Source organism: Komagataeibacter xylinus (assembly GCF_004302915.1).
Lineage (GTDB): Bacteria > Pseudomonadota > Alphaproteobacteria > Acetobacterales > Acetobacteraceae > Komagataeibacter > Komagataeibacter xylinus_C.
In genome coordinates this window covers 1-54157 of the sequence record NZ_QQBI01000020.1, presented here as the reverse complement: position 1 = coordinate 54157, position 54157 = coordinate 1, and the positions used below count along the sequence as shown (strand labels likewise).

Sequence of the window (54157 nt, the reverse complement as noted above, 5' to 3'; positions counted from 1 at the left end):
TTATGCGCATTCTCCCCTTTTCGTCCTGCGGATATGGCATTAAAGCGGCCCGGTTCCGCTGTGCCTGCGCGCAGGCGGCGTGCCGGGGGTAAATGCGTTTATGATGCGTATCATCATGCTCTCGATGGGGGCGTTTGTCTGGCTGGTGACCGAGGTGCTGCCAATAGGGCTGCTGACGGACATGGCGGCCGGCCTGCATGTCTCGCCCGGTCGCATCGGGCTGCTGGTCACGGGCTATGCCTGGCTGGTGGCGCTGACGGCCATCCCGCTCACGTTGCTAACCTCGGGGCTGGACCGGCGCATGCTCATGGCGGCACTGCTGGGGCTGGCGGGGGTGATGGATATCGCCTGCGCCTTTGTCACGAATTACGCGCTCATGGCGGCGATGCGGGTTGCACTTGCACTCGGTCATGGCATTTTCTGGTCGACCATAGCGGGCGTTGCCGTCCGCCTCGCGCCGCATATGCCGGTGGCGCGTGCCACGGCATGGGCCTTTACAGGGGTTGCGGTGGGGTTTGCGGGCGGCATTCCCATGGCTGCGGCCATCGGGCAGTGGCTGGGCTGGCGGGCGGCATTCATGGCGTGCGGCATTGCGGCGCTGGCCGTCATGGGGGGTGTTCTGGCATTGCTGCCGCCCCTGCCCTCGCAGCGCAGGCATCTTGATCTTCCAGCCCTGCTGCGCCAGCCGGTGCTGCGTTACATCGCCGTGCTGACCACGCTTGTGGTCAGTGCCCATTTCACGGCCTATACCTATATCATTCCGCTTCTGTCAGCCATACCACATGCGCCAGAGCGGCTTATACCACTATTGCTGCTGATCTATGGCGTGGTGGGGATCGGGGGCAACTGGCTGGGCGGCCACCTGCCCTGGTCGGCGGGGCGCACGATTGGCATGGCCATGGTCGCCCTGATGTCCAGCCATGTGCTGCTGGTCGCCTCAGGCTGGGCATCATGGCTGGCATGGGTGGACATGGCGGCATGGGGCATCATTGCCGCCCTGATCAATCTTGGCCCGCAAAGCTATGCCATTGAACTGGCGCCCCATCAGCGCGAGGCCGCCTGTTCGTTCTGTGTCACGGGCTTTAATAGCGGCATCGGCGCGGGCGCGCTGTGTGGCGGGGTGGTTCTGTCCGGTGCGGGCCCCTACGCGGTTCTGGCCTGGAGCGCGGGGCTGGCCGGGGTGGCCCTTCTCGCGTTGCGTGCGGGCAGGCATTATGGCGGCCAGCATGTTTCCACTGGCGGCGCGCTGCCCTATGCTTCGCCCTCCCCTGACCGGACCAGAATGTGATGACAGAGCATATCGTCTATAAAATCCTGACCGCCCCCGAGCATGAAGCATTCGCCCGCGCGGGCCTGTTCAAAGGCTCGCCTGCTGATGTGGCTGATGGTTTCATCCATTTCTCCACAGGACCGCAGGTGCATGGCACGCTTGAAAAGCATTTTGCAGGCCAGAGCGGCCTTGTGCTGCTTGCGATCGATCTGAGCCTGCTCGACCCGGCGGCAGTGCGCTGGGAGCCATCACGCGGGGGGCAGCTTTTTCCGCATCTCTATGCCACCCTGCCTGTTGGCGCTGTTGTAGCCACGACCGCCGTAACCCGTGATGCACAGGGGCGCGTGCAACTACCGGTCTGAGCAGCCTGGTCAGGCTGCCTATTCGGGATCATGATCGCCTTCATCGGTTTCCACGCTGATAATGCCGTCAATGTCCGATAATGCAGCAACAAGGTGCGAGACGGGCCGCCTGCCGCGCACCTTGATGAACAGCGTGACCGTGCCATGGCCCGGCCTTTCATTGGGCATCGGCATTTCCGCATCGTGCTGCCGGTCACGCAGGTCCTGCAGGGCATCGGGGTCCTGCAGGGATCTGTCCGGCTGTTCCAGCTTTACGCGGGTAATGGTGAAACGCAGCCTGGTGCAGCGGATCAGGATCACGCGCAGCAGTCCCCGCCCATCGGGGTAGGACACGAACAGCCCCACCGAACGGGCGGCATGATCGCGTGGAATAAAATGGCTGATGCGCGGAAAGCCGAGCATGATGATGAAATGACCGATGGTTGTCGCCACCGCCAGCGTAATCAGCCCCGCCCCGCAGGCCATGCCCAGTGCCGCAGTCAGCCAGACTGACGCCGCCGTGGTCAACCCCCGCACGATATCACGCCGCATGAAGATGACGCCACCGCCAATGAACCCGATGCCCGATACCACCTGTGCCGCGATGCGTGAGGGGTCCAGCACGACACGCCCCGCATCAAGAATGTTGTTGAACCCGTATTTTGACACCAGCATGAACAGCGCGGATGCCACCCCGACCAGCGTGTAAGTGCGCAGGCCAGCACTTTTCTGCCTGAACTCCCGCTCCATCCCCACCAGCGCCGACAGGACGAAAGCAAGCACGAGTTCACCAAGCTGGAGCCAGCCTTCCCCCGATGACATATTGGCAAAAAGTGACAAGACCGCCCTCCCCTGCTTCAAACCATGCGCATGGATGTTAAAACAGCACGGAAGAAGGCCGGGTTGCGTGCCTTCGCGCAGGGTAAGCTCTGCTTTATTTCTGGTTATCTGGAGGAAGAAGTGCGGATCGGAATGAAACAATGGCGGGCGTGTGCATGACGATCTTGAACCTTCCCTCACGGCAGGAACTGGCCCTGATGGCCGTAACACTGTTCTGGGGTGGCACGTTCCTGATCGTGCATGTCACGCTACGACATTGCGGCCCCCTGTTCTTCGTTGGGCTGCGCTTCATGACAGCAGGGCTGATCGGCTGCGCAGTTTTCCACCGCGCCCTGCGGCGGATCACCCTGGCCGAGATGGGCGCGGGCATGGCGATTGGTGTTGCAATATGGGGCTGTTACACCCTGCAGACCTATGGGCTGCAAACCATCAGCAGCAGCCGTTCCGCTTTTCTGACCGCGCTTTACGTGCCGATCGTGCCTCTTCTGCAATGGATCGTGCTGCGCAGGCCGCCACGCATCATGAACTGGGTAGGCATCGGGATGGCTTTTGGTGGCCTGGTACTGCTGGCAGGTACGGGTGCCACGCAGGGTGGGTTTGGCCGGGGTGAATGCGCCACCGTGCTGTGTGCCGTATCGGCGGCAGCCGAGATCATGCTGATCAGTCGTTGTGCACTGTTGGGAGACAGCAGGCGCATCACCGTGGTGCAGTTGCTGGTGGCCGGACTCCTTGCCCTGCTGGCCATGCCGGTCACGGGCGAGCGCCTGCCCGCATTTTCATGGATATGGGTTGCCGGAGGCGTGGGCCTTGGCGCAGGCAGCATGCTTGTGCAACTGGCCATGAACTGGGCGCAGAAAGCCGTCTCGCCCACACGGGCCACCATCATCTACGCGGGTGAGCCCGTATGGGGCGGGATTGTCGGACGCATGGCCGGTGACCCGCTGCCAGCCACATCGGTGCTGGGCGCCTGCTGTATTGTTGCGGGCGTGCTGGCAAGTGAAATCAGGTTGCCTGCACGCTCGTCACCCAAAAAGTGATCAAGAACAAAAGTTGGCGGATGTCGCCTTTTTGAACTAAGAGACTGTTTGAAAAGTTAGCCCAGCAAACATCCAGAAATCATAAGGAAGTTTTTGGTGAAGCTTTTTTCAAAAAGCTTCGAAGAACACCGCCTTTTTAAAAAAGGCGGCACCCAAAAATTTTTATCATTTTTTATCAATGAGTTGTTTTCAAACAGTCTCTAAAGCGACGTTTTGTGAAGTGTCCGACCGACTTTTATCAGGCCACCGGCGGCCCAAGGCGTTCGCGCATCATCCGCTGCCGCCGCCAGTGACGTTGCATAAAAATTCCCCCAGCCAGCAGGCTGACGGCATTGCCCACCACAATGCCACAAAGGAAAGGAAAGATTGTTGCGGCATTTTCCATATTGCTTCACCTGCTCATGACCATTCATGCACCATGCGTTGCCACGAAAACCGTAATCCGCCCGATTGCTGCCTGCGCAGACAGGGTCGTGCCGACCGCCAGGCGCCGTGTCGTCATGTCCACCATGGCCTTGAGCAGCGAAATGAGCGTTGACGCGGCATTCGCTGCTGTTTTCGCCTCCGAGACCACAGTGCTCGACAGGTCGGATGCCATGCCGGTAATGACTGCGATAACCAGCGTATTGATCTGCTCGATATCGGCTACAATACTGTCAAACGCCGTGCGGACGCTGGTATTGTCATAACTGACCGACGTACTCGACCCGGCGGCCGTCCTGAACGCATCGAGCGCTTCCTTCAGTGCTGCAATAACCGTATTGGCCAGCGCCACGTTTGCAGGGCCCATGGCTGCCGCGACACATGAAAGACTGATGGCGGTATTGGCGAAGGACACGAGGGCATTGCCGTAATCCGTTACTTCAGCCACGTTCAGGGTAATGGTGGTGACCTTGCCCGCGCGGGTGAGTGTGCAACCGGGGAGCATGCCGCCCATTAGCGTTGCGGCCCCCATGCGCAGCACGCATCGGCGGGAGAGCATAAGATTCATGCGCCTGTTCCTGTAAAAAAACCGCCCTGGCGGCGGGACATATGTGACTTATTTTTGCCGCAATGAAGGGCAGAATAGGGATTGCAGCTTCGGCTCACATCGGCCATCCACCTAGCGCCGGAGCTGCACCCCCTGTTTTTTCAGTGTTTCGGGCTGGCCTTTCCGATTCAGGACCGGAATACCAGCAGCCGTCACGGCCTGCTTCGCAGCAGGCTTGTCAGCCAGCGGCACCCGCACGCCAGACTGCCCCGGCTTGAAGTGGTTTTCCGCCCAGCCGATGTTCAGCCCGATGGTGGTCATGAGCTGGTAGGCCAAGGCCCAACGGCTGCCTGCGTGCGGCGGCGGGATGATGGCGGTGGCGGCACTGCATGCGAACACGAAGATCGCGGCATACAGCGCGTATTGCTCCGGCACTTCGGTCAGCAGGAGTGCGATGACGGCCCCGAGGCCGCCGAGTTTTGCGGTGGTGTTCATGTCATGCCTCGATGGCTTGCGCGAACAGGGCGACGTGTTGCGGGTCCACGTCCCCTGCCCCCAGCGCGGTGTTGTAATTGGTTTTCCAGAACCGGCATTGCCCCGCCGCGTCATCGGCGCCGGGCAGCGGATCGGGCGCGCGGTAGCATTTCAGCCGGGCCATGGCGCAGGCATAGGGCAGGTTGCCCACCAGTTGCGTGGCGCGGTCCGACCCCACGGGCCACCCGGCCTGCAGGGCGAGCAGCCGGGCGCGGATGGACGACAGGCGTGGTGCTGGCAGGAAGGTGGCCCAGATATCGTCATGCGTAAACGGCTCCATCTGCCACAGCCCCAGCGCCGGGCCGCCGCCTTCCTGCACCAGCACGCGGCAACCCGTTTCAGCCAGCGCGATGCCCGCCAGCAGGTTGACCGCCGCCTGTCCTCCGAGGCCGATGAAAGCGAGCGTGGGCGCAATGACACGGGCCTTGAGGTCGGCCAGCAGGCCGGGCGGCGCAGCCATCACGACCCATACCCGAACGCGCGCTTGCAGAACGACCATGCGGCATCGCCAATCTGCCCCCAGCCCAGCAGGCCGGTGGCCAGCACGATGAAGGTCATGGTCACCCACGAGGTCAGTTTCAGGCCGCCCTCGATGCGGGCCAGCCTGCCCGATATCTCGTTATTGCGCTCGGTGGCCGTGTCGGTCATGTCGTCCACGCGCTCCATGATCTCGCGCCGGGTCTGGGCGCCGGTATCGGCCATTGATTTTGTCAGGTCGCGCCGCAGGTCAGAGAACTGGACAGACAGGGTATTCAGCCCGTCGCGCAGGTTGTCGTGGCCGCCCTCGACCTTGGCCAGCCGCTCGCGCACGCGGGCCAGGTCCTCGATCGTGGCGCAGCGCATCGGTGCCACCGGGCCGCCTTGCGTCAGGGGTGCTGTTTCACTCATTCATTTTCTCATAAAAAAACCGCCCGGATGGGCGGCGTGGCAGGCGCGGGCTGTGCGGGCGGGTCAGGTCGTGGTGGTGGCCGTGCTGGCCGTCATCACATCCGTGGGCTGCGCAGGGAGTGCGGTGCTGGTGGTGTCGGTGCCGTTGGCGATGGCAGCGATGGCCAGTACGTAGGCCTTCATATCAGCCGTGAAGGTTTCACCCATCGCGGCGGCGAGACTGGCCTGCTGGCTGATCCACGATTGCGCCGCTGTCGCCTGCTGGGCAAGGGAAACCGTTGCCGCAACCGGGGCTGCAAACGACCACACGCCTGCCGCTGATTTCGTGGCGGTCCAGTGATCGGCAGGCTGCGGGGTGACTGCCGTAACATCCACGCAGGCCGCGACAAAATCAGGCGCGTAGAGGGTGGAGAGGTCCGCATCGGTCGTGATGACCTGGCCAACCGTTCCCCGCGCGTTGATCCATGCGTAGGTTTTCTGCGCCATCATGCATATTCCCTGATTATGACAATACCATCCACGCCCAGACCGCCCGGACCGCCCGTTGCGCTAGCCCCTGCGGGCAATCCAGAACCGCCCGCGCCGGGGCCATTGCCATTTTTGGCTGTGACATTGGCTACGCCATAGGCACCCCCAGCCGAAATGGGACCGCCGCCCGTTCCGAACAGGCTACTGCCGCCCTGTCCGCTCATGATGCCGCCGCCCAAGTCGAACTGCATGTCCGCAGGGCCGCCACGCACGGAAAATATAATTCCCGTCCCGGTCGGCGCATCGCCGGGCGTGCCCAGTGCGAACTGGAAATAGGCATTCTCATTCGCCACAACGCCATATTTCCCACCGTATCCGCCCGGAGCCGTTGCGAGGCTACCGAATGAGGATGCTCCCCCATTACCGCCCGACTCATTCAGGGGCGAGACGGCGCCCGCCGCGCCAACAGTAATGTTGATGCCTGCCGCGATAGCGTCCTGTATGTCGCTCAGGGCATATGCTGCGTGGCAGAAGCTCCCCGCCCCCCCAGCGGTTGAGCATGAAACGTATGCAGAGCCGGTGCCGTATGTGTAACCCCCGGATCCACCGCCACCCTGAATATCAACCTCGATACGGGTCGTGCCGGACGTGGGCGTGTAAGAGTAGGTGCCCGCAGTGTCGAACACCTGCGTGTTCAGAAGCCGCCCCGGTGTCAGCCCGGCAAGCTGGCCCAGAGCGACCGGGTTCTGCGCCGCCGCAGCATTGAGCACGGTCAGCGGCCCGGTCATGCCGTCGCCTGCCTTCGATATCTTCGAGGCCTGGAGTTCGGGAATGGTCTGGTAAAACGGCGCGCCATCTGCCTGCGCAATCATGTCCGCCGTCATGGCCGTGGCTGCGGCTGGCACCGTGATGGTCCAGAGCGGACAGGCCCCATCCGGCACGGTGGCCGCGATGCCAAGCTGCGCCACGTCCTGCCGCACGGTGGGTGCTGCCTTGCCGCTGTTATCAGCCCCGGCATAGGTCACGGACGGGTCGGCCGCGTTGTAGAAGGGCAGCACGGTGGCATCGGCATCGACCGTGGCGGGTGTGACATAGACCGTGTATGTGGCCCCTGCCCCCGGCACGGCAAGTGTGACCGGATCACGGCTGATATACTGGCGCACCAGCACGCTGCCATTGGCGGCCAGCGTGCCATAGGCTGTGCCGTCCACAACGCCCGCAGTCAGCAGCGAGCCGGGCGCAATGGTCACGGCAAGCCCGGTACCCGGCGTGCAGGCAAAGCCGCCAGCGGCCACGGTATTGTCGCCATAAGCCATGCCTGCCAGGTGGCCGAGGCCCACGAAGGCATTGCGCTGGGCGTTGAGCAGGTCGCTGTCGAGCGGTATCTGCGCGGGGTAGACGATCTGTCTGTCCATCAGTCAAGGGTCTCCACGTCCTGCACCCATGCAATCGTGCCTGCGGGCATGACATTGGCGATGCGGGTCAGGGTCTGGGTTGCAGGCGGGTTGGTGTCGCCGGTCGGCAACTGGGCAAAAAGCTGGAACGGCACGCCGCGCGAGCCATAGCGCAGGACGGCCACACCATAGCCGTAGCCACCGCCGGTGGCCGGGCTGGAAAGCGTGCCCAGCCCCTTGCAGTCGGTCGCATTGCGCGGCTCGATCACGCGGCCTGCGGTGCCGACTTCATCGGCAATCACGTTCACCACGTCAGGCCGGGTGCCGAGCGAAGGGAACAGGGCCTCCTTGATGCGGGTGCGGTAGGCGTCGTCGCTCTCGCCCGTGGCGCGGGTCAGCGTCGTGCCGAAGAAGTCGGCGGCGAACATGTCGAGGAACGCGCCAGTCATGGTGGCCAGACGGGTCTGGTCATTGGTGCTGTCCAGCAGGCCCCATATCCATGCAAACACGCTGCCAAAGCCCTGCAGCAGGGCGTTGAGCACCGGGGCCTGCTCTGTCTCGCCCGTGCCGGGTGCGGCCGGGAACCAGCCGGTCGGCAGCAGCGCGCGCACGCGCAGCGCGAAGCCGTTCTGTGTCACATCAGCCAAAGCTCACCGTCCCTGCCCGATAGGCTGTGCCGGTGGTTGCGGGCAGGTCCATCGTGCTGCCTGCAAGCGTCACGTCCGTCACGTTGGTGACAGACGTGCTGGCGGCATAGGCGATCTGGATCAGGCGCGAGTAGCTGGCCGAGGCCCCGATGGCGAGGCTGTTGAGATAGGTTGCGATATTGGTGCTGATCGTGGCCTGCACGGTGGTGAGGTCGCCGGTATTGCTCACGGCTACTGTCATGGTCACGGCTGGCCTGACCACGTTGGGCCGCACCACCTGAATGGACACGGCGGCAGGCCGCACGTCATCAACCGCCGCATAGACCGCATCGATCACGCTGTCAGACACATCGCCCGAGCCGTCATCGACAAACACCACCACGTTGCCGGGCAAGGTCGCGCCGGACGTGTCCACGTTCTCGAGCACCTGGTAGATCAGGTCGGCGGAAACATCGGTCACCGCGTTCTCGATGGCCGAGACCGTCGCCTTGGATCGGCTGTTGATGTAGGAGACGAACCGCGTGCGCAGGGCCGCATCCGTCTCGCCATCGCTGCCATTGGTCAGGGCTGCGGTATTGGTGACCGCATCGATGCCCGATATGGCCGTGCCCAGCAGGCAGATGGCACCCGCCGCGACATTGCCGGTAGCACCCGTCGAGGCGCATTGCACCGGCACCGTGATCGATGCCGTGCCCGCGGGCCTGACGTAAGCCCCGGCAGCGGTGGACCAGGCAGCGTTCGTCTCGTCCTGCACCACGGTGAACACGAGGCTGGACGCCGTGCGCACCGTTGAGCCGACCGCCACCGTGGCCGACTGGCTGGCGGGCGAGAACGAGGTCAGGGTGACGGTGCCGGTCGCCGCCGTGCCCGGCAGGCGGGTGAGGCCAAAATCCTGCACGAAGCTATCCGCGTCCGTGCCGATGGATGTGGCCAGCCGCGTGCGCGAGAGGATCTGGAGTGCAATGAACTGGAACCACAGCCCCAGCCCCGCCACGGCCTCGAGCATGGCGCGGCCGGGGGAGCCGACATTGAGGTCGAGCAGCGAGGGGCAGGCACCCTGCGCGCTCGCCACCATGTTGCCCAGCGTCGTCCTGAAAGACTGGAAGGTTAGGGCCAAGACGGACCTCCAATAAAAAAGGCGCCCCGCGGGGCGCCCGTCATGTGCTCAGTGTCAGTTCCTGCACCGTGCCGGTATCGGCATCGGTGTAGGCAATGGCCAGCAGATAGGCCCCTACCCTCGGGTTGCTGATCGTGACCGTGATTGGCTGGGTCTGGTCCACACCGCCTTCCGCCTGCATCTGCTCAAGCACCAGGGCGCGCACGGCTGCCTCATCCATCACGCTGCCCACGCTTACTGGCAGGCCAGCCCCGTAATCGGGCTGCCAGATATAGGCGCCTGCATTGGTGCATAGCCTGCGCAGGAGCGCCTGCCTTGTCTGGTCGGCACTGCTCACCACGGCCACGCTGCCGGTGCCTGACAGGTCGAGGTCGCCGCCCATGGTGTGGGAAAGCGCGCTCATTGCGGTGCCCCCGTCGACCCGCTGCCCGGCTGCACGCCGCTATGGGTATGGCCCTTGCCCGAGATGCCCGCCGCGAGCACGTCCGTCTTGCCGGTGACCGTGCCCTGCGCGGTCATGTCCTTGTCAGTCGTGATGGGGCCACCGGTTACGCTCAGGCCGTTGGCGTCGAGCGTCATGCCTACGATGCCCACCTTCCACGCCTTGCCGGTGGCGGTCAGTGTCTCGGTGGCCTGCCCTGCCCCGCTGTAGATCGTGTCCTTGGTAATGTGCCACCACGGCGCGTTCTGCGTGGCGTCGCCCTGCGCCGTCGCGCCATTGACGGGCGGTGTCGGGCAGCCTGCCACGATCAGCATCTCGCCGGGCTGGGCCGGTTTGCCCGTGGCGGGCGATGCGGGCGGCATGAGCACGGCGTCAAACACCGGGCAGGCCATGACCATGTGTTCGGCATCGCCCTCGACCGGCAGGGTCACGACATGCGTACCAATATCGGGCAGGCAGGCAATACGCAGGCTGCCTGCCTGTAGCGCGCCACAGGGCACCCAGCCACTCTCCACCCCGGCGGGCTGGAGCATGACCTTTACGGCGTGATTGACCGGGTCCACCGCGCTGACCAGCCCGAAGCCGGGCTGGGCCTGCGCGTGCGCCAGGCCTGCGGCGACCATGCGGGTATCAGTCATCGGTTTCATCTCCTGTCATGCTGCGGCTACGCAGCGTGACCTGCTGCGAAAAGCCGCCATTCCATGAAAAACGGCTGATCACGGCATCCACGTCCAGCGTACCGTCCCATGTCGTGCCGGTATCGCTCAGCTGCATGAAGTCACGCGGCTGGAGCGTGATACGCCCCGGCAGGGTGCCGGTAATGGTGCGGGCATGGGCCATGATCTGCCCATATTTGCATTGTGCCATCTGCCTGGCCGTATCCAGCCGCGCGCCTGGCAGGCTGAAGCTGTGCAACGTGCCCGCCTGCGCAGGTGGTGTGGTGGAGCCGCCTGCCGCTGACCAGTAGTAATCCACCTTTGTGCGCTGTCGGCTGTCCCATGCCATGACATGCACGATGATGCCCCGGCCGATCTGGTAATCGCGGCTGAAATTCAGGCCGTAAGCCCCCGCCATGATGGGTTGCTCCGGCCCGTTATCGGCATAATCGAGCTGATGGGTATTGGCCTGTGTGGGCGTTGGATAGGGCGCGCAGACAAGCGTGGTGTCCTGCGTGTACAGGTCACAGCCAGCCCCGGTGGCCAGCGTACTGGCCAGGTCAAATGCCGTCTGGAACCGGCTGTGGCTGGCAGCGCTGCCCCGTTTGTGCTCCACCTGCCAGAACTGGCCCGTCATGGCCTGTGGCATGCTGACCTGTGGCGTAAGCCCTGCTGCCCTGGCCATGGCCGCGACCACTTCCGCCCCGGTCATGTTCATCCAGCCGGCGCAGATGCGCATGTCCAGAAGCCTGGCCAGATAGTCGCGGCAGGCGATTGTAACCGCTGTCTGCGCCGGGCTGAGCGCAACATGGTCAATGATACCTGTAAATACGGTGGTCCATTGCGCACCCTCATCGCCCGCGTCACGCATCTGCAGCGTTATGCCCAGTTCGCTCATGGCGCTGCCATCGGAAGGCGCTGGGAGGTCAAACCACAACCCGGTGCCGGGCATGGCGGCGCGATCCAGCGCCAGTGTCATTTCAAGCGTGTCGGCCCGGCTGTAGCGGGTGCGGGTCAGGGTGAACTGTTCGATCCCGGTTTCCGTCCGTTCGGTGCCGTTGACCAGCAGCCGCGCGCGCGGCGCGCGCCAGATGGTCTGCCCGGCAGTGGTGAGCGAAAGACTGCCGCTCATGCCGCAACCCCCGGCACGCCACTATTGAGCGCGGTATCAATGGCAGGCAGCACAAGTGTGACGGGCGTGGTGAAAGTAGACAGGTCGGGGTCGGTCATGCCGTTGAGCTGCGCGATCCGCCACCACGCAGTGGCATCATTCAGCTGCCGGGCTGCAACATGGTACAGCGTGCCATCCGCCGCCGTAACCTTTATGGTGAGCGCCATGAGTCTGTTACCTCCTGCTCAGTTATTGGCAATCGGGCCATCCTGCACGCCGCCTGTGGCCAGCAGCGTGTTGGCATAGGCGCGGTTGACCAGACCCGCACTGTTGACGGTGGCGCTGTGCAACTGTGCGTTCTGGGTCAGGGCCGAGAGGCTGACGGCATTATCGGGCGCAATCCCTTCCATATTGGCCCCGGTCTGGCCAATGACACCGGTCAGCCCCGTGCCGGATGCAGCAAGCCCGGACACCACGCTGGCAGCGCTATCGGGCACCGAGGCCAGGTTGACCCCTGCGCCAGACAGGCCGCCCACCATGTCCAGATTGTCCTCCACCCCGGACAGGACGCCACCGGCCCCCGCCATGTCGGCAATGGGTGTAACCTGCCCGATGATGGTGCCAAGCTGGCCGGTCATGTTGCCTGCAATGGTCGAGACATCTGCCAGCGCATCCGTAAGGCCGGACAGGGCGGAACCCGTATCAGCCCCCACCAGCGCCGAAAGGCCGGACACCACATTCGTGGAAGCCGCAAGCTGGGGCGGCTGTTCAAGCACCAGCCGATAGGGAATGACCACGCCTTTCTGCGCGTAATCATAGGAATATTGTACGATGCGGACCATAAGCGACAGCCCCGCCCCGCTGAACGGCACCGGCACGCCCGCAATCCGCATCTGCTTGAGCACGCGCGCGCGTTCAATGGCGGTGGGGCCGACAAACGTGCCGGTCAGTTCCAGGCGGTCGGGGTCGTTGCCTACGGCATCGATCACCCTGCCACCACCGGGCAGGCGGTGCACGGCCACCTGCTGGGTGCCCCCATCACGGATGAGCCGGGGCACCTCCATGCCCGTCAGGGTCAGGCTGCCGATCGTGACAGAGGCCGAAGCCCATAGCCGCCCGATCGCGCCAATGGCGGTCTCGGTGTTCATAAGGGTCAGGGTCATGTCTTTTTCCACTCAGGACGGACACCGGGCGCACGGGAAGGCATGCGGCGCGGAGCGTTTGCGTTCCGTGTTCAGATACCCACGGAGCGACCGGGTAGCTGCACATGCTGCATGCCATCGGGCGCGGTGCCGGTGGCGCGATGTTCAAGAAGGGCGCGGCCGGTTTCCATGCGGGCGACAGCCTGCCCCACATTATGCTGGTCCAGTGTCACGGGAATGGTGACCTGTATGATGGGCGCGGCAGACATGGCCTGATCCGTCCTGCCGGGCGTGGGGGAACGGAGCATGGGCGCAGGACTGATGAAGGGCGGCCGCGCCTGCCTGCGGGGTTGCGCATGTGGCGGGAGGACATTCCTCGTGCCAGGCATGCTGGCAGGCAGTACCCCGCGCCGCACCCCATGACTGTTGTTCGGCCTGTCGTTCAGCAAGCGCGGCCTGTGTGGTACGGCCTGCCAGCCCGCCATGGGAGGGATGGACACGGTGTGGTCCCGCCCCGCAACAGCCATGGGGGCAGGCCCGGGCCGGGACGGTGCAGGCATGGCGCGGCTTAGGGGGCTGCCCCGCTGCGTAGCCCCGGTGGGGGCAGCAGCCGGTATCCGGCGGGCGTTGGATGCCAAGGGCATTGGCAGGTGCGCCAGGGGTGCAATCATGCGTGCGCCATAGGGCATGGGCGCAAGCCCTTTTCCATCCCGCCCGTTCCTGTCCGGGGTGGGCGCAGGGTTGTTCACGGCTGCTGGCCCTGCCCCGCGCCGGTATTCGTCACCATGGCCGGGCCAGCCCCTGGCACGGCGGCTGGCGGGTTGATGTGACGGTATTGCCCGTGCGTCACGCGCCCTGCCCGGCTCGGTTGGCAAATGCTGGGCGATGGTCTTATGGCTGCGTTCAGGCAGGCGAAAGCGGGCAGCCATGACAGGCCCTGTCATGGCCTGCCCCATGCGCCCCATCGCCGCAGCCAGCCTTGCGATGGCACCTGCCAAGTGCCCGCCCCGCCCCGGCAGGCGTGCCACCGCAGCAGACAGGCCTCCGGGCCGCGCGGCCTGAAGCCGCATGACCAGCCGTGTCGTGGCCTGACAGGATTCAGCCATCAGGATACTCCCATTGTTGCGTGCCCCAGTCATAGCGACCACCGGCAAGCTCCCCGAAGGCGACAAGAAAAGCCATGCGCCGCACGCGCGGCATGGACATGGCCACATCCCACGGCACCCCGTGCCCGACCAGCGCCGCCACTTCGATCAGCACGGGGTGCCGGCTCAGTTTTTTGCGGCTTGGGCCTCTGCATCAGGCGTGGCCTGCGCATCGGGGCCAAACAGGGCCATGCTGAGCGCCTCGATGCCGTTATTGCCGATCTGGTTGGCAAGCTGTTCAAGCTGCACGCGCGTTTGCGGGCGGATGACGGGCACGCCGTCGATCGCCTCGACCGAACTGACCATGAGCGCGTATTCCAGCCACGCGGTCGAGGGCGCATCCGGCCCGAACTCAAGCAGGGCGAGCACATCGCCCGGCCCGCGCTCGCGGTAGCTCAGGGCGCGGCCATCAGGGGTCTTTACGGTTTTTTCCGTCATGTCGGCGTTTTCCGGCTGGGGGTCAGGAAATGCGGTTACGGGCGCGGGCCGTGAACGTGATGGTCTGCGTGACCAGCGTTTCGGACTGGTAGCGCCCAGCATCCGACAGCTTGAGGGATGCGCCGATGAACTCGTATGTGCTCAGCGAGCCGTCGCATTCGGTCACATACTGGTAGATGCTGCCCAGAATGACCGTGCCGGCCGACCAGAACCCGCTCTCGATCGCGGCAAACAGGTCATCGGCCCCCGAACTGTCGCGCTGGAAGGAAAACTGGCCGCCCCAGCCACCTGGCACGTCATAGAACAGGGGCATGTCGTTCAGCGGGTTTGATTCCAGCTGATGGGTGCGCTGGGCCGCATTGAAGCCCGTAACCGTGGGCAGGTCGATGCGGCTGCCATTATAGACCAGCACCACGCGGCAGTCGCGGCCGATATTGAAAGGTTTGAGGGACATTCATGGCTCCATGAAAAAAGCCACCCGAAAGGTGGCTCGTGAAGTATTGCGCAGCGATGATGGCGGTTTCGAAAAATAACAGTTTCCGGGTCAGGCCGCCGCAGTCGCGGTGCTGACCGTAACACTTGCCCCACCCTGCAGGTTGACCACGAAAAAACGGTTGATCCCCTGATAGCGCACCTGCACGTCAGCGCGCACATAACCCAGCGCTATGCGCGACTGGGGGTTATTGCTCGTATCGCACAGCACGGCGTAATCCGTGCTTGCACCCAGTATGCCGCTGCCCACCATGTTTGACAGCGTGCCCAGCAGCACGGCACGGATATCGCCATACAGCGTGGCGCAGATGACAGCCCCCACGAATACGCCCATGCCCGTGTTGAGCGTTTCGGCAATGTAGTTGGTCAGGCGCGTATAGGTGTCATCATCCGTCACGTCATCGGACGCGGTATTGATGCCGCCGCGCACCGCCCAGTAGCTGCCACCGGGTGCGGGGTTGCAGATCACGTCGATGCCTGCCGCAAACAGGGCCGACAGTTCTGCGCCGGAATAGGTCGCGGCCTGCCCGCTGCTGGCCAGCCCTGCTTTCTGGCTGCCGATTACGCCATACAGTTCCTTGTTCAGGCTCGACTGCTCGGGCGAGAGGCCGCCAAAAATACCCGCGGCAAAGGCCTGCGGGGGCACCAGCATGTCGCCATTGGTGTCATCATCCCACCACAGCCAGTCACCAAACATCAGCTTGACGGCGTAGCTGTCCAGCCCTGCGGCGTTTTTCATGGCCACCGCATTGGCAATCGTGTCGCCTGCCGGGCCGCAGGCAATCATGTACATCCCTTCCCCCAGGCCAAAAGCGGCCTGCGTGGTCCATGACGTATTATCCACCACGCCATGCAGCAGCCCGACCGCACAGCCCTGCCCGCGCAGGGCATACATGCCGGTGCGGCTCGTGCCATCCGTGCCCAGGAACTGCGCAGTGGTGGGCATGCCACCATCGCTGCCACCCGCAAGCGTTGTCGAACCGGCTTCGGGCGCGGGCGCTGTCGTCGGCACGGTTACGCGCACAAGTGCCGCGCCATCGGCTGCGACGGCGGCGGCAAGGACCGGCCATGTCGCGCCGCGATAGGTGCGGCTGCCCAGCACTGCATGACTGACCGTAAGCGCGTAATTCGTGGTAATGATGGGATCCTGCGCCAGTGTCGCCACAAGGACGTTGCCCGCGCTGCCCGTATGGATGGCACTCAGGCTTACCCCTGCCAGCGTGCCCGTGGCCGCGACATCGGTGCCATCACTCACCCGCACGCAGCGGAAATCGGATGCACCCTGCATGATGGCGATGTTCACCGCCGTGCCGATATCGTTTGCCTGCGCCTGCTTGGGGCCAAATGCGCCCAGGCAGTCTCCCATGCTGCCGATGATGACCGGTGCCCCCACCGGCCCCCACGCCGCCGTGCCCACCAGGCCGATCTGCCCGGTTGCCACGCCGTTAAGTGCCAGGGTCTGCGGTTTGAGGATCTGCACATACAGATCCGGCACGTTCAGGCTGTTGGTGTTGAGCTGCCCGGACTGATAGAGGGTCATTTTATGCGTCTTCTCTGTTGCGCGGCATGCCGCGTGAAGAAACGGTTCAAGAATGGGGCGGGGTTATCGGGCCGTGCGCTATGCACCCACGCGGGCGGTTCAGGAAACCGCCGGTGCGCCCAGCAGCACATCGCCTGCAATCAGGCCACTTTCTGCCCCGATGCCACCGGCCAGCATGAGCGGCACTGACCGGGTCAGGTCGGTATCGAATGTCACGAGATATCGGGCGGGGCGGGCAAAGATGCCCCGGTTCATGGCGGTATCATCATTGCTGGCCACCCGTGCCTCGATGCGGAAGGCGGAGCCATCCGCATCCACCAGCCAGTCGGTCAGGGCCAGCGCATCGGCCATGGCCTGCCCCAGCGCATCCCGCGCGGCCGGACTGGCCGACCATACCGTGAGCACGAACATCTGCTGCTGCCTGCGCGCCACGCATCGCGCGGTGGCCGTGCCCGCATTGATAGCCTGTGCCGTGACACTGGCGGGCAGCGTGATTGCCCCCGCCTGCACCACGGCGCCCGGCACCATCGCGGCAAGGCTTGCTGCGATACTGGCCGCCGTGTCATCCGGTTGCGCGCTGTACAGGCAACACGCGCTGCCTGTAATGCCCAAAAGCCCCTGTAGCCGTAGCCCGACAACGCCACCGGGCACCGTGCCGGGCACAAGGCTGAGTGTGACCGTGCCATTTGCAATGCCTATGCTGACGGTGGCGGCCTGCGTGCCATCCATCCGCCAGGGGCGGCCGAGCGGTTCATCAAGGCGGGTCCAGCTTTCTGGCGTGTCGGCAATGCTGATGAAGTCGCAGCCTGCCTGCAAGGTATGCAGGGCATTGCCCAGATCCGCTTGTGTCAGGCCACCACGGCGGATGATGACAGGGCGGCCCGTGCAACTGCTGGCGCTGCTCCCGTCAGGGCAGAGTGCTGCGGCAAGGGCCTCCGCAATGGCGGTGGAAATGGTGGCGATATCAGCCATGTCATGGCGCTTCCTGTTATGGCTTGTAAAAAAGAACCTCAGACCTGCTGCTGGGCCATCTGGCAGCGCACGCCCCACGGGCTGCTGCGCGCGGCCCCGATGGTGTAGCGCGGGCCATTCCTGTCCTGGGCCCACATGGCTGGTTGAAGGCTCACGCCCGCAATAACGGGCAGGAACATCTCGAACCCGCCCGCGCGGATGGCACCGGGCTGGGTGGCTCCCGGCACGCCTGCCCCGCTGCCCGGCCGGATCATGGCAGGCCAGCCGGTGGCAAGCGTGACCTGTGTGGCTGCATCGCCCGATGTGGCATAGCCGCCCGGATCAGCCGCATCCGTTTGCACGGCCAGGGTGGTGGTCAGCGTGACCACCGCATTGCACAGCACGCATAAAGGCGGCCGGAAAGGTTCAACGCGGGCGATGAAGTAGGTCTCAGCCCCGCAGGCCAGGATATCACCCGCCCGCAGGTCGGGCATGTCCGTCAGGGCATAGACAAAAGGCACATCCCACAAGGCGGGCCCGGCAAAGCCGAAGGCCCGGTCATTGCTGAAAGCAGCGCGGCCCTGGCCATAAGGGCTGGCACAGGGCGCAAGCGCGCTGGCGGGCCGATACTGCACGGTTGCAGCACCTATACGGGCCGCTGCGCGCGCGAAGCCGCGCGCGGTCAGGCGGCACAGGGCGTTGAGGTCCATCAGATGATGATCTCCCCCACGGCGCGCAGTCCCGGCCCCGGCGGCACGCCCATGAAGTTGCACAGCTGCACGCGCCAGCGCGTGTACAGCGTAAAGCGGTCGGTCACTTCCGTGCGGTTGCGTGTCCAGACCGCCGCGCGGTCTGTATCAAGGTTGCCGGCCGCCGCCATCACCGCGCTTTCCAGCATCTGGCACTGCACCACAAAGGCGCGGGCCTGGGCGCATTCGGCGGGAGAAAGATGACCTAGCCGCCATTCATTGAAGCCATAAACCCGAAAGAACCGCCACGACTGCATGCCGCTATCGGCACTGCCCATGGCGGGATAGCCCATGTAGCGCCGCGCCTGTGCCAGTTCGGTGTCGGTCAGGGGGGTATCGGGCATGGTGGCTGCGGTGATGATGGCGGCTGCCGGAGGCTGTTCCGCGCAGGCAACGGCATTCTGGCTGCTGGTGGCGGTACCAGCCGCCGCCGTATCTGCCCCGGTTGCGTCTGTATCGGGCGTTGTCGTGGTATCCGTGGTAGTGGCTGTTCCCGTCATGTCTGTCATGCCTGCCTTTCGTGCATGGTGTGGCTGGCGGTTATGGCCCACGCGGCTGCACGTATATTGCGCCGCGCGGGCCAAAGGGTCAGGCGCCTGCGCCGAGGCTCTCGATCACCACGCCGCGCTTGAGGTAGCTGTTGGTGGCGGTGGGAATGACCGAGGTATCGGCGGTCAGGTCGGTGGGCAGCGCGAAACCGCCAATCCACGACCACGACTGCGCAATGATCTGCGCCAGGCGGTCGAGTGCGGGGCGGGTGATCATGCACACGCCCTCCACATCCGTCAGTTCCCCGCCATCGAGCAGCGGCGCGTAATGGGTGCCGATATTGGCGTAATCCCCCTCGATCAGCGCGCCCTGCCCGCAGATGATGGCGCGATGGATGGCGCCCGCGCCCAGCGATGCCTGCTGCGGGGCCTCGGTGGTGGGGATGAAGCGCACGCCGAGCAGGTCAAAGATCTGGCCGCTCTGGTAGGTGTCGGAGCCATACTGCCCGCGATAGAGCAGCTTGAAGTCCTCGTCGCGGAACAGGCCCAGAAGCTGCGCATTGTCCAGATAGCAGTGATACACCCCGCCATCGGGCGTGGGCACGTTGTTGTCGCGCAGGGTGGCAAGTGCGCCCAGAATGGACTGGACCGTCAGCAGATCACCTGCCGCAAGGGCCGCCGTGGTGGCCCGCGCATTGGGGCGCAGCACCAGCGGTGCGGTTGCCGCCATGACCGGATTGCCCGCCGTGCCATCGGCCACCTTGACCGGTGCCGAGAGCGTCAGCGTGCCCGAGACGCCATCCGGCGCGGTGGAGGTATTGGCGGCATCCGCGGTCGTCCCCACCAGCGTGTAGGACCCCGCTCCGATGGTGACAGTCATGCCGGCGGATGCACCCACCGAAACCACCTGCCCTTCATCCGAGAGGATATTCTGGAACCCGCGGATGTCATCCACCGCAACCGTGCTGCCAGCAGCCCCCAGCGTTACGCTCACGCGCGTATTGCCGCCAAGGTAGCCCCCAACGCCGTTCTGCGCCCCGCCAAAGAGCGTGTTGCGCGCCAGGCGGTCAAGCGTCTGGCGGGCGTTGATGCCAAGGCGCGAGGCATTGGCGAGGAACTGGTTGGCAATGCCCACGCCTTCGGTCACCTGGTTGAGGTCCATGGTGTTGCCATACTGGTTGATGGTGAGCGTGTACTGCTCGACCGACCATTCGGCGGGCGTCATGCCATTGTCAAAGCTGGTATTGGCGGCAGGGTTGAGCGGCGTGGTGGCGGGCGGCAGCAGGCCCGCGCGGGTATCGGTAATGGTCTGGCCGATGCGGGCGGGAAACTCCATCTGGTCGGCAATGGAACGGAAACCCAGGCGCGACTGCAGCGCATCCTGGAATGCACGCGACAGGAACCCCTGCTGGATGACGGGCTGGAGGGCAGCGGGGAAATTGGCGATGGCCATGAATTTCATTTCCTTGAAAAAACGAAAAAAGCCGCCATGCGCAATGCAGTGGCGGCGGGTAACGGGCTATGGCAGCGAGGTGCCATCTATGGCCGGGGTGGGTGGTCAAGGGGGCGCGGCGCATGGCGCGCCATCATGATGTGTGAGCGATCATGCGCCCCTTGCCTGTTCCGCAGGCGGCCTTGACCGTGGGCTGAACAGGTAACGGGCGGGTATAATCATTGATTATTTAAAGAATTTTTGGTGAATATTTTAAAGTGAATTAAAAAAAGCCGCCTTTTGAAAAAAGGCGGCAACCAAAAAACTTTTATTATTTTATATGAATAATTCTATGGCAGGCGATAAATGCCCCGCACTTCAGGCCGGGCGGAAAATGGCATAGACTTTCTTGACATATTCCCGGCTATCCCATGCACAGTCAGCCCCCTGCTCGACAAAGAAGATATCACCTTTAACGAACGTCTTTTCCCGGCCTGCGCCATCCACGAACGTCACGCTGCCTTCAATCAGGTACATCAGCTCGGCATGGCCATAATGCATGGCACGGCGGGCATAAGGCGTGGAGTCCCATGTGCCGCACACCAGCTCGCCATTGGCGGATTTATAGTCATTGAAGCTATGGCATGTCGGTGCGGGACCAAGCAGCAGATCGGCCGAAGGCGACTTGGAAGGCGCAAGCGCAGGCGCGGGATTGATCGCCACCGGCGTCTGTGCACCCGGCGTGCTGGTTTTGCTGCCCATGATGATGGCGCGCGTGCCCGGTGCCGCAGCCCAGCTGAAACTGCTCCCCTTGGGCAGCACGATACTGGCATCGGGACCAAGCACATTCGCGCCGATGTTGAGTTCGCCCGCCAGCACGATCACGAATTCATCTTCCGCCATGGCGGTGATGATGCCCGCGCCTTCAGGTGCACAGGCGGCAATGGAAAGACCGCCTTCCTGCCCGGCAAGCAGCGTGCGGGCGTGCAGGAAGTCACCGGGCTGGGGTGCCGATGCGGCGGCAAAGGCGCGCAGGTCGATAAAGCTGCGTGTGGTGACGTTGGTCTGGCTCATGAACAGGTCCTTGCGGCAGGCGGGGCCGGTACGTGTGCTGGGGTTGCGCGCGACCGGTATCCACCCTGCTCCAGATAGTGGATGATCGCCTATTTTAACCGCAATGGATGGGCAGGGTGTACGTTTTGCCTTCCTGCCACGGAACATCCCTGCAAGCTGGGTGCGGCTATTGGCATATTATGCCATCTTCCTTGTCATGTCCCTGACAGACAGGCGTATTTTCTACCTGAACGCTATTTGAAAAATCTATCCAGGCCATATCCTGTCATCATGAAAATGACATTGCGAATACAGTGCATTTTTCATTTAAGATGATTTTCCTGGCGAGATCCCGAATCTGTTCCAAACCCTCTTCTCCCGTCAGCCTCAGTCAGGGCGTTTTATCAGGGAATTATTTTCAGACAGTCTTCTGGTCATCACGTTCAGGCAATGAACCGCCCTGCGGTCTGTCGGGTCACGCCCTAATTCGCCACCGGCCAGCGCAGCCCTGCCGCCATGGCTGCGGCTTTTACATCGCGCGTTCCCGCCGTGCGGGCGTCAAACGGGGCCGGATCGCCTGCGCGGGGTGCGGGGCCTGCGGCAGTGGTGCCACACGTAGCGCCAGATGCCCCCTGCGGCGCCCCGAACAGATAGGCCCGGCTTTCACGCGCGGTGCCCATGATCGCCTCAAGCCCCTGGGGGGTACCATCCTCGCCCAGTGTTACAGCACTCAGGTCAACAAGGCGGACAACATCGGCAGGCTCCACGGCCCCCATGCGCGCGGCAAGGGCACGGGCCTCGGCGCGTATGATGGCCCGGTCCGCGCGGGTGCGGGCCGTGCTGACCTGCTCGGCGGCACGGGCAAGGTCGCCCTCCAGCGTCGTGCGGGCATTGACTGCCGCGTCACGCTCGGCGCGCAGGGTTTCCATCTCGCGGTGCAGGGTTTCGAGGTCGGGGGTCTGGGGCACGCTGGCACGGGTCATCATATCTCTCCATCAACGAAAAAAATCAGGTCGGGTCGGCTGCATTCAGCCGCGCCCACTCGGCATGCGGGGCCGGGCCACCCGCGCGGGTGGCAAATATGGCGCAGGCAGTCTGCCGCGACAGGAAGCCCCCCTGCACGGCAAGCCCCAGCCCCTGGGCCAGTTGCGCCAGTTCGGCTTCCGTATCGGCAAAATAGGGCGGCCATTGCAGCGCAAGCCCGGTTGCATCCAGCCTGGCGTAATCCTGCCCGCCAATATGCACGCCGCCTTCAAGCACATGCGAAAACGCGCACACCATGCGGTACAGCGCCAGCAGCCCATATTCGCCGTAAGAAAGACGCATGCGGTCCACAAGCCACAAAAGCGGCTGATAGAGCATTTCCATCGCCCGGCCCGATGTCGGGGCCGCAAGGCGATCGGCCTGCGCGCGGTTGCCATGGATCTGCTCCATCACGCTGGCGCGGAGTTCACGGTAATGGTCGCGCATGGCGCCTGCGGCATCACCGTTGATTTCGAGCAGCTTGGCATCGCCATCAAGCGGCAGGGTCAGGGCGGCTGATGCGCCCCCGGTACTGGTGGGCGTGCCATCGGCATAGGGGTCCGGCCCCGCGCGGATGACAAGCCTGGGGTCAGCACTGTATTTGAGCCCCCGCCCGGATTGCGAGAGCAGGTAATCGCATTCGATGACCGTATCGATGGCCGGGGCAAAGGTGCATGGGCCATCCACCGTGCCCGGTGCCGCCAGATTGGCCATCCAGACCCACGGCACGAAGCCAAGGCCATGATGGGTGCTGCGCGTTGCATCAAGGCGGGTGGGCAGGCCGGCATCGACACGCTGGGGCACGTAAACGTGGCAGTCCGCCCGGTCCCACACGCGCAGCCACCAGAAGGTAGTGGTGGCGTCGTCTGCGGCGATGGGCCAGCCCTGGGCTGCCAGCGTGGCGCCCGTCACCTTGAAGCACTCGGTTACCGCGGCAAGCAGGCCCGCGCCATCCCATTGCGGGGTGAGGTAACGGGTATCATGCACCTGCACGCGCAGGCGGCGGGCCACGGCCTCGACCAGCACCGCAACCGATCCGGTCGCCCCGCGCGTGGCGGCATCGAGCATGAGTGCTGGCAGGGCGGTCTCCGCCCCGAACTGCGCCACAATACCGGGCAGCGCAGGATCGGTGGCAACCGTGGCGGGCCAGTGGCTGGCGCCAAACAGGAGGGATACCGCATCATCCACCACCGCGCGGCACATATTGGTGCGTACCGACGGGCGGCGCTGGCTTAGCGGTATGTATTCCCCTGCCCCATTATATTCGGTGCCAAAGGGGTTGGGTATGGCATCATATTGCGTGCCCTCGAGCACGCGCGCGAGTGCTGAAAGCACGTGGGCGCGCGCGGGCAGGTCCGGGTCACGGGGATATGTTCGCTTGAGTTCCTGCCAGTCCATGATCTGGTTCTCTCCGGCATGGGGTGAAGCTGCGCTGTCATGCCTGCCCATGAATGGAGCAGAAACATCATTCAGGCAGTAAAGAGAAATATATCAGGATGCATAAAGGCCACTCCTGACAGTATTAAGGAACGCCCGCCTGCTTTTACCGCCCGAGGTTGAAACGCGTGGGAGCCCAGCGCGCGGGGGCTGCAGGCGGCGCGCACAGCATGAGGTCGGTCAGTGCCCAGACCAGCGCATCCGCCCGGTCGGGGGAATGCGGGCCGTGATAGCCACTGGCTGAAAACTGACAGAGCTGTTCCTCCAGTTCGGGGTAAGTACCATGGTGGGTTACGCGGCCCTGCTCGTACAACGCCGCCACGGGCTCGGCCCGTGCAGCCTTCCCCCGGCTGGCGGTGACCATGCGCAGGGCTGCGTTCGGGTTCAGCCCGCGCAGGGTGGCCTCGACCAGTGCGCCGCCAAAATTATGTTCGGCCACGATGCGCTCGGCGGCCCAGTCCACCTGGGCCTGCAGGGCGGCCCGCGCCCAGCCTGCCGGCGTATCGCGGCGCGACAGGTCGGCCAGCACGTGGCCATGCCCTGCACCATCGACGCCACACACGATGATGCCGATTTCATCAGAGCGGCTGTCTTCCGGCCCGGCGCAGCCAGAAGGGTCAACCGCCACCACGATGCGCCGCATCCGCGCGCCCACGTGGCGGCGGGTTGCAGGTGTTATTGCGGCGTCACGACGAAAGTCCTCCAGGCGCCACAGGGCACCGTCGACAGCCTGCTGGTATTCCCCCTGCACGAAGCGCCTGCGTTCGCGTTCCGGCAGGGCGGCAAGTTGCGCCAGATACTCCGCCGAGAGATTGGCCCGGTTGCCCTCGGGGTTGAGCTGCATGGTGGCGTAGCACGCAGGGTCTGGCAGGGGCTGCCCCGATGAAGGCTCGATACCGGATTCAAACACGCGGTAAAGCCAGTGCGCGGAGGTGGGGGGATTGGCATCGATATATTCCTTCAGCGCCAGCGGTGATTTCTGCGCCAGCCTTGTCAGCAGCATGTTGCGCGCGCCATAAGCAACCTGACTGGCTTCGTTAAGGTAGACGGTGGCAAATTCCAGCCCCAGTATCTTTTCAGTCCGTTCCTCGTCATCCAGCCCGCCAAACATGATGAGCGAGCCATTGGGCAGCGTTACGCTCCAGTCGGTGCGCGAGAGCTGCCACGGCACGGCGGGAAAGCACCGGCGCATGACAGTGGGAAACGTGTCGACCACGATGGTGGCCCGCAAGGCATTGAACCTGTGACGGAATATGCCATGCCGCGTACCCGCCGCCCGGAGTGCCCGAATGACCAGCGCGCGCACCAGCACGAATGTCTTGCCCGAACGCGCCCCGCCCCGCAGCAGGATATGGGTGGCCCCACCGCCGAGCAGCCGGTTGGCGGCACGCTGGTCGGGCGTGAGGCTAAAGGGCTGCATCATCAGTGGTGATGGTAATGGCAATGCCGCCCGCCCCCTCGCCCCGCGTGGCGGAGGCAGGGCGCAGGCGCGTTGCAACCCACATGCGCGCCTCCATGCGCAGTTTTATGGCTGGTACATCCTCACGGCCCGTGGCGCGGTCGGCAATGGTTATGATTTCTTCGGCCAGCGTGTCGGCCGCGGCCTCCCGCGCGGTATCATAGAGCGCACGAAAGGGCGGGTTGTCGCGCAGCCAGCGCAAGATGGTGGCGCGGTGCGGCAGGGCCGGATCAGCACAGATGGCGCGCAGGCTCTGCCCATCAGCCAGGCGTAGGCAGATTTCATCGGCCAGCCTGCGGCTATAGGTGCTGCGCCGCGTGCCCGTGGCGGCCTGTTCGGGCATGCTGTTTCTCCATAAAATGCATGACGCCCGGAAACCGCTGGAGCGGCACCGGGCGTAGGTCGGTCATGATAGGATCTTTATGCTGAAAAACCGCGCAGGCAGCAAATACAGTTTTATACAATCCCTGCCAGAACAGGTGACATGTATTATACTATGCTGGATGGTTTTCGCTAATGTATTTCTACCATGTCCGGACTGATGTCGTGCAAGCGGGGTGGATACAGAACTATCAGGATATGTTTCTTGTATCCAAAAACCGTGCAGGCAACAATTTTCCTGTGCGGTTCAAACCGACATAAGGTGACGTAAAGCGGGCAGGCTCGCACCTTAACAATGCAACCACTGCCCCACAAGCATAGATTCTATCACACACCGTAAACGGATGCAGGGGTCAACCTTCCGGTACAGTCGGAAGGAGCGTGTTAAAAATCACATGCCCGCTATCATACTCCCGCTGGCAGTACCGAAACCCGGCAAGCGCATAAATGAGTTCCACCGGTATATCGAAGTAGAAATCGATCATATCCGGCAGGTAGCCGCTATCCGCCTCTTCCTTCTGCATGGCCGTGACAATGTCGGCCAGTTGCGCAGGCGGCGTGCCGGTTACGTGCAGGTCATGCGGGCCGCCTGGCAGGGCGCGGGCGCGCGATGTACCAACATGGCGCACAGCCCATTGCTGTGATCCATTGGCATAGCCGGTGGCTTCCGTTGCGTAGTCCGGTTCATCGACGGATAGGGAAAGCACTGTGCACCCCGCCGCATAGGTCTGCATATGCGTGGCATGATGAAGGAAGGCGGCAAAATCATTGAACCATACAACCGTCCATCCATCAGGCAGGCTGGCAATGGCGGCGGGTGCCGGGCGGTCTGCCTCCGGCCTGCCGGTATCGGCCAGGTGCATGCGGTGCAGCACGGCCTCCCGGTCAATGCCGTGGAACAGGAACAGGCCCACCTTGTAGCCAACCGGGCGTGGCGGGCAGCTTTCGCGTATCCACGGGCGCAGGCGAATGGGCGGGAAGATGTCCTGCATGCCTTCCGCCATTTCAAGCGGCGCGAAAGTGACCCGGCCGTTGGCTATGGTGTAGGGATAGACGAAATTCGCCGCCGTGCCATCGCGATGCGTGCACATGAGCACGGCAGCCTCGGCCTGCTTGCCGCTACCGGGCAGCAGCACGGTGCAGTTGGCCGCCACGACCGCCGCGCGCGGGTGGGTGCTGGCAACCCTGTCGCGCAAAACCTGTTTGAGATGCTCCAGCTGGGCGTTGCCATCCTTCTTGTCCGGCATGGATTCATCATGCAGTTCCATGGTGCCGCAATAAGGTTCGCGCGCCATCAACGCGCCCAGCGGGGCGAAAACACCATCCCGCTCCAGCCTGAATTTTACTTCCGGCATGATGAAATCGACAAGCGCCGTAAAGTCCTGCGGGGGCGTGCTGAGCCAGTAGGGCTGATCCGCATCCTCCCGGCCTTCGTGCTGATTCATGGCGCCGTCCTTGCTGGCTGTGGCGGCGTTCAGGTTACGTTCAGCATGCAAAACCTGTCAATCCGGCCCCATGCATGGGCAGGGCACAGGCGGGGCATCCCGGTGTTCAGGCGGCGTGGCTGTGCCCGTCCTCATGGTCATGATCGTGGCGGTGATGCAGGTCGGGATAATGGGGATGGCTGTGCTCAAGCCGCGTGTGCACATGGAAATGGGTATGCGGCTCGCCCGGTGGGTCATCGGGTCCATGGTCGTGCTGGTGGTGCTCGTCATGCACATGGCGATGGGTATGGGCCATTTCCTCATGCACATGCGGGTGGTCGTGGCGTTCGGTCAGGTGCAGCCATAGCCCGATACCCATGAGCACCGCCGCCACAAGCAGCCGCGCCACGCCCTGCGCCGGGAACAGGGCAAGCGACATCACCGCGCCCACGAAAGGGGCCAGCGCGAAATACGCCCCCGTACGCGCCGCCCCCAGATGGCGCAGCCCCAGCATGAAGGCGACAAGGCTGAGCCCGTAACCCAGAAACCCCACGGCCGCCGCCCCTGCCACCAGCGCCGGACCCGGCAGGTGCGCGTGTTGCAGTCCAAGGGCTGCGAGCAGGTTGACGCTGCCCGCCACAATACCCTTGAGCATGGCGATCCGCACCGGGTCTACGGCCGAGAGACGATTGCTGAGGTTGTTATCGATGCCCCAGCACACGCAGGCGGCAATGATGTAAACCGCGCCCGGCGCCAGCACCGCATGGCCCTGCCATGAAAGCACGCCCGCCCCCAGCACGATGCACGCAGCACCGAACAGCAGCCTGCGATCAACATTTTCACGAAACACCACCCATGCAATCAGCAGCGTTGCAATGCTCTCGACATTGAGCAGCAGCGAGGCACTTGCCGCATCCGTGCGCGCGAGGCCAAGCATGAGCAGCAGTGGGCCAGCCACGCCGCCGGTGGCGATCACGCCGAGCAGCCATGGCAGGTCGCGGCGCGCAAGGGGAGCTTCATCATGAGTGGGCAGCCGCAGGGCCGCACGCATGCCCAGCACCAGTGCCAGCCCCAGGCCGGAGCCCAGATAAAGCAGCCCCGCCGCCATCTGGGCCGACATATCGCCAAGCAGCAGCTTGGCAAATGGCGTGCTCGCGCCAAACAGCACGGCAGAAAGCAGGGCAAGGCAGAGGCCGGTGGTCTTCATGTTCTTGTCATATCATGTCATGCTCGCGCCTGCCATGCAGGGGAAAGGCAACGGATGCCCGAAAATACCGGGAGCGCTTTGTAGTGAAAGTGATGCAAGACCCCAGGCGCACTCCGGCCGCCCGTACCATCATGGCCCGGCCTTTCAGGGGCAATGACGGCGCGACACTGGGGCTGGGCAGCCATGCCGCAGCATGGTCGCGTTTACGTTCATGCCTGCCACCAGCGCCCTGCCCGCGCCAAGGATGATCCGTGGTTCCCATGCCGTTTGAAGAGCGCCTGCTGGCGCATTATACCCGCTATCTTGGCCCGGTGGCGCAGGACTGGCATGACCGCACGCCCGGATGGCCCATGCGGCTTGTCGCGTTTGACGGAACGTCCGCGCACAACGAGCGCTTTTTTGCCACCTGCGGGCTGGGGCAACACAGCGCCCGGGCGCCTGATGGCTGCACGCTGCACTGCGAACTCGTTTTTGCTGCCCATCAGGATGGCCCGACGGATGATATCGTGCGGATGATGCTGGGCGTGTCCGAGCTTGTCGGCCGATCAAAGGATGCCCTGTTGCGGGGCGACGTGATCAGGTTCACGGCCCCTATCCTGCCCGGCACCCGGCTGACCGGGCTGTATTGCACGATGCCTGTTTTCTGCCCGTCTGGCTTTGCCCGCCTTGAACCATCCGCTGGCGGTGCGCCGATTGCCGTGATCTGGCTGATCCCGGTTTATGAATGCGAGAAAACCTATATCGAGACCCATGGCTGGCGCCAGTTCGAGGAGGAACTTGATCGCCTTGACCCTGACCTGCTTGACCTGCACCGGCCGACGATCCGGTAAGGCCGCCGCCTTTTTACAAAAAGGCGGCGGCCAAAAACTTTTAAATGCCTATCAATACTTTACCGCCACTGTTCATGCAGCATGTCCAGAGCCCTGTGCAGGGTGCGGATGCGGGTGCCGGGATGTTCATCCAGGCCACATACAGCGCACACCACGCGCGCCCGTGCCGGTGTGAGCACGGCCAGCGCGCGGTCAATGGCATGCCGGGCGTTTACGCTGGCTTCGGTTTCCTCCAGCGTGCCCGTGCCCTGGCCAACCTGCGGGCTGTAACGCTGCACCAGCCGCCCTGTGCGCGTGCAGCGCCGCCAGCAGGCCCTGAAGCGTAGCCCGACGGCATGCTGCTCGGCGCTCAGGGCGGCATTGGCGCGATAAAACAGCCGGTCGAGCTCGCATGTATCTGTCAGGCGCCGCACGGTGTGTGGGCGCGCGCCGGGCGCGAGTTGCACACGGGCCTGTTCCACCGGGCGCATGCGGGCTGCGGGGCCATCGGCGCCCATGTCCGGTTTCAGCCCTGCTGCAATGTCACGCGCGCGCAACCGGGCACGGCGTTCGGCCCGGAGCACGGCGGCAGCATGAACAGGCGTGGGTGAAAAGGGGGCGCGCGGAGCGGGCATGGCAATTCCTGTACGACTTTGTGCAACAAAGCCATATTATCGCCATAATGTGCAGGCAGGCAGGTGCGCCTGCCTGTCAGGTCGTCCAGGCCGCCGCACCCCTGTCTCAATGCGTGGCGCGGGCACTCATGACATCAAACGAGCACGAAGCCCCATGATAGGCCATGCAGCCCGGTCCTTCGTTACTGGCGCTGATGTTGCCATGCCCATCAAGCGTAATGTCGAGCCTGCAGTCCGTATTCCCGTCATATGCTACAATGGCGAAGCCTGTGGCCGTAGGCACCGCCTTGCCCTCAAGGCTTGCAACACACACCTGCCCCATGGCCTGCACTGTTGCGGTGCCTGCGATCGTGTCATACTTGATTATAGCAGAAGTCGTGCCCTCGGTCGTGCCCTGCCATACCCGCTGCGCGGCGTGCGCCGAAAAGGGGCGGGCCAGTAGCAGCGTACCTATGAACATGGCTTTACGCATGAGGGTATACTTTGTAAAGTAGATTAAAAAACATGTAATTATAATTTAATTTGTAGTGAATATTTTCTGAATGACCAAATTTTCCAAATATATTTTTATCAGTAAATTAATAGAGTATCATATGTGGAATTTCCTTTCCTGCATGAAAGCGCCCCCTCCCTTTTGTCCGCTCCTGCCTGGAAGAAAGTTTTTATGGGACAAGTCCCATGAAATTGATGATAATGGGATATATCCCCTCTACCCCTTGTGCCAATGATGTGGGATATTTCCCATTATGGATGAGACACGCTCCCCCGCCGCCGCCGAGATTGAACGCCGCATGGAGCGGCTGAACCTCAATAAAAAACGTCTGGCCGATCTGGCCGGGCTGAACGAGACCTACGTGCATGATATCCTGCGCGGCAAATCCCGCAATCCGGGTGGCGACCGGCTGGAAAAAGTAGCCGCCGTGCTGGGCTGCACCGCAAGCGACCTGCTGCGCGGCGGCAGTGGTGGCGGGGCAAGTGTTGCGGCCTCGCGGCTCAAGGCCCTGCGGGAGCGGGCGGGTTACACCGTGCGGGCGCTGGCGCGCGACGTGGGCATGGGGGAAAAGTTTTCCAGCTATGCCTTTTATGAAAACAAGCTGAAAAAAGACTTCATTCCCGTTGAACTGGTGCGTAAACTGGTGCCGCTCCTGACCGATCGGGGTGACCCACCCATTGCCGCATCCGAAGTCTGGGCCCTGTGTGGCATCGTGCCCGGTGCCACGGACCTCAACGAGAGCATAAGCCGTGCCGAACGCGCGAGCATGCCCGTGCATAACGAGGATGGCGCGGTGACCGTGCATGAATACGACATTTCGCCCCAGGCCGGTGCCGGTGCGATCGTGGACCACACGGCCGCAGGCGATGGTGAAGGCCATCCAACGCTGGATTCATGGCGCATCCCGCGTGATTTCATCCGCAATTACCTGCCCGATACCGGGGGGCTTGCCATCATCCGTGTCGCGGGCAATTCCATGGAGCCGGAATTCGTGGCGGGTGATCGCGTACTGGTCGATACGGGCCACCGCATCCCCTCGCCCGATGGCGTGTATGTGCTGTGGAACGGCATGGGCGTGGTCATCAAGCAGTTGATGCTGGTGCCCAATTCCCGCCCGCCGCGCATCCGCATCATCAGTGTCAACCCGACCTATCCGGTTGATGAGGTCGATGCCTCCGACCTCGTGATCAATGGGCGCGTAGTGGGCAAGTGGGTATGGAAGTAATGGCGTGGCCACCCGCCTGCCCTACTGGTGCCGCATTCGGGGGGCACTGAAGGGGTATTCCATACCTGCCATGCCCGTTGCCGGGGTGGCGGCCCATCCGAACCCGGACACCCGATGCCTGCACAACCCCGCGCTGTCCTGCGCGTTACCATGCCATGACACGATACGGAAAACCCTGCCCGCCTTCCCTGTGCCGCCAGACCGCGTCCCTCGTGATGATGGGAGCGCTCTCGCTGGGCGTAACGACCACTGCCGCCCATGCCGAAATCCAGCACCTGGCCCTCACCCCGGCCAATACGACCGTATTGCTGCATGCCACAAGCGTGATAGGCGCGATGGATGGGCAGTTCGGCAAGGTTTCCGGCACGCTGGATTATGACCTGTCGCGCCAGACCTGCCATGTAGAGCTGAACATGGACGCCACCACCGTGCACATGGACACCATACTGGAGCGCAAGGCCGCAAAATCAGGTGGCATGCTGGGCACGGATCGCTGGCCCACCGCGCGCTACGTGGGCGATTGCCGGCCGCATATCGTCAATGGGGGCGTGGCCTCGCGCATGGTGGGGCAGTTGACCCTGCGCGGCCAGACCCACCCCATGACCTTTGATACCCGGATGGACTTTACCGGCAACACGCTCAGCGTGCTTGACAGCACCGCCACGTTTGATGGCCGCAAATGGGGCATGTCCACCATGCTTCACACCGTAAGGCAGCCCATGCGCACCGAAACGCGCATTACCCTGCCTGCTCCACGCAATTAACCCGCCGCGCAGGAAGTGCACGACATATGAACGATGAGACGACCGCCCCCCGCACCCTGGCCGAGATTGCAAGCTATCATGTGCATGTCTATTTTGATGACGCCACGACACGGCAGGCCGCAGGCCAACTGCGAGACCGCATTGCCGAGCGCTTTGCCGTAAGGCTGGGGCGCTGGCATGACGTGGCGGTCGGCCCCCATGTGGCCCCCATGTACCAGATTGCGTTCGAGACAGGATTATTCGCAACCTTCGTGCCCTGGCTCATGCTCAACCATGGTGGGCTGAGCCTTCTCGTGCATCCGAACACGAGCAACCCGCGCCGCGACCATCTGCGCGACGGCATGTGGATCGGCCGCCCCCGCGCCCTCCTTGCCGATCGCCTGCCCGAACTGATCGATGCCCCCGATCGCGCGGGCGAGGTCAACACACGGCCTGATGACAGCGTGACGATCTGAAAACGGATTTCAAGACGATCCATTGATCCAGGTTTTCCAATGCCGCCTTCTGCAAAAGGGCGGCATTTCTTCATGCTTTTTTTAAAAAGCGGCACCGAACTGTTATTATGGGTGCAGGGTCCGCGCGCCTGTCTGCATCGGCTGCCGGCAGCGGCAGCTTCGGGCGTTGTTTTACAAAATCGTGCAGCCGTGGCGCAGGAATTGTTGCAATCGGTTTACCTTGGTAATGCACCGTAACATTACCCTGCAGGATAATGAGTGCATCCTTACCTTGAGCCTCGGGCCTGATCGGACCAGTTTCATATGCAAACGCTGTTGCAGCCCGTGCTTCGTGTCAAAATGTCCAGCGATGTGCATGAGCGGCTGAGTGAACTTCATGTTCCCTACCCCCCAGGCCCAAAGCGGCAACGGCGCGCGGCGATGGTGCGCGAACGCGGCCTCCTGTTCATCCATGTGCCCAAAAATGCCGGAACATCCATAACCCGTGCCCTGTACGGCATGGATGTAGGGCATGAAACCATACGGTATTTCCAGCGCCGCCTGCCCGATCTGGTGCGCTTTCCGTCATTCGCCATCCTGCGCGATCCGGTCCAGCGCTTCCTGTCGGCTTATCGCTATGCCCGCGCGGGCGGTAGCGGGGCACGGCAGGTGGCGCAGGGGTTCCGCGCATCTTACATGGCGCTGCGTGATCTTGATGATGCGCTCGATCTGGTGGCGCAGGCACGCAGTCCCTACCATGTCGACCATATTTTCCGGCCACAGACATGGTACCTGACCGGGCGCGATGGCGCCATTGCAGTCAACCGGCTGTTCATGCTTGATGAAATGGCCCGCATCGAGCGCTTTATCGCACCATTTGGCAGTGGGCCGATTGCGCATGTCAATGCCACGGCAGCCGGTGAAAAAGGCGAATTGCCAAGCCCCGCGCAGGTTGAGCGGATCAGGCAGATCTACCGCGCCGATTATGACCTGATCGCCCGGACCCGGCAGGGCCAGTAAGGCCGGTTTCAGCCTCCCCCACAATCAGGCAGGCCAACCCACGCCCCCCTCCCCCCGCATTGATGGGAGGAGCCGGCCAGATCGGGTTCAGTCGCCCGCCGCGCCAAGCGTGGGGTAATCGATATAGCCTTCCGGCCCATGGGTATAGAAAGTGGATGGATCAGGTGGCGTCAGTTCCGCTCCCGTGCGCAGACGTTCAGGCAGGTCAGGGTTGGCAATAAAGGCCTGGCCAAAGGCAATGGCATCGGCCCGGCCTGCCTCAACGGCTTTTTCCGCGCTGGCGGGCGTGAATTTTTCGTTGGCAATATAAACACCACCGAACTGTTTCCTGAGTTGGGGGCCAAGGCTGTCCGGTCCTTCCGCCTCACGCGCGCAGATGAACGCAATGCCACGTCGGCCAAGTTCACGCGCGACATAGCCAAAGGTGGCGGCGGGGTCGGAATCCCCCATGTCGTGCAGGTCGCAGCGCGGCGAGAGATGCATGCCCACCCGGTCTGCCCCCCAGACCTCGATCGCCGCATCGGTCACTTCAAGCATGAGCCGCGCGCGGTTTTCAATCGGGCCGCCATACTGGTCGGTACGATGATTGGTCGAATCCTGCAGGAACTGGTCGAGCAGGTAGCCATTGGCGCCATGGATTTCCACGCCATCAAATCCTGCAACCCTAGCCAGTTCCGCCCCACGGCGGAAGGCTGCGACAATGCCCGGTATTTCATCTGTGCGCAGCGCGCGGGGCGTTACATAATCACGCTTGGGGCGCAGCAGGCTGACATGGCCCTTTGCTGCAATGGCACTCGGCGCAACCGGGGCCTCGCCATTGAGAAAATACGGGTCTGAAATGCGGCCCACATGCCATAGCTGCATGAAGATGCGCCCACCCACCGCATGCACGGCAGCGGTCACCTTTTTCCACCCTTCCGCCTGTTCTTCCGACCAGATGCCCGGCACATCCTCATAGCCGATACCCTGGGGCGTGACAGGCGTGGCCTCCGACAGGATCAGCCCCGCGAGCGCGCGCTGGGCATAATAATCAGCCATCAGATCGTTGGGGATATGGTCAGGCCCAGCGCGCAGGCGCGTCAGCGGCGCCATGATAATGCGATTGGGCAGCGTAAGGGCACCGACCTCAAGCGGGGTGAACAGGGTTGGCATATCACGTCTCCACGGTTCAGTGGGCGCGATAATGGGCGCATCATCAGCCTGCGGCAAGAGCACGCGCCCGCATGCGGTAGGGCATGCAGCTTCAGCCCTGCTGGCCAGATCCTGCCAGCTACCACATCAATGCCTGTGGCACGGCCCTCAGAAGAAAGCCGTGCCATCAGTCAGGTCGTCATATTCTACGTGTAAGGAAGTCGTAATCTCACTTCCATTACAGATATTTTATATGCCCGAATGTGCCTTGATGTTGGAAGACGACATGGTGTGATGCCAGACGACATTCCCGTTGAAGATGATGGTCAGGCTTTTTTCCTGGCCATGCGACCCGTTGGAGAATGCGCCGTAATAGGGAATGAAATTCGTGCCGTTTGCCTTGCTGGTGACGAAAGAGTACTTCCACTCTTCATGCCCGCTATCCGTAAAGTGGGTGTCCATCGGGTCACCAAACATGTCCCGCACCTGCTGCTTGGTGGTCACGTTATCATGAATCTTCTGGTCGATGGTGGCGCCCGTCTCGTTCTTGATGGAAGTATTACCGGCGGAAGCGCAGCCAGAAACGAGAAGAACAGCGGTAAGGCAGCCCGCAATAGCAGATTTTTTCATTAATAGTTTTCCATTAACTTAACAAAAAAGATTATATCTTTTTATATTGCATCGATATTTTCTATTTTTTGAAATAAAGGCCCTACTGGTAAAAATCCAGACCAAAAAGACATGCTGCTGTGGAATTTTCAGGAAAAATGGCAGGGCAGACGTTAAAAACGGTATATATTTTACATTTTATGGAGAAACATTCAGTAATAATAAAAAAGGTTTCAAATCATTATGAAATGTTGCAATCAGCCGTGCCACATTTTTGCCACAGTCGAGACAATTGTATCGAGGCTGATATGATCTAGGGCCCCTCGGGCGGCGGCAGCGTGGCACGGATGGCGGTGGAATAATCCGGCCCGATAACGGCACCAGCCGGGCGTTGTATGCGGCTTGCTCCGTGCAGGGCGGCAAAATCGGGGTAGCGCTTCGGGTCATAGGGGCCAAGCAGGTTCATGTCATAGGCCATGCTGGCGGTGTGGCCGCTCAGTATGATGCGCCAGTCAAAACGGTAGCGCAGTTGGGCGCCCGCGCGGGCCAGGATGCCGGTGGTGCAGTTGTCACCCAGCGTGTTGTACCATAGCGGGTGGCGAATGATGTCATGGATCGCATGCACATAGCTCAGGAACAGCCGTTCGCGCACGGCGGGCGAGAGATCAAGCCGGTACAGATAGACCCGCTCCCGGCGCACATCCGTGCGCACGCCAATCAGGTCGCGCTCATCGGCCGTGACATAGAACAGTTCATAATGATGGAAAAAACCCGCAATGGTGGAATAGGGAAAACGCGCCTGTCTGCGGGTTTCGATGGACATGGCAAGATGCTGCCCGTCGCTAAAGCCAAAGCTCAGGAAGACATGGGCAATGTTTTCACCCGCCCAATAGGATGTAACCAGATCGACCCGATCGAGTTTGCCTAGGTCATATGTCGCGTCATACCATGCAGGCAGGTAATCGGTGACCGAACGGTAGCGGAAATTGCGCACGTTACGCACATGCACCATATTGCCCTCACGCCATGCATCGGCCGGTATGGCGTATTCCTCCGCCCAGACCCGGTCATTGCGCGGCGGGTCGGTCACGTACCAGCCCGTGAGTGCCACGACCGCAACGCCCCGCGCCGCATGCCCGCGCCGGGCCGGGCGCAGCCACCCTGCCCCCACCATCACGGCGGCGAATGCCGCGCTCAGGCCCAGCCGCAACGCATCGGGCATGAGGGTGGAATAATACAGCGCCCCCGTGCCCATCACTGTCACCACGCCCAGAACGGACCGCAGGCCGATCATACGCCATCGGTGCAGCACGGGCCTGCTCATGGCCGCGTGGCAGTGTGCGTGGCCTGCGCCTGCGGGCCGGGTGAATACTGTGCAAGCTGTTCAAGCAGGATGCGCTGCACTTCGGCTATGGTGAAGGGGTTGGACTGGGTGGAATGCTCCGAATGGCGCACGACCAGTTCTGATTCCACATCCGGGATATGCGCGCTGGCATAGGAGACCACGCCATCATCGGCATGGGCCAGGTCCCGCCCTGCCCCGCATACGGGAATGATGGAGTGTACATGCACATCGGGCATGATGGGAATGGTGGGTAGCGTGCGCATGAACGCGCTGTGCGGCGACATGGCATAGACGCTGCCAAGGCGGGGAATGCGGTTGTCGACATGCGTGCTGTCACCTGCTCCGGTCACGATCTCACGCGCGGTTTCGGTCACCCGCAGCGGCAGGCTGGCCATGCCGCCCACGAACTGGGCGATCGACTTGCCCGCAAGGTAGCTGCCATGCTGCGGGGTGGAGATGAACACCACCCGGTCGATCTCGGGCATGGGGGTGGGAAACATGGTCTGCCTGATCAGCGCCATGGTGTCGGCATTGAGGTGAAAGCTGGAAAGAGGCCGGCCCGCCGTGCCATCCCACAGCCTGTCACCGGGGTTGATGACCAGCATGCGCGCCAGAAGCCCGCCCTGGCTGTGGCCAATCAGCGTGATGTGCCCCAGCGCGGGGTCGGCCTGCACGCCGCCCAGACTGGCCACGGCCTCGCTAATGGCATGGCGCAGCTGCCACGCCGAATACGGGATGGGATTGGCCGTGGCATAGGAGAAGAACCAGAAATCGAAATGATCGCGGATGCGCCTGTCTTCCAGCAGGTCATTGACCATGCTGGCCCAGCGGTAAGGGCTGGAGGCGGTGCCATGTATGAACACCACGGGCATGCTGCCATGGTGGTGCGGGTTCATGGCGATCAGGCGCGGGCGGGTGCCGTCATAGGTCGTGCCATCAAAGAACCCCCGGTATTCCTTGGTGCCCAGCGCGGTATCCACCAGGCTCAGGGCGCGCGCGGTGGTCTGGTCATAGGCGGCGGGCACGCGGGCATGGGCAATGGGGGTGTCGGGGCTTTCATCCATTATGCGCAGCACCAGCCGCCCGCTGGGGTGCTCGCCCAGCACCTGCGTGCGCGGGTTATCCATTTCTAGCACCAAACTTGCAGGCAGGCGCAGCTTTTCCGCTATGACGAAGCTGCCATCGGGCGTACCTTCAGGGGGCGCCTGATCTTGTGGCGTGGCGCGGTTGCGCGTCGCGTCATCCTGCGCTGGTGCCGCAATGTCGGCCACGGCGGATGGCGCATGATCGCCTGCGTGCTGCAGCGTCTGGCCGCTGCTGGCCGGACGGGCGGGCGCTGCCGGCGTGGCGCGGGCCAGCACGGTCAGGGCCTCGCCAAGGCCGGGGGTGTGATAGACGTTATTGATGCCGCCCACTCCAAGGGTCGCGGTAGGGCGGATATTGTCCAGCACGCGCCCATGCCAGCGCAACTGGGCGGGATCAGCGCTCAGCTCCAGCGTGCCAAACGGCAGGGCGCGGCTCTGGCTGACAATATTGACCGGGGCCGGAAAGGCTGCCGCGAGGCCAAGATTGTACAGGTCACAGGCCTGCCGGAAACGTAAGTCATACGGGCTGGGACCATCCGCCTGCCCCGGCTGCAGATAGGCATAGGCATAGAGGCTGGCTGCCAGAAAATCCTGTGCACGGTGGTGGCGCAGGCCCTGCCTGTAACTCAGCTCGGCCAGTGCAAACAGCACATCGGCTTCATCATCGCGCCCCGCCGCCTGGGTGCGCAGGGTGGCAATGGCGCTGTCAGGCCTGCTGCGCCACAGCGGCAGCAGCCCGTGGCGGCGCAGCACGATCAGCGTGCTATCGCTGGCCTCGCGCCCCGCCAGCGTCGTGCGCGTGGCGGCACGGTAGCTGTGCACCAGCGAGACCTGCCGCACGCTTACCGGCCCGGCACACCCTGCAAGCAGGGCCGCGACCAGCACGCTGGCGCAACGCAGGCGGCGGTTGATACGGGTGGGGGCAGCAGGCAGCGTACCGGGCATGATCGATTTCATGCCCGCAGGTTAAGCACCCCTTCGGCCTGCAGGGAACAGGCAATCGGCACGCATGGCCTTCGAGCCGCCTCTTTCGGCCCGACATACGCGACAGGATCAATCCTGTAGGAGAATACAGTCGGCCTGCGCGTAAAATCGAGGCAGGATCCGCCTTTTGCCATCCGGTCATCAGGAATTGGTGGAATCAAGGGAATGCCAGGGCCCACGAGCCGAACCCCTTGAAGGGGTCCTGACATAACCCGCCCCGCAGGTCTCTATGCTCACCTGATATTGCGTGCCCAGTTCGCGTTGCAGCCGCGCGGCCAGTTCAATCCCCTGCTGGTCAAAGGCATCACGGGCGTCTGGCGTTTCGAACCCGGTATCGGGGCCACCGGGGTCGTCCCAGTCCAGGATGGCATCGAATGCACGCTGCCATGCATCGAGAGCCTTCTTCAGGTCATCGGAAATCGGCAGGGTAGCGGGATCAAAATCGCCGTCCCCCGCGCGGGGGCCAGCATGCCATAGCGGGTAGCATGCATAATCCGCCATGACCTTGATGTGCTTCACGCTGCCCCCTGCGATGTCACTGGTATCAGGGTGTCATCACCCGTTCATTAGCGCCAGCCCTTCCGCCACGGATACGAACTCACCGCCCATGTCTACCCTGTCTGCGCCAAAGCGGCGGGTGAACAGCGTGCGCACGGCGGGCACGAAGGACGTGCCGCCGGTCAGGAACACGCGGTCAATGGCGCTTGCGGGCAGGCTGGCGCGTTCCAGTGCGGCTTGCACCGCCTCATCAAACCGCGCGAGGTCAGGCGCGATCCAGCCCTCGAATTCCGCACGGGTTATGGTGCGGTGAATGCGCACGTCGCCATATTCGTAATCCAGCGTGGCGCTCTGCGCGCTGGACAGGTCCCGCTTGGCCTGGCCTACCGCGCGATACAGCGCCTGGCCCTGCTGGGCCTCGATGATGTCGATCAGCGCCTGTATCTTTTCCGGCTCGGCGGCCGTTCGGGCCACATCGGCCATGTCGCGCAGTGTCTGGGGCGTGCGCATCAGGGCCAGACGGTGCCACCGGCCAAGGGCTGCATACCATTCGGCGGGCACCGGCAGCGGCTGGCCGCCCATTACGCGGTAGGTTGTGTTGCGGCCCAGTTCGGGCGCGATCACGTTATCTATGATGCGGTAGTCAAGCTGGTCGCCTGCAATGCCAACACCCGCATAGCCCAGCGGGGTTGCGCCCTGCCCGCTGGCGGGGTCAAACCGCAGGATGGAAAAATCGCTCGTGCCGCCGCCAAAATCACCGACCAGAACGGTGGCGGGCCCTGTCAGGCGCTGGGCAAAATGCCAGCCAGCAGCCTCAGGCTCAAGCGCCACGTCAACATGATGGAAGCCCGCCTGCGCAAAGCCTGCCCGCAGGCGGTCCTCGCCAAAGGCGTCATCGGCGCGGATACCTGCAAAATGCACCGGCCGCCCTACGGTTGCGCTGACCCGGGCGGGGTCGATATCGAGCGTGCGCATCAGGCATGACAGGAAACGCGCAACCAGTGATTCCAGCGTCATGACCTGGCCCAGAAGCCGTGTCTGGCGAAAGGATGACTGCGCCAGATACGACTTCATGGACATGATGAGGCGGCTTTCCGCCGGGTCTTCAAGGTAGGCATCCACCGCGGCAGCGCCTATGGCTTCCTGCAATGCCCGGCCACGGGGCTGCATCTCGTCATGCCACAGGCATAGCAGCGTGCGGCATGTCTCGGTGGGCGGGTGATGGGGAAAATGGAAGCGCGCGGGCTGCGGCTGGCCCTTGGCGTCCAGCACCACCACAACGGTATTGGTCGTGCCGAAATCTATGCCAAGCCGCACGCCATGGGGGGGCTTTATGAAAGACATGCGGCCTCCCATACGCGCCGATGCGGGCCGTGTCCATCGGGGTCATTCACATTTTGCGTGGGGTGGCGTAGGGGTTGGTATCATGACTGAGCCCTTTACCTGCGCCAATGCCCGCTATCGTACCGATACCCGCCACGGCCACCCGCACGGCAGGGGGCAGGCGCGCGGCAGCGTGCTGCCCGCGCCCCTGGCAACACAGGCCGACACGGGCGATACGCTGTGGCTGGAATATGTGCGCGCGCCGGAAGGGGCGCGGTTCTGGCTCATGTGGTATGATGCCCATGGCCTGCCGCGCCTGACCAACAGCGCGGTCATGGACCATGCCAACCTGGCCATCATGCTGCGCGCGCTCGGCCATGGCGCGGCACTTGGCGCGGTGCAGGCCTCCCTGCCGCCCATCCGTCACGCGCCTTGATCCGCCTGCCCGGTCTTGTCGATGGCCGCCAGCCTGTTATCAAGCCCCCCACACCCTTTTGCTGCCTGTGGCACGAGAAATGACATGATGAACCCATTCCCCATCCCCGGCCGCAATATCCTGACACGGCTTGCAGCCCTTGGCGCAATCGTTGCGCTGGGTGCCTGTACTGGCCACCATGGTCCGGCGCAGGCCGCGCGGATCGGCATGCCCAACCCGGCTTCCGCCTACTGCCTGCATCTGGGCGGCAGGCTTGAAGCACGCACGTCCCCGCAGGGCACAACAGGCTGGTGCCACCTGCCTGATGGCACCGTGATGGAGGAATGGGCGCTGTTCCGCAGCCATCATTCCGCCCGGCCGCAGTGAAATCACGCTGTCCTGCCCGGCTCGCCCTGCTGGGCCTGCTCGGGCTTGCGGGCTGTGGCGATGCGCTGATGGCGCGCAACCTGCCCCCGGCCCAGGACTGCAAACAGCGTGGCGGAACATGGCGCGTAACACCTGATGGCCACACCGGGCTGTGCACCCTGCCGCCGGACGCAAGCGTGGCAGGCGCGCGCATCGTGCCACGCCATCGCGGCACTCCTTAGCCGCTGCTGGCACGGCGCATGCAACTGTGGCGCAGGTTAGCCGTTGGGAACAAGGCAGGCTGTTTCACAAGGTCCCCTGCCGGTCGGCCATGGCCTGTGGCAGGCCTGACCCGTCCTTTACCCGGCATGGTGTTTTCTGAAACAGCCTCCTGAAGCAACAAGGAGGAGCCCGTGCCCGTAGCCGCGACCACCACACCATCCCGCTTCATGCCCCTGAAGGTCATGGCCCGGTCATGCGCCCTTGCGGTGGGCATGGGGCTTGTCCTGCCCCTCATGGCCTGTAGCGGCCGGATCGGGGAGGACGCGTGCATTTCCTGCTCGGCGGAAAAAAAAGCGGATGCGCCTCCCCGGAACGATCCCGCAGCCCCCTCAGGCAATGCCGTGGGCGAAGGCGCGGGCGGCCCCACCGGCTCACCCCAGCAGGCGGCACAGGACCAGAGCCCGGGTGCCGCCAGCGCACCGGGCATGTAAAGCCGTGGCAGGGGCCGCGCAATTGTCACGGCAACGTGTTTCTTACGCCTTCCAGGCGGCCTGAACCCCCTGGAGCCGGGCGCGTTTGCCCCTTGCCACCCTATTGAAAAAAAACAAGGAGGATACAGGATGCGGTTCACCGTTCTCCCCGCCCTCCCCATCGCATTAGGGTTGGGGATCGGGGCAGCAGCAGATGCATATGCCGATGACCCGGCAACACCGCAGCAGGTCGCGGCCTGCAAGGCCGATGCCCTGCGGCTGTGCCCGCTGGACATACCGGATACAAGACAGGTTGAAGCCTGCATGCATCGCAAGGTCACCCGTCTGTCGCCTGCATGCCGGGACACCGTGCAGGGCAAATAATACCGTCCCGTGACCGGGGTGCGCCATGGCTTGGCCAGTCTGTGCCCCGCTACCGTTTTTTCGGAGGTTCACATGACGATTTCGCGTAACGTAACCGACATGACCACCCGCATCGGTGATTTCCTGACAGGCGCGCAAGGTGACCGTTCCGGCGCGCTGTCGGTTCTCAACGACATTCTTGGCCCCCTGCCCGCGCCAGACGAACCCAGCATGCTCGAACACCGCGCGGAGGAAGCAGGCATGCTGCCGCTGATCCGTACATGGCAGGAGCACGACAAGGCCCCGCATGCCGATGAAAGCACGATCCGCGCCCTGTTCCGCCCGACGGAACTCGAGCGTTTCTCCACCCAGACAGGACTTTCCCCACAGGCCGCGATGAACATCCTGCGCGAGATGCTGCCCTCGGCCATCCGTCATCGGGCGCTGAACGCGCGTGCGGGCTGGCAGCCTGCACACACGGCTGACCCCGACCTGCACTGACACGCAACAATCAGGCCCCTCCTTTTGCCAGCCACACCGGAACGCTTTCCCGGTGTGGCTGGCTTTTTTTGGACTGGAATTGGAAAGACAGAAGTTTTTGGGGAAGCTTTTTTCAAAAAGCTTCAAAAGACAGCGCCCAAAAACTTTTATCGGTTTTAATAGTTTACCTGCGTCCCGGCTGCCCGATTTCACGCAAGGGGTATCCTGCCTTGACCCGCTGCTCGATATCTTCAAGCGAGCAGCCCCGCGTTTCAGGCACAAGGAAGTACCCGATCAGGAAGAAAACCGCATTGAAGGCGGCCAGAAGCCAGAAGATGCCGTAATCTCCAATAAGGCTCATGACGGACAGGAACACATTGCTGATCAGCCAGTTGGTCATCCAGTTGGCGAAGGTGGAGCACGCTATGGCCAGCCCGCGCCCCTGCAGGGGCTGGATCTCGGTGCACATGGTCCACGGGACCGGTCCTTCACCCAGGGCATAGCCCAGCGTGAACAGAACCAGCAGCCCGATGATGGCAATGCTGCCCAGGGTGCCCCCCACATGCGCAAACAGCACAAACCCGAACGCGCACAGGCTCAAGGAGGCCATGAGCGTGCTGACCAGCAGCAGCGGCCTGCGCCCCCAGCGGTCGATCAGCACAATGGCCACGCCGGTCGCCACCATGTTGGCCAGGCCAAGCAATGTTGTGCACCACACTGCCGCCTGGGCCGAAAAACCAAGATGTTCAAGCAGGTGCGGGGCGTAATACAGCAGGATATTGATGCCTGCGAGCTGCTGGAACATCTGAAGCGCCATGCCCAGGGCCAGTGTCTTGCGAAAACCGACGGAGGTTTTGAGGAGTTCGAAGCCGTTGCCCTCGGTTTTGCGAAGGTTCTGCTCGATCCGGTCGAGTTCGTTATTGGCGCGTTCGCGGGATCCGCGCACTTTTTGCAATACGCCCCGGGCTTCACGCCTGCGTCCATGCATGGCCAGCCAGCGTGGGGAATACGGCACCCGCATCGTGGCCAGGATGAAGAACACCGTTGGCACCGCAAGAATACCCAGCATCCACCGCCAGTGCCCGCCATAGGAAAGCAGGCTGTCTGACAGAAGAGCCAGCAGCATGCCTGCGGTAATGACAAGCTGGTAGAGCGAAATCATCGTGCCGCGCTGGCTCTTTTCGGTAATTTCGGCAATGTAGAGCGGTGCTGAAAAAGACGCGAAACCAACCCCGATGCCAAGACAGACACGGCCTGCAATCATGACGGGGATGGACGGGGCAAGCGAACACAGGGTGGTGCCAAGCAGGAACAGCAGCCCCGCATAGAACATCGCCCCCCGCCGCCCCCGGTAATGCGAAACCGGGATGGCCAGAAGCGAGCCGCCTGCCGCACCCAGCATGAGCGAGGAGACAATCCATTCCTGCGCGCGCTCATTGGCGCCGAGGTCAACGCCCATGAACTTGAGCGCACCGGCAATGACACCAGTATCGAGGCCAAACATAAGCCCGGCAAGCCCGGCGGCCCCGGCGAAAAGAAAGGCGTTCCGGCGTCCTTGTTGCAGGCTGTCGCGATAGGACAGGTCATCATGCTTTAAAGTATCGCCATTCACGATGAAAAAACCTTTTTGTTGTTATGGTTTCAATGTAAAACGCGCCTTTTTAAAAATAGTTCTATGCAACGTGGTCACGCATGTCTGATCGGCAGGCCAACGGGTGGCCTATAGCCTTATCAACAAGCCCTTCAATAATGGTTCTTGCCGGTATTTATGCATGATCGTTTTTTGTAGAGCGATACAGGGCTATCACGATACCAGTCCTGGGCAGGCATGTTGCCTGAACGGCAAATGAAGCGTGTGCTCGCCCGCGTTTGGGCCTGACAGCCTGCGCCCCTTGTTCCGTGCACCTGAGCTGCCCGGACCACAGCCAGCCACGCAGGACGGATTTTACCATCGTGCGCCATGATGCGACGGTTTTAAGGCCTGCGCTCTCGGCGGCCTCCATCTGGCAGCGGCATGAGCCGCGCTGATGGAACCGGGGCGGCGCGTCGGGCGTTTAATATTCTCCCGGCCCACAGGTGACCCATGCAGCCCGATCACCCCCTTGTCGCGGCCATTCCCGTGCGGAACGAGGCCGAGCGCATTGGCCCCTGCCTGCTCGCCCTCGCCCGCCAGCACGCCGCCCGCCTGAGCCATGTGGTACTGCTGCTCAACAACTGCACCGATGCGACATTTGCCAACGTAACGGCGCTGGGCAGCAGGCTGCCTTTTGCCCTTCACGTGGTCGAGCGCACCTATCCACCCGCAACGGCCCATGCCGGCACTGCACGCCGCGCCGCCATGACCCACGCGGCTGAACGCGCCGGGCCGGAAGGCATCGTGTTCACGACCGACGCCGATGCCGTGGTGGCGCCGGACTGGCTGGCCCGGACCCTCGCCGCTTTTGCCAGAGGGGCCGATGCCGTGTGTGGCCGCGCGTTGATCGACCCGGTGGAGGCCGCGCGCCTGCCCGCCTGCCTGCATGATGATGACAGGGCGGAGACCGCCTATGCCACCATGCTCGACCGCATCCATGACCTTGCTGACCCTGATCCGCATGACCCATGGCCACGGCATGTCGAGCATTCGGGGGCCAGCATTGCGGTGCGGGTGGGCCTGTACCACAGGGCTGGCGGCATTCCTGCCGTGCCACTGGGCGAGGACCGCGGATTTCTGGCCGCCCTGCGCCGCGTGGATGCCGCCATCCGCCACGCACCCGATGTGTGGGTAAGCGTATCAGGCCGGATTGCAGGGCGCGCGCGCGGCGGCATGGCCGATACCATGGCCCGGCGCCTGATCCGGCAGGATGAAATGCTGGATGCAAGCCTGGAGCCCGCCATGACCTGCCTGCACCGTGCCCAGGCCCGCGCGGCCCTGCGCCAGTTATGGGGCCAGCCCGTGCGGCATGGCCCCTGGCGGGCACGGGCCGAAAAACTGGCGCGTCAATTGATGGTGCCCTCCGCCACCCTGATCAAGACCTGCGCTGAACCATTTTTTGGCCTGGCGTGGGACAGGCTTGAGGCCGCAAGCCCCCTTCTGCGCCGCCGCCCTGTCAGGCGCGCGGGCCTTGTGGCCGAACACAGGCAGGCAGCCCGGATCGTGCTGCGCCTGTTGCATGCGCAGGACCCGGTCCTGCCTGTGCTTGATGGATGATGCATGCCTTGAAGGTGGTTTTACTGCTTATTCTGTCTTGCAACATGCCCCCAGCATGTCCAGCCGGTAATGTGCATGATGTTGGGCCTGTGTCACCTTCAGCCCGGCGGCAAGGCACGCAGCCACGAAATGACGGGCGGCCTCGTTGCCATTGCAGGGTGTATCGGTAGGCCCGGTCCAGTTGACCAGCACGATCGGGGCTTCTGCCTGCCGCACGCGCAGGCAATGAGTGGCGAGCCGCGCAATATCGGCGCGTGAGAGAAAATACAGCAGTTCGGAAATAATGATCAGGTCACACGATGCTGCTGGCAGATCAGGAAAGCCATCAGGTAACTGCCCACGATAAAACGTCACCCCCTCCAGTCCCGCGCAGCGGCGGCGTGCCTGCACAAGGGCGGCTTCAGCTACATCCACGGCCAGCAGGTGGTCGCATTGCCGCGCCAGACGGGCGGTCATGACACCGATGGAACACCCGAGTTCCAGCGCATGATGAAACCGCTGGCCTGCCAGCAGCGCAAGAGTGTGGCGGTATTTATTACGCTCATAGGGGCGGCTTCCTACCCCCCATGGGTCGGAACTGGTTGCATGAATGCGCTCGAACACGGCGCGCGGCCAGCTTGCCCCGCTCATGGCGCGAGAAAAACCTCAAAATCCGTTATCAGCGCCGCCAGCAGGCTGGCAGGCAGGCTGAAGCCGGTAGGGTCATCGGTAATCAGGTCGCCATACTGGCTTTCATACGCGCTGACGGCACGGGCCTTGAGCGCGCGGTAGGGTGTAATGTCCAGCCGCAGCCCTACGGGTGGGCCAAGGTCAAGCTCGGTTTCCGCCGACACAAGCCACCCCCAGACCGGATAGGCCAGCAGCATCAGGGCATGACGGTGGTGCAGGGCAAGACCCATTTTCCATACGGCTTCATGATCGCAATGCGGATCAAGCCGCGACGGCGCGAAAACCGTGGTGCAGCCATGCCGTGCAGCCAGACGGGCCAGATCCTGCACGAGGCGGTCAAACACCGGTCCCTCATGCGCGGTGGCCGCATCCGGCTGGTTGAGGAACACCACGCGCTCCGCCCCCAGCCCCAGGCAGGCCAGCGCGCGCAGGGCCTCGCGCCGCCGCTGTTGCCGCAGCCGTGCTGCCGGCCACTGGCGCGAATGGGGGTGCGAGGCCGCACCATCGGTCACGATAACGACAATGGGCGGCTGCCCGGCCTGGCAACACGCGGCAATCAGGCCACCACAGCCCAGGCTTTCATCATCGGCATGCGGGGCCAGGATCAGCGCCGCGCCGGGTGTGATGGCGGCCAGCGGGGCCAGCGGCAGGTTGCGCCACGCCGCATGCATGCTGGCGGCCTTCATGGAAAGGCCTCCTCCGTGCATGGCATGTCGCGCTGCGTGAACCATGCAGCTGCCTCGCATAATGTTTCATCCGGGGCAGGCTGGCGCAGATAGGTGGCCAGATCGCGGGTCAGCCGTTCCGCCACATTCGTCTTGATGAAGGCCGAAAGCCCCAGCCCGCGCTGGACCAACTCGATCACCTCCAGCCCCGCCCGCTCCACCGCAATGCGCGCCAGATTGACGGTGGCGGTGATGTCACCCGCCGCGTAGCGGTCCTGCATGGTGGCGACCAGCGCGGCCCTGCGTGTCCAGTCCATTGCGGTCTGGGTGGCAATCAGCGCCTGGCCAATGCGTGCGAGCTGGGCCGGGGCCTGTGCCCGCCCGCGCGCGGCAAGCTGCGCGCGCAGCACGGTGGCGAGCCGTTCGATCCCGCCAAGGGCCACGGCCATCGCCCGCCATGCCCCGGCGGAAAATTCCGGCTGGCGCACATAGTCACCTGCCTGCCCGATCAGGTTCTCCGCGGTCACGTTAAGGCCGTCGAAATCGCACTGCCCGGTGCCAGCTCCCCGCATGCCGCTCAACCCGCCGATGGAAGGATGGACGGCGCAGCCCTGCCCTATGGCCACGCGCAGCATGACTGTCGTATCCGCCTGCGTGCGGGCCGTAACCAGTGCCTGTGCCACATGGCCCGCGCCTGAGGCAAAGGCCTTCTGCCCATGCAGGATCAGGCCCTGCGCGGTCTGTTCCAGATGCAGGGGATGCGCGCCATCGGTCACCCACACGCCAAGCAGCGCGCCCGCGTGCACATCGGCTGCAACAGCGGCGCACAGGGCCGGGGAGCCGTAACGGCTGACAAGGCGCAGGGCATTGACATGCCCCTCCACCACGCGGCCAAGCGCCAGGCTGCCCTGCCCCACCAGGCGCAACAGGTGGAGCAGGCCGACAGCCGCCTCGGATGTTGCATCAGGCCAGCAGCCGCCCGATGCCAGTGGCAATGCAGCCGAAAGGACACCAAGCGCCCGCAGGCGCGCCAGACCATGCGTGGGGAAAACCGCCTGCGCGTCATTCGCGCTGGCTTCCGCCTCGAGTTCGGCGCGGCAGGCGGCAAGGGCCTCAAAGGGAAAACTCATGCGGGCACGCTCCGTATTCCCGAAAAGAACGGGAAAACGCAGCAACCGGATCAACCCGTCAGCCCCTCTTCCCTGCCCGTACAAACAGCACCGGAGCGCAATTGGTTCCCCTCAGGTCACGCGCCCCACATGGAAACCCGCGTGCTAGCGCCGCCCGATCATGTCCGCCACTTTCACGGCATAGCGATCCGTCATGCCTGATACGAAATCGGTCAGCGCATGCAGCGCGTCATAGGCGTTGGTGACATGGGCGACCGGCAGCCGCAGGGCGCGCACCAGTTGCGCATGATAGGCGCTCAGCCGGGTGCAATCCCATTCCACGGCCCGCAGTTCATTGAAGAGTGGCAGCAGGCCATCAAGAATGCGATAGACGACATTGCGCCCGTAAACCTCGAGTTCCGTCTTGCGCGCCGCGTTGAAGATCTCGGTCCGCGCCACCTGCCTTATGGCCTGGAATTCCACCCCGAGCCGCGAGGCCTCGACCAGTGAGCGCGGGAACGTGCCATCCATGATGGCCGCGTAATTCTCGCGAAAGGCGTCCACGCAGGCGGCAATCGCGCCGCTGATGGCCTTGGCGCGATAGATGGACACGATATCGGCACGGCTGCGTTCAGGGTATTCCTTGCCCGAGCGGGTGGTGAGCGCACCAAGCAGGCCGATTGCCACCTCGAAGCTGATATCTTCCGAGAGAAAGGCATCCTCAAGGTCCATGATATTGTAGCAGATATCGTCCGCCGCCTCCATCAGGAAGGCCAGCGGGTGCCGCCGCCACCATGAGCCGATGACCTGCCCGCTGCCGTCATGCACATCCGTGCGCCGCAGGCCCAACTCGGCTGCGACATGCGCGAAGGTGGGCACGTCATTCTCGAAAAAACCGTATTTCTTGAGGCCGATATAGGGCGTGCCATCCATTACGCCCTCGGCCCCTGCCTCCAGCCGGACAGGCGCTGAAACCGGATATTTGGTAAACGCCCCAAGCGAGCCGAGGGCAAGCCGCATGCCACCCCTGTTCCTGTACATCTCGGTGCGGGTGAGGATGCGAAAACCCTGTGCATTGCCCTCAAAGGCATTGAATTCGACGCGCTGCGCGGGCGGGATCTCGCTCATGATATCGCGGTCTGCCGCGAATTTTTCCTTGAACCATGAGCCGATGGCCTCTTCACCGGAATGGCCAAAAGGCGGGTTGCCGATATCATGCGCCATGCACGCCGTCTGCACGAGGCCCGCCACGACCTTGACCTGATCGGCCGTCAGTTCCTTGAGGTCATCGGCCAGCCATGACCCCACTTCGGTACCCAGCGAGTGCCCCACGGTTGCGGCCTCAAGGCTGTGAATCAGGCGATGATGCACATGGTCATTATCATAAAGCGGGTGAACCTGGGTCTTGTTCGCCAGCCTGCGGAAGGGCGGCGAGAACAGGATCCGGTCCATATCCTGCATATAGGCGGGGCGGTGCTTTTCCTGCGTGTAGTCGGGGTCGTTGAGGCGTTCGGTCCTGAGAAGCGTGTTCCACTGCATGCCCGGTCAATCCCTGCTGGCAATATGTGCGCCATCATCCGGGTTGCCCCTGCCCCGGTCAAGCCGCGGGCGCACGCCCTTACTCCTCGCCGCCCGAGCCGAACAGGAATTCGATCGCCCACATGGCCAGCCGCATCACCGCCCATGTCAGAAAACACAGCAGGATGCCATTACGGAGTACTATGGAAATCTGATAAATCACATTCCATTGGGTCACGCGTCATTGTTCCTTCCAGCCAGGAATTCCTGCTCCGTGATATGCGTGTGCACTCTCGCGCCTTGATTTACCAGCATTTCCTACCTGATATTCCCTTGAGCCGGGTGGTCATGGGCAGGCCAGTGCCACAGATCGTGTTGCCATCCATCCTATGATGTCCCTGCCTTTGACTTCGCCACCCGCACTTATGGCCACATGCAGGCAAGGCGCCTTGCAAGGCGGCCCTGCCCTGAGGGCTTCCCTTCGTCTTACAGGCTGCAATGGCAAAAGTATATGTTTCGTTATCGAAACGCATAAGTGTGCAGGAAGAGGATGCGCTTTTCCAACAATGCTCTAGCAGATGGTAGGGCTGCATTTTTTTCATGCGACATCGTGTTATGACAACACTAGACTTGCCTACATGTGCTGGTCGACACATCCGTGATGAAGAAAGACTGTGCGGCGGGGGCCCTGGCTCCTGCCGTTCCTGTTTTTTTTGCGCCCCTCCCTGCCTGCGTGCCTTCTGACGGTTTTGCCTACCAGCCATTTGTGGCAGGCTGCGGGCCATGAAACCAAACCTGCTGATCAGTGGCTGCCTGGCGGGCCTGCCCGTGCGGTATGATGGCTCGGGCCGCCCCCTCATGGATCACCGCCTGGCGCGATGGCAGGCGGAAGGACGTGTGACGGTCTGCTGCCCCGAAACGCAGGCTGGCCTCATGACGCCCCGCCCCCCGGCTGAAATTGCGCACGGGCGCGATGGCATGGCCGTGCTTGACGGGCAGGCCCATGTTCAGGAATCAACCGGGCAGGATGTATCGACCGCGTTCGTGGCGGGCGCCCATCTCGCGCTGGCCATGGCCCGCAAGCATCACTGCGCCCTGGCACTGCTTATGGATGGCAGCCCTTCATGTGGCAGCAGCTTTATCTATGATGGCAGCTTTACCGGCACGCGCCATGCCGGGATGGGGGTCACCGCAGCGCTCCTGCGCCGCCACGGGGTGGTCGTGTATGCGCCCGCACAATTTGCGCTTGTTGCCGCCAGAATGGATTAAGCCTTGCAACGCTTTGGCAGGATCGTTTTCATGATGACAGGATGTGCCCCGATTGACTTCTGAAACCCGGCATGGATGTAAAGGGCCAGCCTTGTGTTACGTTCGGTCAGGTTTCTTTACACAATACTGCACGGGCGCGACGTATCATGGTGCTCGCGGCCCCGGCTTGCCCGGCCATCCACCTGGGTCGGGGTCGCACCCCCCGGCTGCATCTGGCGGGCATGGCACATCGCTTTCGCAGCCGGTTGCCAGTATCGGGCAATTGCGCCCGCCCGCCCCCCTGCAGCCTGATAAGTCGCACGCCGCCACGCGTCTGGCCGCGCGCTTTTTGCTGCTCCTTGCCTGTTTTGCCTCGCTGGCCGCCTGCGCCGCCCCCAATCCGCGCCTGGATGACAATGCGCGCGCGGCAGCGGATCATGGCAATGGCGGCCCGCAGGGCGAGTGGGGCAGCCTGGGCGGGGGCTGGAGCGGGCCGGGTAATATGGGCTGGTAGGAACAGCTTTTATTACTGCTGGATGAATAATATATAATCCATTTGAAACAAAAAAGCGATATTCGCACATAATGCCGTGACATTGACCCCTTACAAGCACCGCAAAACCACTCGAGGTATTGCCCCATGCTCAAAAGGATCACCATCGTGGCCCTGTCCGTCACGATGATCACGGCCCTGCCCCGGCCCGCGTCCAGCCACAGCTATCATATTGGCCTGCCCGCGCGGCTGCGCGCCCATAACCATGTCAATTCGGTCTATGGCAACACGGCGGGACATAAGGCTGCCATCCCCACGGATAGCAGCCGTTACCGCAACATCGAGGCCAGATGCGAAGGCCGCTCGCTCGGCAGTGACTATACGGCCACGACCATCGGGATCAGCCAGGCCTCGCATCGCAGCTTTTTCGCGGAATGCATGACACAGGCTGGCGCATGGCAATAAAGGGCATGACGCGGGGCGCAACCTGCCTGTTCACGCCAAGCGTAACGCGCTACCACGCACGGCATTGTTGCAGGCATTAAAGGCAGACACGATGGATGAAGCTTTCTGGCAGGCGAAGTGGGAACGCGGCGAGACCGGCTTTCATGAACCCCGCCCCAATGCCCTGCTGACCCGCTACCTGCCCACCCTGCACCTGCCTGCCGGGGCGCGGGTTTTCGTGCCCCTGTGCGGCATGAGCCTCGATATTCACTGGCTTCTGGCCCAGGGCTACGCGGTGGTGGGCTGCGAACTCAGCCGCATTGCCGTCACACGCCTTTTTGCGGCACTCGGCCTGGAGCCGCATGTCACGCCCCTTGGCGCACTTGATCGCTTCGAGGCGGGCAAACTCTGTGTTTTTGCTGGCAACATCCTTGCCCTCACCCCGGCACGGCTGGGGGCGGTGGATGCCGTCTATGACCGTGCGGCGCTGATTGCCCTACCCGCCCCCATGCGGATGGCCTATGCCAGCCACCTCATTGCGCTGACCCATGCTGCGCCGCAATTGCTCATCTGCCTGGAATATGACCCGTCATGCCGGGCGGGCCCACCCTTCGCGGTGGATGAAACGATGGTACGCCAGTATTACGCCGCGACATTCCTGCCAACGCGCATTGCACGGCACGCCGTGCCCGGCGGCCTGAAAGGCGCCTGCCCGGCATGGGAAAGCGTATGGACCCTCACGCCCCACCCTGAGCCTGCACCGTAGCGCCGCCATCCATCTTTACTTGCCCGAGGGGCTGCCCGTTGCAATCCACAGCACCAGCGCGGGAATGAAGAAATACAGCGCCGTGGCCGCCAGCATCCAGGGCATGAGGAAAGACATGTCGGTATGCAGCACGTAGTGGCAGACCAGGTTGGCAAGCCCCAGCATGACCACAACGCACAGGCAGGCGCACAGATTCATCACCAATGTGCGTTCCGCGTTGATCTGCCGGATGTGTTCTATAATCGATTGCATGGTTCCGCCTGTATCCATATGGGTGCCGGGGCCGCATCCGGCCGGGCCGGATGGAGGCCCGAAGCCCTGATGGTGCGTACACCCACGCCCGGCCCCCGTGTTGCCCCTTCTATAAAGCCCGCGGGGCAGGAAGTCACTTCCACGAACAGGCTCATGACAGAAGTCGTTTCCCGGCCTGCGCACCTTCCGCCGCCGTTTTTTTTGCTGTAGCGTGCGGAAATGTTAACACGCGCTTCGCTTACGGCCACGGATCTTGCTCGCGTTCTTGAGCAGAGCACGGATTGCGTCAAACTGCTTGACTGCAATGGCAACCTGATCTGGATGAACGCAAACGGCCTGTGCGCCATGGAGCTTGAATCCTTTACGCAGGTTGCGGGCGCGCGCTGGGCCGGGCTATGGCCCGATGAACTCCAGGCCGAGATAGAAAGCGCCTTCATATCCGCCCGCGCGGGCGAGACCGCCCGTTTTCGCGGGGCCTGCCCCACGGCCAAGAACGACCCGCGCTGGTGGGAGGTCAGCATAACGCAGGTATGCGATGATGGCGGCAGGCCCATCGGTTTTCTGAGCATATCACGCGATGTGACCCAGGCCGAGAACGACCGCGAGGCCCTGCGGGTCATGATCGGGGAGATGCGCCACCGCCTGCGCAACAGCTACACCATCGTATGCAGCCTGCTGCGCCGCTTTGCCGGCAATGACCCCCGGCTTGGTGAATTCGTGGCGGATATGGAGCAGCGCATCATGGCGCTGGCCCGCGCGCAGTCCTTGTTTGATGATGATACGACGGCAGCCGACCTGCGGGAACTGATCGAGGTGCTGGTCAATCCCTTCTGCGGCGCGGCGGAGGACTGTTTTACGCTTGATATTCCCCCTGGCCTCCCCCTTGACCGGCGCACGGCCGATGCCGTGGCGCTGGTGATCGGGGAATTATGCGTCAATTCAGCCAAATACGGCGCAGTCAGCACAAGCGGGCGCATCGGCCTGCACTGGCGGGGCAAGCCGGGCGAGATGCGGCTGGAATGGGTGGAACATGCCCCCCCGCCCGCTTGTGCTGAC

At 63.2% G+C, this 54157-nt stretch carries 67 protein-coding genes; 21 read left to right on the top strand and 46 right to left on the bottom strand.

From position 1 onward, the window contains the following. Nucleotides 1-100 precede the first annotated feature (100 nt). Together DV027_RS11640 and DV027_RS11635 are read left to right on the top strand one after the other, a co-directional pair. The gene (locus DV027_RS11640; protein ID WP_130732008.1) at nt 101-1288 is read left to right on the top strand and encodes an MFS transporter; all 1188 of its coding nucleotides are present in this window, start codon (nt 101-103) and stop codon (nt 1286-1288) included. Continuing rightward, on the top strand, nt 1288-1632 hold the full coding sequence (locus tag DV027_RS11635; RefSeq protein WP_130732006.1) for a DUF952 domain-containing protein: 345 nt from the start codon (nt 1288-1290) through the stop codon (nt 1630-1632). Before DV027_RS11640 ends, DV027_RS11635 begins: the two co-directional genes overlap by 1 nt. Before the next feature lie 18 nt (nt 1633-1650). On the opposite strand, the gene DV027_RS11630 is transcribed toward DV027_RS11635, so the two are convergent. Further along, nucleotides 1651-2433, bottom strand: a complete 783-nt coding sequence (locus DV027_RS11630; RefSeq protein WP_130732032.1) for an MgtC/SapB family protein — start codon at nt 2431-2433, stop codon at nt 1651-1653. 173 nt (nt 2434-2606) lie between these two features. On the opposite strand from DV027_RS11630, the gene DV027_RS11625 reads away from it, so the two are divergent. Further along, nucleotides 2607-3488: a DMT family transporter gene (locus tag DV027_RS11625; protein WP_130732004.1), complete on the top strand. Its 882-nt coding sequence runs from the start codon at nt 2607-2609 to the stop codon at nt 3486-3488. 238 nt (nt 3489-3726) lie between these two features. Here the strand turns inward: DV027_RS11625 and DV027_RS17595 are convergent, their stop codons facing one another. From DV027_RS17595 to DV027_RS11485, 30 genes are all read right to left on the bottom strand, one after another. Next, entirely contained in the window at nt 3727-3873 is a 147-nt protein-coding gene (locus DV027_RS17595; protein WP_165399180.1) for a hypothetical protein, read from the bottom strand. A 24-nt stretch (nt 3874-3897) separates the two neighbouring features. Then, on the bottom strand, nt 3898-4479 hold the full coding sequence (locus tag DV027_RS11620) for a hypothetical protein (RefSeq protein ID WP_130732002.1): 582 nt from the start codon (nt 4477-4479) through the stop codon (nt 3898-3900). Nucleotides 4480-4590: 111 nt separating this feature from the next. After that, nucleotides 4591-4953, bottom strand: coding sequence for a hypothetical protein (locus tag DV027_RS11615; RefSeq protein ID WP_130732000.1), 363 nt, complete (start codon nt 4951-4953; stop codon nt 4591-4593). A gap of 1 nt (nt 4954) precedes the next feature. Further along, complete coding sequence (locus tag DV027_RS11610) at nt 4955-5452, bottom strand: hypothetical protein (protein ID WP_130731998.1); 498 nt, start codon at nt 5450-5452, stop codon at nt 4955-4957. Continuing rightward, nucleotides 5452-5880 carry a hypothetical protein gene (locus DV027_RS11605; RefSeq protein WP_130731996.1) on the bottom strand — a complete coding sequence of 143 codons (429 nt, stop codon included), beginning with the start codon at nt 5878-5880 and terminating at the stop codon, nt 5452-5454. The genes DV027_RS11610 and DV027_RS11605 overlap by 1 nt, the downstream gene beginning before the upstream one ends. 63 nt (nt 5881-5943) lie before the next feature. After that, complete coding sequence (locus DV027_RS11600) at nt 5944-6369, bottom strand: hypothetical protein (protein ID WP_242621871.1); 426 nt, start codon at nt 6367-6369, stop codon at nt 5944-5946. Beyond that, nucleotides 6366-7763, bottom strand: a complete 1398-nt coding sequence (locus DV027_RS17905; protein WP_242621870.1) for a glycine-rich domain-containing protein — start codon at nt 7761-7763, stop codon at nt 6366-6368. Before DV027_RS17905 ends, DV027_RS11600 begins: the two co-directional genes overlap by 4 nt. Then, a complete protein-coding gene (locus DV027_RS11590; RefSeq protein ID WP_242621873.1) occupies nt 7763-8380 on the bottom strand; it encodes a hypothetical protein in 618 nt (205 codons plus the stop codon). The genes DV027_RS17905 and DV027_RS11590 overlap by 1 nt, the downstream gene beginning before the upstream one ends. A 1-nt stretch (nt 8381) precedes the next feature. After that, the gene (locus DV027_RS11585; protein ID WP_130731992.1) at nt 8382-9506 is read right to left on the bottom strand and encodes a baseplate J/gp47 family protein; all 1125 of its coding nucleotides are present in this window, start codon (nt 9504-9506) and stop codon (nt 8382-8384) included. A 40-nt stretch (nt 9507-9546) separates the two neighbouring features. After that, on the bottom strand, nt 9547-9909 hold the full coding sequence (locus DV027_RS11580; protein ID WP_130731990.1) for a phage tail protein: 363 nt from the start codon (nt 9907-9909) through the stop codon (nt 9547-9549). After that, complete coding sequence (locus tag DV027_RS11575) at nt 9906-10586, bottom strand: phage baseplate assembly protein V (RefSeq protein ID WP_130731988.1); 681 nt, start codon at nt 10584-10586, stop codon at nt 9906-9908. The genes DV027_RS11580 and DV027_RS11575 overlap by 4 nt, the downstream gene beginning before the upstream one ends. Then, the gene (locus DV027_RS11570; RefSeq protein WP_130731986.1) at nt 10579-11736 is read right to left on the bottom strand and encodes a hypothetical protein; all 1158 of its coding nucleotides are present in this window, start codon (nt 11734-11736) and stop codon (nt 10579-10581) included. The genes DV027_RS11575 and DV027_RS11570 overlap by 8 nt, the downstream gene beginning before the upstream one ends. Further along, a complete protein-coding gene (locus tag DV027_RS11565; protein WP_130731984.1) occupies nt 11733-11942 on the bottom strand; it encodes a hypothetical protein in 210 nt (69 codons plus the stop codon). Before DV027_RS11565 ends, DV027_RS11570 begins: the two co-directional genes overlap by 4 nt. 18 nt (nt 11943-11960) lie before the next feature. Further along, nucleotides 11961-12878: a hypothetical protein gene (locus DV027_RS11560; RefSeq protein ID WP_130731982.1), complete on the bottom strand. Its 918-nt coding sequence runs from the start codon at nt 12876-12878 to the stop codon at nt 11961-11963. Between the two features lie 71 nt (nt 12879-12949). Next, nucleotides 12950-13963, bottom strand: coding sequence for a hypothetical protein (locus tag DV027_RS11555; RefSeq protein WP_130731980.1), 1014 nt, complete (start codon nt 13961-13963; stop codon nt 12950-12952). After that, nucleotides 13956-14117, bottom strand: coding sequence for a hypothetical protein (locus tag DV027_RS17590; protein WP_165399179.1), 162 nt, complete (start codon nt 14115-14117; stop codon nt 13956-13958). The genes DV027_RS11555 and DV027_RS17590 overlap by 8 nt, the downstream gene beginning before the upstream one ends. A gap of 11 nt (nt 14118-14128) precedes the next feature. After that, entirely contained in the window at nt 14129-14440 is a 312-nt protein-coding gene (locus DV027_RS11550; protein ID WP_130731978.1) for a hypothetical protein, read from the bottom strand. A 22-nt stretch (nt 14441-14462) separates the two neighbouring features. Further along, a complete protein-coding gene (locus DV027_RS11545) occupies nt 14463-14894 on the bottom strand; it encodes a hypothetical protein (RefSeq protein ID WP_130731976.1) in 432 nt (143 codons plus the stop codon). 90 nt (nt 14895-14984) lie between these two features. Continuing rightward, nucleotides 14985-16472: a phage tail sheath protein gene (locus DV027_RS11540; protein WP_130731974.1), complete on the bottom strand. Its 1488-nt coding sequence runs from the start codon at nt 16470-16472 to the stop codon at nt 14985-14987. Between the two features lie 99 nt (nt 16473-16571). Further along, the gene (locus DV027_RS11535) at nt 16572-17444 is read right to left on the bottom strand and encodes a hypothetical protein (RefSeq protein ID WP_130731972.1); all 873 of its coding nucleotides are present in this window, start codon (nt 17442-17444) and stop codon (nt 16572-16574) included. Nucleotides 17445-17482: 38 nt separating this feature from the next. Further along, nucleotides 17483-18133, bottom strand: a complete 651-nt coding sequence (locus DV027_RS11530) for a hypothetical protein (RefSeq protein ID WP_130731970.1) — start codon at nt 18131-18133, stop codon at nt 17483-17485. Next, entirely contained in the window at nt 18133-18672 is a 540-nt protein-coding gene (locus DV027_RS11525; protein ID WP_242621869.1) for a hypothetical protein, read from the bottom strand. The genes DV027_RS11530 and DV027_RS11525 overlap by 1 nt, the downstream gene beginning before the upstream one ends. An 88-nt stretch (nt 18673-18760) precedes the next feature. Further along, nucleotides 18761-20113: a DUF4043 domain-containing protein gene (locus DV027_RS11520; protein WP_130731966.1), complete on the bottom strand. Its 1353-nt coding sequence runs from the start codon at nt 20111-20113 to the stop codon at nt 18761-18763. Nucleotides 20114-20470: 357 nt separating this feature from the next. Further along, nucleotides 20471-21166 carry a cupin domain-containing protein gene (locus DV027_RS11515; protein ID WP_130731964.1) on the bottom strand — a complete coding sequence of 232 codons (696 nt, stop codon included), beginning with the start codon at nt 21164-21166 and terminating at the stop codon, nt 20471-20473. A 461-nt stretch (nt 21167-21627) separates the two neighbouring features. Beyond that, nucleotides 21628-22131 carry a phage scaffolding protein gene (locus DV027_RS11510; protein WP_242621868.1) on the bottom strand — a complete coding sequence of 168 codons (504 nt, stop codon included), beginning with the start codon at nt 22129-22131 and terminating at the stop codon, nt 21628-21630. 22 nt (nt 22132-22153) lie between these two features. Then, nucleotides 22154-23566 (bottom strand): portal protein, encoded by a 1413-nt coding sequence (locus DV027_RS11505; RefSeq protein ID WP_130731962.1) that lies wholly within the window; start codon nt 23564-23566, stop codon nt 22154-22156. Nucleotides 23567-23711: 145 nt separating this feature from the next. Beyond that, nucleotides 23712-25028 (bottom strand): phage terminase large subunit, encoded by a 1317-nt coding sequence (locus tag DV027_RS11500; RefSeq protein WP_130731960.1) that lies wholly within the window; start codon nt 25026-25028, stop codon nt 23712-23714. Continuing rightward, on the bottom strand, nt 25012-25407 hold the full coding sequence (locus tag DV027_RS11495) for a terminase small subunit-like protein (protein WP_130731958.1): 396 nt from the start codon (nt 25405-25407) through the stop codon (nt 25012-25014). The genes DV027_RS11500 and DV027_RS11495 overlap by 17 nt, the downstream gene beginning before the upstream one ends. Before the next feature lie 391 nt (nt 25408-25798). After that, a complete protein-coding gene (locus DV027_RS11490) occupies nt 25799-26890 on the bottom strand; it encodes a hypothetical protein (protein WP_130731956.1) in 1092 nt (363 codons plus the stop codon). Nucleotides 26891-26996: 106 nt separating this feature from the next. After that, a complete protein-coding gene (locus tag DV027_RS11485) occupies nt 26997-28076 on the bottom strand; it encodes a DMT family transporter (RefSeq protein ID WP_130731954.1) in 1080 nt (359 codons plus the stop codon). A 260-nt stretch (nt 28077-28336) separates the two neighbouring features. Here DV027_RS11485 and DV027_RS11480 point away from each other — a divergent pair, with 260 nt between their 5' ends. After that, complete coding sequence (locus tag DV027_RS11480; RefSeq protein WP_130731952.1) at nt 28337-28906, top strand: suppressor of fused domain protein; 570 nt, start codon at nt 28337-28339, stop codon at nt 28904-28906. A gap of 59 nt (nt 28907-28965) precedes the next feature. Here the strand turns inward: DV027_RS11480 and DV027_RS11475 are convergent, their stop codons facing one another. Together DV027_RS11475 and DV027_RS11470 are read right to left on the bottom strand one after the other, a co-directional pair. Then, a complete protein-coding gene (locus DV027_RS11475; RefSeq protein WP_130731950.1) occupies nt 28966-29520 on the bottom strand; it encodes a hypothetical protein in 555 nt (184 codons plus the stop codon). 106 nt (nt 29521-29626) lie between these two features. Continuing rightward, nucleotides 29627-29992, bottom strand: coding sequence for a hypothetical protein (locus DV027_RS11470; protein WP_130731948.1), 366 nt, complete (start codon nt 29990-29992; stop codon nt 29627-29629). 274 nt (nt 29993-30266) lie between these two features. Between DV027_RS11470 and DV027_RS11465 the strand changes: the two genes are divergently transcribed. The 5 genes from DV027_RS11465 to DV027_RS11445 all read left to right on the top strand — a co-directional run bounded on the left by DV027_RS11465 (nt 30267) and on the right by DV027_RS11445 (nt 33456). Then, nucleotides 30267-31238: a helix-turn-helix domain-containing protein gene (locus tag DV027_RS11465; RefSeq protein ID WP_130731946.1), complete on the top strand. Its 972-nt coding sequence runs from the start codon at nt 30267-30269 to the stop codon at nt 31236-31238. A gap of 155 nt (nt 31239-31393) precedes the next feature. After that, nucleotides 31394-32002 (top strand): YceI family protein, encoded by a 609-nt coding sequence (locus DV027_RS11460; RefSeq protein WP_242621867.1) that lies wholly within the window; start codon nt 31394-31396, stop codon nt 32000-32002. A gap of 26 nt (nt 32003-32028) precedes the next feature. Beyond that, a complete protein-coding gene (locus tag DV027_RS11455) occupies nt 32029-32457 on the top strand; it encodes a DOPA 4,5-dioxygenase family protein (RefSeq protein ID WP_130731945.1) in 429 nt (142 codons plus the stop codon). 39 nt (nt 32458-32496) lie between these two features. After that, nucleotides 32497-32694, top strand: coding sequence for a hypothetical protein (locus DV027_RS11450; RefSeq protein WP_130731943.1), 198 nt, complete (start codon nt 32497-32499; stop codon nt 32692-32694). A gap of 183 nt (nt 32695-32877) precedes the next feature. Further along, nucleotides 32878-33456, top strand: a complete 579-nt coding sequence (locus DV027_RS11445) for a sulfotransferase family 2 domain-containing protein (RefSeq protein WP_242621866.1) — start codon at nt 32878-32880, stop codon at nt 33454-33456. An 87-nt stretch (nt 33457-33543) separates the two neighbouring features. Here DV027_RS11445 and DV027_RS11440 read toward each other — a convergent pair whose 3' ends face one another. From DV027_RS11440 to DV027_RS11415, 6 genes are all read right to left on the bottom strand, one after another. After that, on the bottom strand, nt 33544-34608 hold the full coding sequence (locus DV027_RS11440; RefSeq protein ID WP_130731939.1) for an alkene reductase: 1065 nt from the start codon (nt 34606-34608) through the stop codon (nt 33544-33546). Between the two features lie 228 nt (nt 34609-34836). After that, a complete protein-coding gene (locus DV027_RS11435; protein ID WP_130731938.1) occupies nt 34837-35217 on the bottom strand; it encodes a hypothetical protein in 381 nt (126 codons plus the stop codon). A 292-nt stretch (nt 35218-35509) separates the two neighbouring features. Further along, nucleotides 35510-36490 carry an Lnb N-terminal periplasmic domain-containing protein gene (locus tag DV027_RS11430; RefSeq protein ID WP_130732024.1) on the bottom strand — a complete coding sequence of 327 codons (981 nt, stop codon included), beginning with the start codon at nt 36488-36490 and terminating at the stop codon, nt 35510-35512. Nucleotides 36491-36516: 26 nt separating this feature from the next. Continuing rightward, nucleotides 36517-38571, bottom strand: coding sequence for an esterase/lipase family protein (locus DV027_RS11425; RefSeq protein ID WP_242621865.1), 2055 nt, complete (start codon nt 38569-38571; stop codon nt 36517-36519). Between the two features lie 180 nt (nt 38572-38751). Further along, nucleotides 38752-39129 carry a hypothetical protein gene (locus DV027_RS11420; protein WP_130731936.1) on the bottom strand — a complete coding sequence of 126 codons (378 nt, stop codon included), beginning with the start codon at nt 39127-39129 and terminating at the stop codon, nt 38752-38754. Between the two features lie 36 nt (nt 39130-39165). Then, nucleotides 39166-40452: an Hsp70 family protein gene (locus DV027_RS11415; RefSeq protein WP_130731934.1), complete on the bottom strand. Its 1287-nt coding sequence runs from the start codon at nt 40450-40452 to the stop codon at nt 39166-39168. Nucleotides 40453-40534: 82 nt separating this feature from the next. Between DV027_RS11415 and DV027_RS11410 the strand changes: the two genes are divergently transcribed. The 6 genes from DV027_RS11410 to DV027_RS11385 all read left to right on the top strand — a co-directional run bounded on the left by DV027_RS11410 (nt 40535) and on the right by DV027_RS11385 (nt 42768). After that, a complete protein-coding gene (locus DV027_RS11410; protein WP_130731932.1) occupies nt 40535-40867 on the top strand; it encodes a hypothetical protein in 333 nt (110 codons plus the stop codon). Between the two features lie 84 nt (nt 40868-40951). After that, nucleotides 40952-41233 (top strand): putative hemolysin, encoded by a 282-nt coding sequence (locus tag DV027_RS11405; RefSeq protein WP_242621864.1) that lies wholly within the window; start codon nt 40952-40954, stop codon nt 41231-41233. Further along, the gene (locus DV027_RS11400) at nt 41230-41454 is read left to right on the top strand and encodes a hypothetical protein (RefSeq protein ID WP_130731930.1); all 225 of its coding nucleotides are present in this window, start codon (nt 41230-41232) and stop codon (nt 41452-41454) included. Before DV027_RS11405 ends, DV027_RS11400 begins: the two co-directional genes overlap by 4 nt. A gap of 171 nt (nt 41455-41625) precedes the next feature. Beyond that, nucleotides 41626-41925, top strand: a complete 300-nt coding sequence (locus DV027_RS11395) for a hypothetical protein (RefSeq protein ID WP_130731928.1) — start codon at nt 41626-41628, stop codon at nt 41923-41925. Between the two features lie 129 nt (nt 41926-42054). Further along, nucleotides 42055-42288 carry a hypothetical protein gene (locus DV027_RS11390; RefSeq protein WP_242621863.1) on the top strand — a complete coding sequence of 78 codons (234 nt, stop codon included), beginning with the start codon at nt 42055-42057 and terminating at the stop codon, nt 42286-42288. A 72-nt stretch (nt 42289-42360) separates the two neighbouring features. Continuing rightward, the gene (locus tag DV027_RS11385; protein WP_130731926.1) at nt 42361-42768 is read left to right on the top strand and encodes a hypothetical protein; all 408 of its coding nucleotides are present in this window, start codon (nt 42361-42363) and stop codon (nt 42766-42768) included. Nucleotides 42769-42931: 163 nt separating this feature from the next. Here the strand turns inward: DV027_RS11385 and DV027_RS11380 are convergent, their stop codons facing one another. Continuing rightward, nucleotides 42932-44359, bottom strand: a complete 1428-nt coding sequence (locus DV027_RS11380) for a sugar porter family MFS transporter (RefSeq protein WP_207303480.1) — start codon at nt 44357-44359, stop codon at nt 42932-42934. Between the two features lie 471 nt (nt 44360-44830). Here DV027_RS11380 and DV027_RS11375 point away from each other — a divergent pair, with 471 nt between their 5' ends. Beyond that, nucleotides 44831-45937, top strand: a complete 1107-nt coding sequence (locus DV027_RS11375; RefSeq protein WP_130731924.1) for a glycosyltransferase family 2 protein — start codon at nt 44831-44833, stop codon at nt 45935-45937. A 27-nt stretch (nt 45938-45964) separates the two neighbouring features. On the opposite strand, the gene DV027_RS11370 is transcribed toward DV027_RS11375, so the two are convergent. From DV027_RS11370 to DV027_RS17585, 5 genes are all read right to left on the bottom strand, one after another. Continuing rightward, entirely contained in the window at nt 45965-46567 is a 603-nt protein-coding gene (locus tag DV027_RS11370) for a class I SAM-dependent DNA methyltransferase (RefSeq protein WP_130731922.1), read from the bottom strand. After that, on the bottom strand, nt 46564-47292 hold the full coding sequence (locus tag DV027_RS11365) for a PIG-L deacetylase family protein (RefSeq protein ID WP_130731920.1): 729 nt from the start codon (nt 47290-47292) through the stop codon (nt 46564-46566). The genes DV027_RS11370 and DV027_RS11365 overlap by 4 nt, the downstream gene beginning before the upstream one ends. Next, nucleotides 47289-48401 carry an acyl-CoA dehydrogenase family protein gene (locus DV027_RS11360; protein ID WP_130731918.1) on the bottom strand — a complete coding sequence of 371 codons (1113 nt, stop codon included), beginning with the start codon at nt 48399-48401 and terminating at the stop codon, nt 47289-47291. Before DV027_RS11360 ends, DV027_RS11365 begins: the two co-directional genes overlap by 4 nt. 144 nt (nt 48402-48545) lie before the next feature. Further along, nucleotides 48546-49919 carry a dGTP triphosphohydrolase gene (dgt, locus tag DV027_RS11355; protein WP_130731916.1) on the bottom strand — a complete coding sequence of 458 codons (1374 nt, stop codon included), beginning with the start codon at nt 49917-49919 and terminating at the stop codon, nt 48546-48548. 79 nt (nt 49920-49998) lie between these two features. Further along, nucleotides 49999-50136, bottom strand: a complete 138-nt coding sequence (locus DV027_RS17585) for a hypothetical protein (protein ID WP_165399178.1) — start codon at nt 50134-50136, stop codon at nt 49999-50001. Between the two features lie 545 nt (nt 50137-50681). Here DV027_RS17585 and DV027_RS11350 point away from each other — a divergent pair. The 4 genes from DV027_RS11350 to tmpT all read left to right on the top strand — a co-directional run bounded on the left by DV027_RS11350 (nt 50682) and on the right by tmpT (nt 52849). Further along, nucleotides 50682-51167 carry a 2-thiouracil desulfurase family protein gene (locus tag DV027_RS11350; RefSeq protein ID WP_130731911.1) on the top strand — a complete coding sequence of 162 codons (486 nt, stop codon included), beginning with the start codon at nt 50682-50684 and terminating at the stop codon, nt 51165-51167. A gap of 166 nt (nt 51168-51333) precedes the next feature. After that, entirely contained in the window at nt 51334-51660 is a 327-nt protein-coding gene (locus tag DV027_RS17900) for a hypothetical protein (RefSeq protein WP_242621862.1), read from the top strand. Between the two features lie 126 nt (nt 51661-51786). Then, nucleotides 51787-52104, top strand: coding sequence for a hypothetical protein (locus DV027_RS11340; RefSeq protein ID WP_130731910.1), 318 nt, complete (start codon nt 51787-51789; stop codon nt 52102-52104). 91 nt (nt 52105-52195) lie between these two features. Further along, nucleotides 52196-52849: a thiopurine S-methyltransferase gene (tmpT, locus tag DV027_RS11335; protein WP_130731909.1), complete on the top strand. Its 654-nt coding sequence runs from the start codon at nt 52196-52198 to the stop codon at nt 52847-52849. 15 nt (nt 52850-52864) lie between these two features. Here tmpT and DV027_RS11330 read toward each other — a convergent pair whose 3' ends face one another. After that, nucleotides 52865-53101 (bottom strand): hypothetical protein, encoded by a 237-nt coding sequence (locus DV027_RS11330; protein ID WP_130731908.1) that lies wholly within the window; start codon nt 53099-53101, stop codon nt 52865-52867. Nucleotides 53102-53320: 219 nt separating this feature from the next. Between DV027_RS11330 and DV027_RS11325 the strand changes: the two genes are divergently transcribed. After that, the coding region (locus tag DV027_RS11325) for a sensor histidine kinase (protein WP_165399177.1) at nt 53321-54157 on the top strand (837 nt) is incomplete at its 3' end.

Bases quoted from the DNA above. Each gene is read 5' to 3' on its own strand.
- DV027_RS11640 (WP_130732008.1), top strand. From the start codon at position 101: ATGATGCGTATCATCATGCTCTCGATGGGGGCGTTTGTCTGGCTGGTG.
- DV027_RS11635 (WP_130732006.1), top strand. From the start codon at position 1,288: ATGACAGAGCATATCGTCTATAAAATCCTGACCGCCCCCGAGCATGAA.
- DV027_RS11630 (WP_130732032.1), bottom strand. From the start codon at position 2,433: ATGTCATCGGGGGAAGGCTGGCTCCAGCTTGGTGAACTCGTGCTTGCT.
- DV027_RS11625 (WP_130732004.1), top strand. From the start codon at position 2,607: ATGACGATCTTGAACCTTCCCTCACGGCAGGAACTGGCCCTGATGGCC.
- DV027_RS17595 (WP_165399180.1), bottom strand. From the start codon at position 3,873: ATGGAAAATGCCGCAACAATCTTTCCTTTCCTTTGTGGCATTGTGGTG.
- DV027_RS11620 (WP_130732002.1), bottom strand. From the start codon at position 4,479: ATGAATCTTATGCTCTCCCGCCGATGCGTGCTGCGCATGGGGGCCGCA.
- DV027_RS11615 (WP_130732000.1), bottom strand. From the start codon at position 4,953: ATGAACACCACCGCAAAACTCGGCGGCCTCGGGGCCGTCATCGCACTC.
- DV027_RS11610 (WP_130731998.1), bottom strand. From the start codon at position 5,452: ATGGCTGCGCCGCCCGGCCTGCTGGCCGACCTCAAGGCCCGTGTCATT.
- DV027_RS11605 (WP_130731996.1), bottom strand. From the start codon at position 5,880: ATGAGTGAAACAGCACCCCTGACGCAAGGCGGCCCGGTGGCACCGATG.
- DV027_RS11600 (WP_242621871.1), bottom strand. From the start codon at position 6,369: ATGATGGCGCAGAAAACCTACGCATGGATCAACGCGCGGGGAACGGTT.
- DV027_RS17905 (WP_242621870.1), bottom strand. From the start codon at position 7,763: ATGGACAGACAGATCGTCTACCCCGCGCAGATACCGCTCGACAGCGAC.
- DV027_RS11580 (WP_130731990.1), bottom strand. From the start codon at position 9,909: ATGAGCGCGCTTTCCCACACCATGGGCGGCGACCTCGACCTGTCAGGC.
- DV027_RS11575 (WP_130731988.1), bottom strand. From the start codon at position 10,586: ATGACTGATACCCGCATGGTCGCCGCAGGCCTGGCGCACGCGCAGGCC.
- DV027_RS11570 (WP_130731986.1), bottom strand. From the start codon at position 11,736: ATGAGCGGCAGTCTTTCGCTCACCACTGCCGGGCAGACCATCTGGCGC.
- DV027_RS11565 (WP_130731984.1), bottom strand. From the start codon at position 11,942: ATGGCGCTCACCATAAAGGTTACGGCGGCGGATGGCACGCTGTACCAT.
- DV027_RS11560 (WP_130731982.1), bottom strand. From the start codon at position 12,878: ATGACCCTGACCCTTATGAACACCGAGACCGCCATTGGCGCGATCGGG.
- DV027_RS11555 (WP_130731980.1), bottom strand. From the start codon at position 13,963: ATGGCTGAATCCTGTCAGGCCACGACACGGCTGGTCATGCGGCTTCAG.
- DV027_RS11550 (WP_130731978.1), bottom strand. From the start codon at position 14,440: ATGACGGAAAAAACCGTAAAGACCCCTGATGGCCGCGCCCTGAGCTAC.
- DV027_RS11545 (WP_130731976.1), bottom strand. From the start codon at position 14,894: ATGTCCCTCAAACCTTTCAATATCGGCCGCGACTGCCGCGTGGTGCTG.
- DV027_RS11540 (WP_130731974.1), bottom strand. From the start codon at position 16,472: ATGACCCTCTATCAGTCCGGGCAGCTCAACACCAACAGCCTGAACGTG.
- DV027_RS11535 (WP_130731972.1), bottom strand. From the start codon at position 17,444: ATGGCTGATATCGCCACCATTTCCACCGCCATTGCGGAGGCCCTTGCC.
- DV027_RS11530 (WP_130731970.1), bottom strand. From the start codon at position 18,133: ATGGACCTCAACGCCCTGTGCCGCCTGACCGCGCGCGGCTTCGCGCGC.
- DV027_RS11525 (WP_242621869.1), bottom strand. From the start codon at position 18,672: ATGACGGGAACAGCCACTACCACGGATACCACGACAACGCCCGATACA.
- DV027_RS11520 (WP_130731966.1), bottom strand. From the start codon at position 20,113: ATGGCCATCGCCAATTTCCCCGCTGCCCTCCAGCCCGTCATCCAGCAG.
- DV027_RS11515 (WP_130731964.1), bottom strand. From the start codon at position 21,166: ATGAGCCAGACCAACGTCACCACACGCAGCTTTATCGACCTGCGCGCC.
- DV027_RS11510 (WP_242621868.1), bottom strand. From the start codon at position 22,131: ATGATGACCCGTGCCAGCGTGCCCCAGACCCCCGACCTCGAAACCCTG.
- DV027_RS11505 (WP_130731962.1), bottom strand. From the start codon at position 23,566: ATGGACTGGCAGGAACTCAAGCGAACATATCCCCGTGACCCGGACCTG.
- DV027_RS11500 (WP_130731960.1), bottom strand. From the start codon at position 25,028: ATGATGCAGCCCTTTAGCCTCACGCCCGACCAGCGTGCCGCCAACCGG.
- DV027_RS11495 (WP_130731958.1), bottom strand. From the start codon at position 25,407: ATGCCCGAACAGGCCGCCACGGGCACGCGGCGCAGCACCTATAGCCGC.
- DV027_RS11490 (WP_130731956.1), bottom strand. From the start codon at position 26,890: ATGAATCAGCACGAAGGCCGGGAGGATGCGGATCAGCCCTACTGGCTC.
- DV027_RS11485 (WP_130731954.1), bottom strand. From the start codon at position 28,076: ATGAAGACCACCGGCCTCTGCCTTGCCCTGCTTTCTGCCGTGCTGTTT.
- DV027_RS11480 (WP_130731952.1), top strand. From the start codon at position 28,337: ATGCCGTTTGAAGAGCGCCTGCTGGCGCATTATACCCGCTATCTTGGC.
- DV027_RS11475 (WP_130731950.1), bottom strand. From the start codon at position 29,520: ATGCCCGCTCCGCGCGCCCCCTTTTCACCCACGCCTGTTCATGCTGCC.
- DV027_RS11470 (WP_130731948.1), bottom strand. From the start codon at position 29,992: ATGCGTAAAGCCATGTTCATAGGTACGCTGCTACTGGCCCGCCCCTTT.
- DV027_RS11465 (WP_130731946.1), top strand. From the start codon at position 30,267: ATGGATGAGACACGCTCCCCCGCCGCCGCCGAGATTGAACGCCGCATG.
- DV027_RS11460 (WP_242621867.1), top strand. From the start codon at position 31,394: ATGACACGATACGGAAAACCCTGCCCGCCTTCCCTGTGCCGCCAGACC.
- DV027_RS11455 (WP_130731945.1), top strand. From the start codon at position 32,029: ATGAACGATGAGACGACCGCCCCCCGCACCCTGGCCGAGATTGCAAGC.
- DV027_RS11450 (WP_130731943.1), top strand. From the start codon at position 32,497: ATGCCGCCTTCTGCAAAAGGGCGGCATTTCTTCATGCTTTTTTTAAAA.
- DV027_RS11445 (WP_242621866.1), top strand. From the start codon at position 32,878: ATGGTGCGCGAACGCGGCCTCCTGTTCATCCATGTGCCCAAAAATGCC.
- DV027_RS11440 (WP_130731939.1), bottom strand. From the start codon at position 34,608: ATGCCAACCCTGTTCACCCCGCTTGAGGTCGGTGCCCTTACGCTGCCC.
- DV027_RS11435 (WP_130731938.1), bottom strand. From the start codon at position 35,217: ATGAAAAAATCTGCTATTGCGGGCTGCCTTACCGCTGTTCTTCTCGTT.
- DV027_RS11430 (WP_130732024.1), bottom strand. From the start codon at position 36,490: ATGATCGGCCTGCGGTCCGTTCTGGGCGTGGTGACAGTGATGGGCACG.
- DV027_RS11425 (WP_242621865.1), bottom strand. From the start codon at position 38,571: ATGCCCGGTACGCTGCCTGCTGCCCCCACCCGTATCAACCGCCGCCTG.
- DV027_RS11415 (WP_130731934.1), bottom strand. From the start codon at position 40,452: ATGTCTTTCATAAAGCCCCCCCATGGCGTGCGGCTTGGCATAGATTTC.
- DV027_RS11410 (WP_130731932.1), top strand. From the start codon at position 40,535: ATGACTGAGCCCTTTACCTGCGCCAATGCCCGCTATCGTACCGATACC.
- DV027_RS11405 (WP_242621864.1), top strand. From the start codon at position 40,952: ATGATGAACCCATTCCCCATCCCCGGCCGCAATATCCTGACACGGCTT.
- DV027_RS11390 (WP_242621863.1), top strand. From the start codon at position 42,055: ATGCGGTTCACCGTTCTCCCCGCCCTCCCCATCGCATTAGGGTTGGGG.
- DV027_RS11385 (WP_130731926.1), top strand. From the start codon at position 42,361: ATGACGATTTCGCGTAACGTAACCGACATGACCACCCGCATCGGTGAT.
- DV027_RS11375 (WP_130731924.1), top strand. From the start codon at position 44,831: ATGCAGCCCGATCACCCCCTTGTCGCGGCCATTCCCGTGCGGAACGAG.
- DV027_RS11370 (WP_130731922.1), bottom strand. From the start codon at position 46,567: ATGAGCGGGGCAAGCTGGCCGCGCGCCGTGTTCGAGCGCATTCATGCA.
- DV027_RS11365 (WP_130731920.1), bottom strand. From the start codon at position 47,292: ATGAAGGCCGCCAGCATGCATGCGGCGTGGCGCAACCTGCCGCTGGCC.
- DV027_RS11360 (WP_130731918.1), bottom strand. From the start codon at position 48,401: ATGAGTTTTCCCTTTGAGGCCCTTGCCGCCTGCCGCGCCGAACTCGAG.
- dgt (WP_130731916.1), bottom strand. From the start codon at position 49,919: ATGCAGTGGAACACGCTTCTCAGGACCGAACGCCTCAACGACCCCGAC.
- DV027_RS11350 (WP_130731911.1), top strand. From the start codon at position 50,682: ATGAAACCAAACCTGCTGATCAGTGGCTGCCTGGCGGGCCTGCCCGTG.
- DV027_RS11340 (WP_130731910.1), top strand. From the start codon at position 51,787: ATGCTCAAAAGGATCACCATCGTGGCCCTGTCCGTCACGATGATCACG.
- tmpT (WP_130731909.1), top strand. From the start codon at position 52,196: ATGGATGAAGCTTTCTGGCAGGCGAAGTGGGAACGCGGCGAGACCGGC.
- DV027_RS11330 (WP_130731908.1), bottom strand. From the start codon at position 53,101: ATGCAATCGATTATAGAACACATCCGGCAGATCAACGCGGAACGCACA.